This window comes from Bradyrhizobium sp. WSM2254 (assembly GCF_000472645.1).
GTDB lineage: Bacteria > Pseudomonadota > Alphaproteobacteria > Rhizobiales > Xanthobacteraceae > Bradyrhizobium > Bradyrhizobium niftali.
On the sequence record NZ_KI421447.1, the window covers coordinates 1 to 50,592 of the forward strand.

46 protein-coding genes and 3 pseudogenes are annotated in these 50,592 nt (G+C 64.8%); 15 read left to right on the top strand and 34 right to left on the bottom strand.

Features of this window, described 5'->3' with window-relative positions; all coding sequences use genetic code 11:
• From A3M7_RS45760 to A3M7_RS0142430, 11 genes and pseudogenes are all read right to left on the bottom strand, one after another.
• Window positions 1-191 (bottom strand): annotated as a pseudogene (locus tag A3M7_RS45760) (IS5/IS1182 family transposase); the annotation flags it as partial.
• 142 nt (window positions 192-333) lie between these two features.
• On the bottom strand, window positions 334-525 hold the full coding sequence (locus A3M7_RS0142385; RefSeq protein WP_027549335.1) for a hypothetical protein: 192 nt from the start codon (window positions 523-525) through the stop codon (window positions 334-336).
• 191 nt (window positions 526-716) lie between these two features.
• A complete protein-coding gene (locus A3M7_RS0142390) occupies window positions 717-1,127 on the bottom strand; it encodes an acyl-CoA thioesterase (protein ID WP_027549336.1) in 411 nt (136 codons plus the stop codon).
• Between the two features lie 21 nt (window positions 1,128-1,148).
• Window positions 1,149-3,245 (bottom strand): 3-hydroxyacyl-CoA dehydrogenase NAD-binding domain-containing protein, encoded by a 2,097-nt coding sequence (locus A3M7_RS0142395; RefSeq protein ID WP_027549337.1) that lies wholly within the window; start codon window positions 3,243-3,245, stop codon window positions 1,149-1,151.
• A gap of 2 nt (window positions 3,246-3,247) precedes the next feature.
• Window positions 3,248-4,531 carry an acetyl-CoA C-acetyltransferase gene (locus tag A3M7_RS0142400; RefSeq protein WP_027549338.1) on the bottom strand — a complete coding sequence of 428 codons (1,284 nt, stop codon included), beginning with the start codon at window positions 4,529-4,531 and terminating at the stop codon, window positions 3,248-3,250.
• Complete coding sequence (locus A3M7_RS0142405; protein ID WP_027549339.1) at window positions 4,531-6,798, bottom strand: acyl-CoA dehydrogenase; 2,268 nt, start codon at window positions 6,796-6,798, stop codon at window positions 4,531-4,533. Before A3M7_RS0142405 ends, A3M7_RS0142400 begins: the two co-directional genes overlap by 1 nt.
• Window positions 6,799-7,092: 294 nt before the next feature.
• On the bottom strand, window positions 7,093-7,716 hold the full coding sequence (locus tag A3M7_RS0142410; protein ID WP_027549340.1) for a flavin reductase family protein: 624 nt from the start codon (window positions 7,714-7,716) through the stop codon (window positions 7,093-7,095).
• Window positions 7,717-7,897: 181 nt separating this feature from the next.
• The gene (locus A3M7_RS0142415) at window positions 7,898-8,497 is read right to left on the bottom strand and encodes a TetR/AcrR family transcriptional regulator (RefSeq protein WP_027549341.1); all 600 of its coding nucleotides are present in this window, start codon (window positions 8,495-8,497) and stop codon (window positions 7,898-7,900) included.
• A gap of 34 nt (window positions 8,498-8,531) precedes the next feature.
• Complete coding sequence (locus A3M7_RS0142420) at window positions 8,532-11,669, bottom strand: efflux RND transporter permease subunit (RefSeq protein ID WP_027549342.1); 3,138 nt, start codon at window positions 11,667-11,669, stop codon at window positions 8,532-8,534.
• 286 nt (window positions 11,670-11,955) lie between these two features.
• A complete protein-coding gene (locus A3M7_RS0142425) occupies window positions 11,956-13,062 on the bottom strand; it encodes an efflux RND transporter periplasmic adaptor subunit (RefSeq protein WP_027549343.1) in 1,107 nt (368 codons plus the stop codon).
• A 279-nt stretch (window positions 13,063-13,341) separates the two neighbouring features.
• Window positions 13,342-14,673 (bottom strand): MFS transporter, encoded by a 1,332-nt coding sequence (locus A3M7_RS0142430; protein ID WP_027549344.1) that lies wholly within the window; start codon window positions 14,671-14,673, stop codon window positions 13,342-13,344.
• An 80-nt stretch (window positions 14,674-14,753) separates the two neighbouring features.
• On the opposite strand from A3M7_RS0142430, the gene A3M7_RS0142435 reads away from it, so the two are divergent.
• Window positions 14,754-15,182, top strand: coding sequence for a DUF2809 domain-containing protein (locus A3M7_RS0142435; protein ID WP_049824037.1), 429 nt, complete (start codon window positions 14,754-14,756; stop codon window positions 15,180-15,182).
• A 101-nt stretch (window positions 15,183-15,283) separates the two neighbouring features.
• On the opposite strand, the gene A3M7_RS0142440 is transcribed toward A3M7_RS0142435, so the two are convergent.
• From A3M7_RS0142440 to A3M7_RS0142450, 3 genes are all read right to left on the bottom strand, one after another.
• Window positions 15,284-16,447 (bottom strand): winged helix-turn-helix domain-containing protein, encoded by a 1,164-nt coding sequence (locus A3M7_RS0142440; protein WP_027549346.1) that lies wholly within the window; start codon window positions 16,445-16,447, stop codon window positions 15,284-15,286.
• 115 nt (window positions 16,448-16,562) lie between these two features.
• Entirely contained in the window at window positions 16,563-16,817 is a 255-nt protein-coding gene (locus A3M7_RS0142445) for a hypothetical protein (RefSeq protein ID WP_027549347.1), read from the bottom strand.
• Window positions 16,818-16,940: 123 nt separating this feature from the next.
• The gene (locus A3M7_RS0142450) at window positions 16,941-17,186 is read right to left on the bottom strand and encodes a hypothetical protein (protein WP_027549348.1); all 246 of its coding nucleotides are present in this window, start codon (window positions 17,184-17,186) and stop codon (window positions 16,941-16,943) included.
• Between the two features lie 555 nt (window positions 17,187-17,741).
• Here A3M7_RS0142450 and A3M7_RS0142455 point away from each other — a divergent pair.
• Complete coding sequence (locus A3M7_RS0142455; protein ID WP_027549349.1) at window positions 17,742-18,383, top strand: OmpA family protein; 642 nt, start codon at window positions 17,742-17,744, stop codon at window positions 18,381-18,383.
• Window positions 18,384-18,441: 58 nt separating this feature from the next.
• On the opposite strand, the gene A3M7_RS0142460 is transcribed toward A3M7_RS0142455, so the two are convergent.
• Window positions 18,442-19,704, bottom strand: a complete 1,263-nt coding sequence (locus tag A3M7_RS0142460; RefSeq protein ID WP_027549350.1) for a phospholipid carrier-dependent glycosyltransferase — start codon at window positions 19,702-19,704, stop codon at window positions 18,442-18,444.
• 218 nt (window positions 19,705-19,922) lie between these two features.
• On the opposite strand from A3M7_RS0142460, the gene A3M7_RS0142465 reads away from it, so the two are divergent.
• Both A3M7_RS0142465 and A3M7_RS0142470 read left to right on the top strand, forming a co-directional pair.
• On the top strand, window positions 19,923-20,624 hold the full coding sequence (locus tag A3M7_RS0142465; RefSeq protein ID WP_027549351.1) for a FecR domain-containing protein: 702 nt from the start codon (window positions 19,923-19,925) through the stop codon (window positions 20,622-20,624).
• A 2-nt stretch (window positions 20,625-20,626) separates the two neighbouring features.
• Window positions 20,627-21,751, top strand: coding sequence for a hypothetical protein (locus tag A3M7_RS0142470; RefSeq protein ID WP_027549352.1), 1,125 nt, complete (start codon window positions 20,627-20,629; stop codon window positions 21,749-21,751).
• 161 nt (window positions 21,752-21,912) lie between these two features.
• Here the strand turns inward: A3M7_RS0142470 and A3M7_RS0142475 are convergent, their stop codons facing one another.
• The 3 genes from A3M7_RS0142475 to A3M7_RS0142485 form a co-directional block, all read right to left on the bottom strand.
• A complete protein-coding gene (locus A3M7_RS0142475; RefSeq protein WP_027549353.1) occupies window positions 21,913-22,401 on the bottom strand; it encodes a VOC family protein in 489 nt (162 codons plus the stop codon).
• Between the two features lie 44 nt (window positions 22,402-22,445).
• Entirely contained in the window at window positions 22,446-22,874 is a 429-nt protein-coding gene (locus tag A3M7_RS0142480) for a VOC family protein (protein WP_027549354.1), read from the bottom strand.
• Between the two features lie 131 nt (window positions 22,875-23,005).
• Window positions 23,006-23,518, bottom strand: a complete 513-nt coding sequence (locus A3M7_RS0142485; protein WP_011085194.1) for a cupin domain-containing protein — start codon at window positions 23,516-23,518, stop codon at window positions 23,006-23,008.
• Window positions 23,519-23,644: 126 nt separating this feature from the next.
• Between A3M7_RS0142485 and A3M7_RS0142490 the strand changes: the two genes are divergently transcribed.
• Window positions 23,645-23,863, top strand: a complete 219-nt coding sequence (locus A3M7_RS0142490) for a CsbD family protein (protein WP_011085193.1) — start codon at window positions 23,645-23,647, stop codon at window positions 23,861-23,863.
• A 162-nt stretch (window positions 23,864-24,025) separates the two neighbouring features.
• On the opposite strand, the gene A3M7_RS0142495 is transcribed toward A3M7_RS0142490, so the two are convergent.
• Window positions 24,026-24,490 carry an FKBP-type peptidyl-prolyl cis-trans isomerase gene (locus A3M7_RS0142495; RefSeq protein ID WP_027549355.1) on the bottom strand — a complete coding sequence of 155 codons (465 nt, stop codon included), beginning with the start codon at window positions 24,488-24,490 and terminating at the stop codon, window positions 24,026-24,028.
• Window positions 24,491-24,575: 85 nt separating this feature from the next.
• Window positions 24,576-26,162: a gamma-glutamyltransferase gene (gene ggt, locus A3M7_RS0142500; protein ID WP_027549356.1), complete on the bottom strand. Its 1,587-nt coding sequence runs from the start codon at window positions 26,160-26,162 to the stop codon at window positions 24,576-24,578.
• A 209-nt stretch (window positions 26,163-26,371) separates the two neighbouring features.
• On the opposite strand from ggt, the gene A3M7_RS45765 reads away from it, so the two are divergent.
• Window positions 26,372-27,139 (top strand): rhodanese-related sulfurtransferase, encoded by a 768-nt coding sequence (locus A3M7_RS45765; protein ID WP_084303028.1) that lies wholly within the window; start codon window positions 26,372-26,374, stop codon window positions 27,137-27,139.
• Complete coding sequence (locus A3M7_RS0142510) at window positions 27,129-27,347, top strand: SlyX family protein (RefSeq protein WP_027549357.1); 219 nt, start codon at window positions 27,129-27,131, stop codon at window positions 27,345-27,347. The genes A3M7_RS45765 and A3M7_RS0142510 overlap by 11 nt, the downstream gene beginning before the upstream one ends.
• 23 nt (window positions 27,348-27,370) lie before the next feature.
• On the opposite strand, the gene A3M7_RS0142515 is transcribed toward A3M7_RS0142510, so the two are convergent.
• Window positions 27,371-29,275, bottom strand: a complete 1,905-nt coding sequence (locus tag A3M7_RS0142515; RefSeq protein ID WP_027549358.1) for a diguanylate cyclase — start codon at window positions 29,273-29,275, stop codon at window positions 27,371-27,373.
• A 173-nt stretch (window positions 29,276-29,448) separates the two neighbouring features.
• Window positions 29,449-29,664, bottom strand: coding sequence for a hypothetical protein (locus tag A3M7_RS0142520; RefSeq protein ID WP_027549359.1), 216 nt, complete (start codon window positions 29,662-29,664; stop codon window positions 29,449-29,451).
• Between the two features lie 106 nt (window positions 29,665-29,770).
• Between A3M7_RS0142520 and hemE the strand changes: the two genes are divergently transcribed.
• Complete coding sequence (gene hemE, locus A3M7_RS0142525; protein WP_027549360.1) at window positions 29,771-30,805, top strand: uroporphyrinogen decarboxylase; 1,035 nt, start codon at window positions 29,771-29,773, stop codon at window positions 30,803-30,805.
• 284 nt (window positions 30,806-31,089) lie between these two features.
• On the opposite strand, the gene hemC is transcribed toward hemE, so the two are convergent.
• From hemC to A3M7_RS0142540, 3 genes are all read right to left on the bottom strand, one after another.
• The gene (hemC, locus tag A3M7_RS0142530) at window positions 31,090-32,070 is read right to left on the bottom strand and encodes a hydroxymethylbilane synthase (protein WP_027549361.1); all 981 of its coding nucleotides are present in this window, start codon (window positions 32,068-32,070) and stop codon (window positions 31,090-31,092) included.
• An 81-nt stretch (window positions 32,071-32,151) separates the two neighbouring features.
• Window positions 32,152-33,777, bottom strand: a complete 1,626-nt coding sequence (locus A3M7_RS0142535; RefSeq protein ID WP_027549362.1) for a GMC family oxidoreductase — start codon at window positions 33,775-33,777, stop codon at window positions 32,152-32,154.
• 53 nt (window positions 33,778-33,830) lie between these two features.
• A complete protein-coding gene (locus A3M7_RS0142540; RefSeq protein WP_027549363.1) occupies window positions 33,831-34,421 on the bottom strand; it encodes a TetR/AcrR family transcriptional regulator in 591 nt (196 codons plus the stop codon).
• A gap of 100 nt (window positions 34,422-34,521) precedes the next feature.
• On the opposite strand from A3M7_RS0142540, the gene A3M7_RS0142545 reads away from it, so the two are divergent.
• The 3 genes from A3M7_RS0142545 (at window position 34,522) to A3M7_RS50190 (ending at window position 37,529) form a co-directional block, all read left to right on the top strand.
• Window positions 34,522-34,887: a nuclear transport factor 2 family protein gene (locus tag A3M7_RS0142545; protein ID WP_027549364.1), complete on the top strand. Its 366-nt coding sequence runs from the start codon at window positions 34,522-34,524 to the stop codon at window positions 34,885-34,887.
• Window positions 34,888-35,236: 349 nt separating this feature from the next.
• Window positions 35,237-37,198, top strand: coding sequence for a bifunctional diguanylate cyclase/phosphodiesterase (locus tag A3M7_RS0142555; protein ID WP_027549365.1), 1,962 nt, complete (start codon window positions 35,237-35,239; stop codon window positions 37,196-37,198).
• Between the two features lie 181 nt (window positions 37,199-37,379).
• The gene (locus A3M7_RS50190; protein ID WP_198033920.1) at window positions 37,380-37,529 is read left to right on the top strand and encodes a hypothetical protein; all 150 of its coding nucleotides are present in this window, start codon (window positions 37,380-37,382) and stop codon (window positions 37,527-37,529) included.
• 6 nt (window positions 37,530-37,535) lie between these two features.
• Here the strand turns inward: A3M7_RS50190 and A3M7_RS0142565 are convergent, their stop codons facing one another.
• From A3M7_RS0142565 to pgm, 5 genes are all read right to left on the bottom strand, one after another.
• A complete protein-coding gene (locus A3M7_RS0142565; RefSeq protein ID WP_027549366.1) occupies window positions 37,536-37,979 on the bottom strand; it encodes a DoxX family protein in 444 nt (147 codons plus the stop codon).
• A 269-nt stretch (window positions 37,980-38,248) separates the two neighbouring features.
• Window positions 38,249-39,229, bottom strand: coding sequence for a PDR/VanB family oxidoreductase (locus A3M7_RS0142570; protein ID WP_027549367.1), 981 nt, complete (start codon window positions 39,227-39,229; stop codon window positions 38,249-38,251).
• Between the two features lie 10 nt (window positions 39,230-39,239).
• Entirely contained in the window at window positions 39,240-39,992 is a 753-nt protein-coding gene (locus A3M7_RS0142575; protein WP_027549368.1) for a GntR family transcriptional regulator, read from the bottom strand.
• Window positions 39,993-39,996: 4 nt separating this feature from the next.
• Complete coding sequence (locus A3M7_RS0142580) at window positions 39,997-41,046, bottom strand: aromatic ring-hydroxylating dioxygenase subunit alpha (protein WP_027549369.1); 1,050 nt, start codon at window positions 41,044-41,046, stop codon at window positions 39,997-39,999.
• A 315-nt stretch (window positions 41,047-41,361) separates the two neighbouring features.
• Complete coding sequence (gene pgm, locus A3M7_RS0142585; RefSeq protein ID WP_027549370.1) at window positions 41,362-43,008, bottom strand: phosphoglucomutase (alpha-D-glucose-1,6-bisphosphate-dependent); 1,647 nt, start codon at window positions 43,006-43,008, stop codon at window positions 41,362-41,364.
• A gap of 192 nt (window positions 43,009-43,200) precedes the next feature.
• Here pgm and A3M7_RS0142590 point away from each other — a divergent pair, with 192 nt between their 5' ends.
• Window positions 43,201-43,710 carry a cytochrome c family protein gene (locus A3M7_RS0142590; RefSeq protein WP_245284462.1) on the top strand — a complete coding sequence of 170 codons (510 nt, stop codon included), beginning with the start codon at window positions 43,201-43,203 and terminating at the stop codon, window positions 43,708-43,710.
• Window positions 43,711-43,806: 96 nt separating this feature from the next.
• Window positions 43,807-44,949 carry a S9 family peptidase gene (locus tag A3M7_RS0142595; protein WP_027549372.1) on the top strand — a complete coding sequence of 381 codons (1,143 nt, stop codon included), beginning with the start codon at window positions 43,807-43,809 and terminating at the stop codon, window positions 44,947-44,949.
• 34 nt (window positions 44,950-44,983) lie between these two features.
• Here A3M7_RS0142595 and A3M7_RS0142600 read toward each other — a convergent pair whose 3' ends face one another.
• Window positions 44,984-45,799 carry a response regulator transcription factor gene (locus A3M7_RS0142600; RefSeq protein ID WP_027549373.1) on the bottom strand — a complete coding sequence of 272 codons (816 nt, stop codon included), beginning with the start codon at window positions 45,797-45,799 and terminating at the stop codon, window positions 44,984-44,986.
• Window positions 45,800-46,062: 263 nt separating this feature from the next.
• Between A3M7_RS0142600 and A3M7_RS0142605 the strand changes: the two genes are divergently transcribed.
• Window positions 46,063-46,911: an MBL fold metallo-hydrolase gene (locus tag A3M7_RS0142605; protein ID WP_027549374.1), complete on the top strand. Its 849-nt coding sequence runs from the start codon at window positions 46,063-46,065 to the stop codon at window positions 46,909-46,911.
• 50 nt (window positions 46,912-46,961) lie between these two features.
• On the opposite strand, the pseudogene A3M7_RS50980 reads toward A3M7_RS0142605, so the two are convergent.
• Window positions 46,962-47,089: pseudogene (locus A3M7_RS50980) on the bottom strand (aldose 1-epimerase family protein); the annotation flags it as partial.
• Window positions 47,090-47,982: 893 nt separating this feature from the next.
• Here A3M7_RS50980 and A3M7_RS0142615 point away from each other — a divergent pair.
• A complete protein-coding gene (locus tag A3M7_RS0142615; RefSeq protein WP_027549376.1) occupies window positions 47,983-48,174 on the top strand; it encodes a hypothetical protein in 192 nt (63 codons plus the stop codon).
• 28 nt (window positions 48,175-48,202) lie between these two features.
• On the opposite strand, the gene A3M7_RS0142620 is transcribed toward A3M7_RS0142615, so the two are convergent.
• Entirely contained in the window at window positions 48,203-49,090 is an 888-nt protein-coding gene (locus A3M7_RS0142620; RefSeq protein ID WP_027549377.1) for an aldose 1-epimerase family protein, read from the bottom strand.
• Between the two features lie 68 nt (window positions 49,091-49,158).
• A pseudogene (locus A3M7_RS0142625) lies at window positions 49,159-50,592 on the bottom strand (hypothetical protein); the annotation flags it as partial.

Consider the following 50,592-nt stretch of genomic DNA (forward strand, 5'->3'; position numbering starts at 1 on the left):
GCACGAAACAGCACCAGCACCGGATAGCCTGGCCGACCGGGACTCCCCTCATCCCGCAAATGGCCGATCAGCTTCTCGAACCGGTACCACTTGACCAGGCCAGCCAGCCGATCCAGCGCCGCATTGGCGCCGGCCCCCTTCGGCATCAGCGCTTCCACAAAGCTCGGCTGTCCCGTCTGCTTAACCGCCATCGCCACCCTCCAAGGCTTTGCCCTAGGGAATCACAATTGACGAATTACGCAACAGGCCCACAAGGGGAGAAGGGAGGGCAGCGGTGAACTCGGCAAAAGATTCCAGGCTCGCGCTAAGCGCGCCCCGGAATGACAGGCGAAACTACGCCGCTTCCTCCACATCGCCGTTGACCAGCTTGCGCGCGGCGCGCTCGGCTTCGCGGGCGTTGCGGAAGAACTGGCCTTCGAGGCGGTAGAAGCGGTCGGACGAGGCGAAAAAGCAGTAGCCTCCTTGAGAACGAACGACGATACCTGCGGTCTGCGAATTGACTTCGATGATGTAGCTGTCCGGCATGGCCCGTGGATTCCTCAAGTGCGGGCAAATAACGACACTTCTGCCCAAAGGTTCCTGGGCATTTGAGGCCGTTTCCACCCCGAATCGACGTACAATTGAGTACGCTGGGACCTCATCCATTTTATGACTTGTTCTTGGCGAAGACGCGACGACCGCGGAGGCAACGCCGCGCGGTCATACGCCGCGCGCGATTACGTCGCGATCGCCGTGTCGGACGGGCGAACCGCCTGCGGGCGCCCGTGTTCGTCGATCGAGACGTAGGTGAAGTTGCCATCGGTGACGAGGAACGGATGCTCCTCTCCGCGGCGCAGCGCCCACGCCTCCAGATGCACCGTCAACGAGGTGCGCCCGACACGCACGAGATTGGCATAGACCGAGACGAGATCGCCGACATAGACGGCTTTGCGAAAGTTCATCGCCTCGATCGCAACCGTCACGGTGCGCGACTTCGCGACCTTCGAGGCGAACACGCCGCCGCCGACGTCCATCTGGCTGAGCAGCCAGCCGCCGAAAATGTCGCCGTTCGCGTTGGTGTCGGCCGGCATCGCCAGCGTGCGGATGCAGAGATCGCCGCTCGGCCCGGTATTCGCCTGTTCGTTCATGCCTCTCTCACTTGAGATTGCTCACTTGAAATTGTCCCAGCCCGCGTCGGGCGCGAAACGTCCGCCGAATCGTTCGGCGAGCTCACGCAAGGTGGACACGACATTATCCACGCCGCGGGAGCGCGCATAGTTCAGCGGACCGCCGCGGAACGGTGCATACCCCGTACCGAAGATCATGGCGCCATCGACCGCGTCGGGATCGTCGACGATGCCTTCGCGAAGCGCCGCGACGCAGACGTTGGACATCGGCAGCACCAGGCGGTCGATCATCTGGTCGGTCACACGCGGGCCGGTCTCGGGGAGCGGCGCCTTCTCCGCCTTGCCATCCTTCCAGGTGTAGAAGCCCCTGCCGGTCTTGCGGCCGAGCTCGCCCTTGGCGACCTTCTCGCGCAGCCAGGCCGGTGTCGGGGGCAACAGATCGCCGAACTTGGTGCGCAGCATGTCGCCGACATCGAGGCAGATGTCGAGCCCGACCTGGTCGGCAAGCTCGATCGGTCCCATCGGCATGCCGAACTGCTCGGCCGCGGCGTCGATCAGGCGCTGGTCGGTCTTCTCGTCCAGCATCACCATCGCCTCCAGCATGTAGGGCGTCAGCGCGCGGTTGACGAGGAAGCCGGGCGAGCTCTTCACGGCGAGCGGCAGGCGGTCGATCGCGCCGACGAAGGCGAGCGCCTCTTTCAACACTTGCGGATCGTTGCCGTCATGGCTGACGACCTCGACCAGTTGCAGCCGCGACACCGGATTGAAGAAGTGCAGTCCGACCAGCCGCTCGGGCCGCGTCAGCGTGGTGCGCAGGTCCTGAAGCGGAATGCTCGAGGTGTTGGTCGCGAGAATCGCACCCGGCTTCATCCGCGGCTCGAGGCCGGCATAGACCTTCTGCTTCAGCTCGAGCTTTTCCGGCACCGCTTCGATAACGAGATCGGCGTTGCGGACGCCTTCCCCATCCATGTCCGGAATCAGGCGATCGAGAGCGTCGCGCACCTCGGTGGGTTTGCGGATGATCTTGCCGTAAAGCTCGGCCCCGCGCTTCACCGCGCCCGCGATCGGCTCCGCCTTCATGTCCGCGAGCGAAACCCGCAGCCCCTGCCCCGCACACCACGCCGCGATGTCGCCGCCCATGGCGCCGGCGCCGATGACATGGACATGCTTCACCGTGTTGCCGGAGCCCGCCGCCTTCTTCATCTGCTCGCGCAGGAAGAAGACGCGGATCAGATTTTGCGCCGTCGGCGTCACCATCAGCTTGGCGAATGACGCCTGCTCGGCCCCCAGCATCGCGGCCTTGCTGCCGCCATGCGTCTCCCAGAGATCGATCAGCGCGTAAGGCGCCGGATAGTGCTCACGCGGTGCCGCCTTCGCAGCCTCCGAGCGCATGCGCTTGGCGAGCAGTCCACGCACCGGTCCGAGGTTGGCCGCGCGCGTGAGCAGACTGGGCCCGGCCCGCTTCAGCCGGCCGAACAGCACGTCCTTCACCGCGCCACGGACGTGGCGTTCCTGCGTCACGGTATCGACGAGGCCGAGCGCTTTGGCGCGGCGTGCATCGATGGTGCGGCCGGTCAGCATCAAGGCCATCGACTGGGTCGGATTGACCAGTGCGGTAAAGCGCGCGGTGCCGCCGAGACCGGGATGCAGGCCCAGCATCACCTCGGGGAAGCCGAAGCGCGCGCCGTCGATGGCGATGCGCGACTGGCAGGCGAGCGCGACCTCGAGCCCGCCGCCGAGGCAGAAGCCATGGATGACCGCGACCGTCGGCAGCTTGAGTGCCTCCAGATGATCGACGACGGCATGCGCGGCGCGGATGCGCGTTTCCACCATCTCGGGATCGCTGGCACCGCGGAATTCGTTGACGTCGGCACCGGCGATGAAGCCGGACGGTTTGGCCGAGCGGATCACGAGGCCTGCGGGGCGCTCGGTCTCGATCGCGGCGAGCACCGCGTCGAACTCCTCCATCACGTCGGAGGACAGCGTGTTGGCGCTTGTCCCGGCGCGGTCGAACAGCAGCCAGGCGAGGCCGTCGGCATCGCGCGTCAGCTTGAAATGCTTGTAGGGGCCGTCGGCCGCCGGCTGGGGCCCGAGCGTCAGCACGCGGTCGCCAAGCGCGGTCATGATCCTGGAATCCATGGTCACACCGCCTCGATCAGCATGGCGCCGCCGAGCCCGCCGCCGATGCATTCGGTGGCGACGCCGCGCCGGGTGCCGAGGCGCTTCATCGCATTGACCAGATGCAGCACGATGCGGTTGCCGGAGGTGCCGACGGGATGGCCGAGCGAGATCGCACCGCCGTCGACATTGAGCTTGTCACGATCGATCTCGCCGGCGGCGCCGTCGAGCCCAAGTATCTCGCGGCAGAATGTGTCGTCGTTCCAGGCGGCGAGGCAACCGAGCACCTGCGTCGCGAACGCCTCGTTCAGCTCCCAGGTCTCGACGTCCTTGACGGTGAGGTCGTTGCGCTGGAGCAGCGGCGTCGCCGACATCACGGGGCCGAGCCCCATGATAGCAGGATCGAGCGCGGCCCAGTTGCTGTCGACGATGACGGCCTTCGGCGTCAGCTTGTGTTTTGCGACTGCCGCGTCGGAGGCGAGGATCACCCAGGAGGCGCCGTCGGTGATCTGCGAGGAATTGCCGGCTGTCACCTGGCCCCAGGGGCGCTCGAACACCGGCCTCAGCTTTGCGAGCGTCTCGGCCGTGGAGTCCGGCCGCACGCCGTCATCGTGGTCGAAGAACTTGCCGTCGCGGGAGAACGCGGTCTCGACCTCGCCCTTGAGAAAACCTTCGGCCTGCGCATGGGCGAGCCGGCGATGGCTCTCGGCGGCGTAGGCGTCGGACTGCGCGCGGGTGATGCCGAAGAGATGGCCGACGACCTCGGCGGTCTGCCCCATGTTCAAGTCCGTGATGGGGTCGGTGAGCCCGCGCTCCAGGCCGATGATCGGCTTGAGATAGCGCGGCCGCAATTTGAAGGCCGCGGCCAATTTCGCGGCGACGCCCTTGGCGGTGGCAAGTCCGGCGAACCAGCGCACGCCGGAATTCGGCCAGACCAGCGGCGCGTGGCTCAGCGCTTCAGTGCCGCCGGCCAGGATCATGTCGGCATGGCCCTCGCGGATATAGCGGTAGGCGGTGTCGATCGACTGCATGCCGGAGCCGCAATTGATCTGCACGGTGAAGGCGACCATGTCCTCGCCCATGCCGAGCCGGAGCGCGGCGACGCGAGCCGGATTCATCTCGTCGGCGATGACGTTGACGCAGCCGAGGATGACCTGGTCGAAAGTTGTCGGCGAAAACGGCTGGCGCGCCAAAAGCGGCCGTCCGCATTGCACGGCGAGATCGACGGGCGTGAACGGACCGGGCCCCGAGCGCGCCTTCAAGAACGGCGTCCGGCTGCCGTCGACGATGAATACTGGTCGTGCCATCAGCTCGCCGCCCTCTGTTCACCGAGTTCCTGGAAGAACTGATGCACATCTCCGGTTTTCTTGTAAATCGGCGACAGCGCCTCCGGCGCAAAATCGTCGACCTCGATCACCTTTGTGACGGCTTCATGAGCGGCAGCAAGCTGCTCGCCCTCGGCCTGCGTGATCACGCCCTTGGCCACCGCCTCCTTCCATTCGCTGATATGCGCGGCGCGGATACGCTTGGCGATCGCGTCGGTGCCTGCGACCAGCTTGAAGGCGCGCTCCAGCCGGGCAAAGCCGCCGTCGTCGTCGACATAAGCAAGGTCGGACGTGAGGCGGTCACGTGCCGCCGACGGCTCCAGCACGAGGCTTGCGCATCGGTGCACGACCCGGTCGGACGGGCCGAGCACACGGGCGCCGAAAGGCTGGACCACGAGCTTGAGGAAACCGGCGACGAAGCGGTTCGGCAGATTGGCGAGAATTTCCGCGAGCCGATTTTCAATGGTCTTGAAGCCGGTCGCCATGCACCATTCCAGCGCGGCAAAGTCCTCCGTCTGCCGGCCCTCGTCCTGCCAGCGCTTCAGCGCGGCCGAGAGCAGGTAGAGCTCGGACAGAATGTCGCCGAAGCGCGCCGAGAGCATCTCCTTGCGCTTGAGCGCGCCGCCGAGCGTGAGCAGCGCCATGTCGGCGCAGAGCGCAAACGCCGCCGAATAGCGCGAGAGCTGGCGATAGAATGGCGTGGCGTCACCCGCATCCGGCGCCGGCGCGAACGCGCCGAAGCTCCAGCTCCGGCCGAACGCACGCAACAGCGTCTGGAAGCTGTGGCCGGCATGTTTCCAGAACGCCTTGTCGAACGCGGTGAGCCCGCGCTCGCGGTCGGTGTCCGCAAGCGCGTTCATCTCGTCGAGCAGATAGGGATGCGCGCGGATGGCGCCCTGCCCGAACACGATGAGGTTGCGGGTCAGGATATTGGCGCCCTCGACCGTGATGCCGACCGGCACGGCGCGGTGCAGATTGCCGAGATAGTTTTGCGGACCGTCGATCACGGCCTTGCCGCCGTGAATGTCCATGGCGTCGTCGATGGCGGTGCGCATCCGTTCGGTCGCGTGCAGCTTCATGATGCCGGAGATGACAGCGGGATGGATGCCGGCATTCAGCGCCGCGCAGGTCAGCCGGCGCGCCGCGTCGAGCTGGTAGGCGGTGGCGACAATGCGCGCGAGCGGCTCCTCGACGCCCTCGAATTTCGAGATCGAGATGCCGAACTGCTCGCGGATGCGGGCATAGGCGCCGGTGGTGCGCGCGGCGTAGGCGGCGCCGGCCGCCGACAGCGACGGCAGCGAGATGCCGCGGCCGGCGGCTAACGCCGTCATCAGCATCTTCCAGCCCTGCCCGAGCCTCTCCTTGCCGCCGATGACGTAGTCGAGCGGGATGAAGACGTCGCGGCCCCAATTCGGGCCATTCTGGAACACCTGCATCGACGGCAGATGACGATGGCCGATCTTGACGCCCGGCAGATTGGTCGGGATTAGCGCCACGGTGATGCCGAGCTCTTCCTGCTGGCCCACGAGGTGGTCGGGGTCATAGGCCTTGAAGGCGAGGCCCAGCAGCGTCGCGACAGGGCCGAGCGTGATGTAGCGCTTGTGCCAGTTGAGCCTGAGGCCTACGACCTCGCGGCCTTCGAAGGTGCCCTTGCAGATGATGCCGGTGTCCACCATCGAGGCCGCGTCGGAGCCCGCTTCGGGGCTGGTAAGGCCGAAGCAGGGAATGTCGCGGCCGTCGGCGAGCCGCGGCAGCCAGCGCGCCTGCTGCTCCTTGGTGCCGAAGCGCATGAGGAGCTCGCCGGGACCGAGGGAGTTCGGCACCATCACCGTGACGGCGGCGGCGATCGAGCGGGTCGAGATCTTGCGCACGACTTCCGAATGGGCGTAGGGCGAGAAGCCGAGGCCGCCAAACTCCTTCGGGATGATCATGCCGAAGAATTTCTCGCGCTTGACGAAGTGCCAGACATCCGGCGGCAAATCGCGCCATTCCCAAAAAATCTTCCACTCGTCGAGCATGGCGCAGAGCTCGTCGACCGGGCCGTTGAGAAAGGCCTGCTCCTCGTCGGTCAGGGCTGCCGGCGGGACCTTCAGCAGCTTCGCCCAATCAGGGTTGCCGGTGAACAGATCGGCGTCCCACCAGACGTCCCCGGCCTCCAGCGCCTCGCGCTCGGTGTCGGACATCGCCGGCAGCACGCCGCGCGCCCAGGAGAAGATCGGTTTTGTGATGGTGTCGCGGCGGAAGCTCATGGCAAAACCTCATGGATCAGCGCGGGTGACCGACATTTTAGCGGAAAGTGGCCGGCGGAGGTGGACACTTCGCCTGCGAAATTGACGCGGCCGGGCGACCGCCCAAGGGCCATAACGGCCAGGGTGTGGGGGCAGTTCCGGGAGGGGAAGCGAGCGGAATACCCCACGTCATTCCGGGGCACGCGAAGCGTGAACCCGGAATCCATCGTGCGGCAGCGTTGGTCGATGAATGGATTCCGGGTTCGCGCCTGTCGGCCCGCCCCGGAATGACGTGTGGAGGGAGCGGTGGCCGGCCTAATCCGGCCGCACCATCTCGAACATGTTTTCCGGCTTGATCTCGAAATAGTCGCCGCGGCGGCCGGCGCGAACGATGGGGCGGGCGGCGGCGGTCTGGTAGACGCCGTCCTTGATCATGGCCTTGTCGATATGGACGGCGACGACCTCGCCCAGCGTCAGCCAGGCATCGGCCTCCTTGCCGTCGGCGCCCTTGAGGCGAACGATGTCGGACACCTTGCACTCGAAGGCGACCGGGCTCTCAGCCACGCGCGGCACGTTGACGAGCTTGCCGGGCACGGCGGTGAGGCCGGCGACCTCGAACTCGTCGACCTCAGGCGCGACATGCGCCGCGGTCGCGTTCATCTGCCTGGCAAGATCCATCGTGGCGAGATTCCAGACGAACTCGCCGGTCTGCTCCATGTTCGAGACCGTGTCCTTCCAGTTGGTGGAGGAGAAGCCGATGATCGGCGGCACGTAGCAAAAGGCGTTGAAGAAGCTGTAGGGCGCGAGATTGACGTGGCCCCTGGTGTCGCGGGAGGAGATCCACCCGATCGGCCGCGGCGCGATGATGGCGTTGAAGGGATCGTGCTTGAGGCCGTGGCCCTTGGAGGGCTCGTAGAAGTACAGGTCTTTGTCGGTCACGCTGGCTTTCCCCTGATCGTCATTGCGAGCGCAGCGAAGCAATCCAGAATCCCGCCGCGGAGACAGTCTGGATTGCTTCGCTGCGCTCGCAATGACGGAGTTTGTTGGTCCGTCATTGCCCGCCACCGGCCCGTCATTCCGGGGCGGACGGCTTGCTTATAGGAGGAAACGGCCCAGCCCGTCAGTGACGCGGCGACAGACCCGCGATGACGAAATCGATCATCTGGTCGATGGTCGGGCCCGGCTTGGTGGCGCACTGGGCGATCATCTGGGGGTGGAAGAAGCGCATCATCGCCGTGCAGGAGCACAGCGCGGCCAGTTGCAGGTCCGGGGCCTCGAACTCGCCGGAGGCCGCGCCCTGCGCGATCATCTGGCCGATCACCCCAGCAATGCACTCCATATGGGCGACGCAGACGTCCCAGTCCTCCTGCATCGCGATCTCGACCATCTCATGCAGCTTGTTATCGCCGACATAGCGCTCGGTGTTCATGCGGTGGATGGTGGTGAGCAGCTCGCGGAAGCGCGGGAGCACCGGACCAGGCCTCGCCACGATCCGCTGCGCTTCGATCTCGACCTCGCCCATCAGCGAACGAGCCACCGCCTGGTGAATCGCCTTCTTCGATTCGAAGAAGCGATACACGTTGGCGGGGCTCATCCTGAGCTCCTTGGCGATGTCGCCGACCGTGGTCTTCTGGTAGCCGATCTGGCGGAACAGCCGCTCGGCCACCTCGAGAATACGATCCCGGGTGTCGCCTTCGATATGTTCCGCAACCAGTGTCATCTGTCAGGACTCGTCAGTCAGCACTTCTTCTCACTTATTCAGCCGCTTCAGCAAGCGGAATTGCGTGCGGGTCATCGTTCCCATGCTGCGGCGCGGCAGGCTGCTCGGGGGTGCCGGCCTCGTCCAGGCTCTTCCTGAACCACAGGGCGTAGAGGCCCGGCAGGTACAGGAGCGTCAGGAAGGTCGCCACGAACAGGCCGCCCATGATCGTGATCGCCATCGGGCCCCAGAACGCCGAGCGCGTCAGCGGGATCATGGCCAGGATGGCGGCCAGCGCCGTCAGCACCACCGGACGGGCCCGGCGGACGGTCGCCTCCACGATCGCCTCTCGGCGAGTCAACCCATGAGAAACGTCGGTCTCGATCTGGTCGACCAGGATGACCGCGTTGCGCATGATCATGCCGGCGAGCGCGATCAAGCCGAGCAGCGCCACGAAGCCGAACGGGGCGTTGGCGACGTTGAGGCCCAGGGACGCACCGACGATGCCGAGCGGCGCGGTCAGGAACACCAGGATCAGGCGCGAGAAGCTCTGAAGCTGGATCATCAGCAGCGTCAGCATCACCATGACCATCACCGGGAAGAGGATGAAGATCGAGGCGTTGCCCTTGGCGGATTCCTCGAACGCACCGCCCGGCTCGATGCGGTAGGCCGGCTCGAGATGATCCTTGATCGCCTTCAGCTTCGGCGTGATCTGGCTGGTGACGTCGGGCGCCTGCACGCCGTCGACGACATCGGAGCGCACGGTGATCGCCATGTCGCGGTTGCGCCGCCACATGATCGGCTCCTCGTGGGAGTACTCGATCTTGGCGATCTGCTGGAGCGGCACGGCAACGCCATTGCGCGAGGTGATCGTGAGGTCGCCGACGCCGCCGAGGTCGAGGCGCTCGGACGGGATCGCACGGGCGACCACGCCGACCTTCTCGATGCCGTCGCGCACGGTCGTGACCTGCGAGCCCGAGATCAGCATTGCGAGCGCCTGCGACACGTCCTGCGGGGTCAGGCCCATGGCACGGGCGCGGTCCTGGTCGACGACGAGCTTGAGATAGGGCGACTGCTCGTTCCAGTCGAGCTGGACATCCTTGACGCTCTTGTTCTGCCGCATGACGTCGCGGACCTCGTAGGCGATCTCGCGCACCTTGTTGGCGTCGGGGCCGATCACGCGGAACTGCACGGGGAAGCCCACCGGCGGGCCGAAGTTGAAGCGATCGACTCGGACACGCGCCTCGGACAGAAAGCCCTCGGCGGCCGCATTTTCGATCTTGGCCTTGATGCGCTCGCGCGCCTCGACGCCCTTGGCGACGATGACGACCTCGGCAAAGGCCTCGTTCGGAAGCTGCGGGTTGAGGCCGAGCCAGAAGCGCGGCGAACCCTGGCCGACATAGGCGGTATAGGTCTCGATGTCCTTGTCGTCCTTGAGCAGCGTCTCGGCCTTCTTCACCGCCTTCTCGGTGACGTTGAAGGCGGTGCCCTCGGGCAGGCGCAGCTGGAGGAACAGTTCGGGCCGCTCCGACAGCGGGAAGAACTGCTGCTGGACATGACCGAAGCCGACGACCGAGGCGACGAAGACGCCGACGGTCGCGACCACCACCGTGATGCGGTGATTGACGCACCACTGCACGACGGCGCGCAGGCCGCGATACATGCGGGTCTCGTAGACCGCGTGCGGATCGTGGTTGTGGTGCACCTTGATGTTGGGGAGCAGCTTGACGCCGATATAGGGCGTGAAGATCACCGCCACGAACCAGGAGGCGACCAGCGCGATCGCCACGATCCAGAAGATGCTGCCGGCATATTCGCCGACCGCGGAATTGGCAAAGCCGATGGGGAGGAAGCCAGCGGCCGTGACCAGCGTTCCCGTGAGCATCGGAAACGCAGTGGATTCCCAGGCGAAGGACGCCGCGCGCATGCGGTCCCAGCCCTGCTCCATCTTCACCACCATCATCTCGACCGCGATGATGGCGTCATCCACCAGAAGGCCGAGCGCGATGATCAGCGCGCCGAGCGTGATGCGGTGCAGGTCGAGCGACATCGTGTTCATGACGATGAAGACGATGCCGAGCACCAGCGGCACGGACAGCGCGACCACGATGCCGGTGCGCCAGCCGAGCGCCAGGAACGACACGAACAGCACGATGACGAGCGCTTCCATGAAGGAGTGCACGAACTCGCCGACGGCATGCTCGACCACCTTGGGCTGGTCGGCGATGAGCTTGACATCGACGCCCTGCGGCACCGCCTTCATGAACTCGGCGGTGGCCTTCTCGACCTCCTTGCCGAGATCGAGGATGTTGGCGCCCTTGGCGGTGACGACGCCGATACCGATCGCGGCCTTGCCTTCCTGGCGCACGACGAAGCTCGGCGGATCGACATAGCCGTGGGTGACGGTGGCGATATCGCCGAGACGGAACACGCGGCCGTTGCTCTCGACCGGGGTCTCGGCGACGGCCTTGGCGCCGTCGAGCGCGCCGGTGACGCGCAGCGGCACGCGCTGCGAGGAGGTCTCGACCGTGCCGGCCGGGGTTACGTTGTTCTGCTTGGCGAGCGAGTCGAACAGCGCCTGCGGCGTGATGCCGAGGGTGGCGAGCTTGGCGTGGCTGAACTCGACGAAGATACGCTCGTCCTGATTGCCGTATACGTCAACCTTGGTCACGCCCGGCACCTTCAGGAGGCGCTGGCGGAAGCCTTCGGACACCTTCTTGAGCTGGGCATAGTCGGCGCCGTCGCCGGTCATCATGTAGAGGATCGAATCGACGTCGGAGAACTCGTCGTTGACGACGGGTCCGAGGATGCCGGAGGGCAGCTGGCCCTGCACGTCGACCAGCTTCTTGCGCAGCAGATAGAAGAGGTAAGGCACGTCCTTCGGCGGCGTCGAGTCGCGGAAGGTGACCTGGAGCGCGGTGAAGGCAGGCTTGGAATAGGTCTGCACCTTCTCGAAGTAAGGCAGCTCCTGGATCTTCTTCTCGATGGGATCGGCGACCTGGGTCTGCATCTCCTGGGCGGTTGCGCCCGGCCAGATCACGGAGACGTTGACCACCTTCACCGTGAAGAACGGATCCTCGGCGCGGCCGAGCTTCTGATAGGAAAAGAAGCCGGCGACGCCGAGCACGAGCATCAGGAACAGGACCAGCGTCGGATGGCTGACGGCCCAGGCCGAAAGATTGAAGCGCTTCATCGCTCTCTCCGAAAAGACGATCCAATTGCAAAAACGTCAGCCACTCTGTTCAACCCGTCGTCGCGAGGCAGCGAAGCAATCCAGGGGGCTGGGCAGATTCTGGATCGCTTCGCCGCTTCAGCCCCAGCATTTGCGCTTGGGCCGAAACTCACCTCACACGACGAAACTCGACTTTCTCTTGTCATTCCGGGATGGTCCGAAGGACCAGACCCGGAATCTCGAGATTCTCAGGTGCGCAATTGCGCACCATAGTTCGGTGCTCCGCACCGCCCCGGAATGACCGAAACTAAAAGGACAGTGACGAGACGACCCGCACCCTCTGGCCCGGATCGAGCTTCTGCACGCCGAGGGCGACGATCTTGGCGCCCTCTTCGACACCGCTGGTGATGACGACGTCGTTGCTCTCGTAGGACTTCACCACCACCGGCTTCAGCGTCACCGCGCCGTTGTCGTCGACGACGTAGAAGGAGGGCTTGCCGCCTTCGTTGAACAGCGCCGACAGCGGCAGCCGCGCGACGCGCTCGGTAGCGGCGTCCGACAGCGTCAGCGTCGCGGTCATGCCGAGCGAAACCTTGTCGTCGGCCTCGGGCAGCGAGAACTTTGCGAGATAGGTGCGCGTCGCGGTATCCGCGGTGGGCGCGATCTCGCGCAGCTTGGCCGTATATTTCTTGCCCGGCTCCGACCAAAGAGTGACGCTGGCGGCGCCCGATTTGGCACGTCCGACCAGCGTCTCAGGGATCGCGACGACCGCTTCCTTCTCGGCAAAGCGGGCGACACGGATCGAAGCCTGGCCTGCGGCAACCACCTGGCCGGGCTCGATCAGCGTCGCGGTGACGACGCCACGGGCGTCGGCGTTGAGCGTCGCGTAGGAAAGGGAATTCTTGGTCAGCTCGACCGAGCGCTCGGCCCGGTTCAACCGTGCGCGGGCCTCATCGGCGGCGGCGCGGCTCGAATCCATCTGCGCGTCCGTGGTCCAGCCCTTGGCCTTCAGATCCTTGGCGCGCTGCTCGGCGGCGGCGGCCTGGGCCAGCACGCCGGTCGCCGCGGTCTGCTCGGCCACGGACTGCTCGGCCTGGAGCTTCAGATCGACCTCATCGAGGGTGGCGAGCGGCTGGCCGATCTCGACGGTCTGGCCGACCTCCACGAGGCGCTTGGCGACCTTGCCGGCGACGCGGAAGCCGAGATCACTCTCGATCCGCGGCCTGACGGTGCCGACGAAGCTACGCTCCGGGGTCTCGGCATCATAATGCGCGGTGGCGATCAGAACCGGCCGCGGCGGCTCGGCCTTCTCGGCGACGGTGTCATTGCACCCGGCAAGCGCCGCGGCCATCAGGGCCAGCGACACACCCGCCAAGAGCTTGGAATAGCTGGATAAAACCGACCGGACGAACATCGGAGGACACTCCTGCGACTGCAATGAGAGGAATGTCGACTAATCACTGATAAAAGTCAATAATCGTCAGTCATCAGGAAAGCGTGATCGTTAAGGGGTGGTAAGGATTGCGCCGGGCGCGACCAAGAGGTGCCATCGTAGGGTGGGCAAAGCGACTTGTCCGCCGAAGCCAGAAGGGCGAAGGCGGAAGCGTGCCCACCAGACCGGTCATTATTGGCGGGACAGATGGTGGGCACGGCGCGCAAAGGGCGCGCCGTTGCCCACCCTACAAAGCTCTCGCTACCGCCCCTGCCCGGCGAACTCGTGCTTGCTGTCGTGGCCGCCGACAAAAACCAAAATGCCGGCGAGCAGGGGCAGCACCGCGAGCACCAGCAGGCCGGTCGAGGTCTGGCCGGTCGCTTCCTTGACCCAGCCGATCAAATACGGCCCGCCGAAGCCGGCGAGGTTGCCGATCGAGTTGATCAGGGCGATGCCGCCGGCCGCGGCCGTGCCTGAGAGCCAGGCGGTCGGCAGGGTCCAGAACACACCAAAACAGCAGAACACGCCGATCGCGGCCACCGTCAGCACCACCATCGTCATGGTGGGATCGGTGAGATAGGAGGAGACGCCGAGCGCGACCGCGGTGAGCAGCAGTGGCGCGCCGACATGCATTACGCGCTCGCGCGTGGCATCGGAATGCCGCGCCCACAGGATCATCGCGATGGTGCCGAACAGATACGGGATCGCGGTGACGAAGCCGGTCTGGGCATTGGTGAGACCGAACGCCTTCACGATCTGCGGCAGCCAGAATTGCATGCCGTAGAGCGCGCCGACGAAGCCGAAATAGATCAGGCTGAGCGCGATCACCTTCGGCGAGGACAGCGCTTCGCCGAGCGACAGATGCTTCACCGCCTGCTTGGCCGCGATTTCGGAATCGAGCTTCGCCTTGAGCCAGGCCTTCTGCTCGGCCGAGAGCCAATCCGCCTTCTCCGGCCTGTCGGTGAGATAGAACCAGGTGACGATGCCGAGCAGCACGGAAGGAATGCCCTCGATGATGAAGAGCCACTGCCAGCCCTTCAGGCCCATCATGCCATCGAGCCCGAGCAGCAGGCCCGAGACCGGCGCCCCGATCACGGTCGAGACCGGGACGGCAATGGCGAAGGCCGCGAGGAAGCGGGCGCGATATTCGGCCGGATACCAATAGGTGAGATAGAGGATGATGCCGGGGAAGAAGCCGGCTTCGGCGACGCCGAGCAGGAAGCGCAGGACGTAGAAGCTCGTCACGCCGCTGACCATCGCCATCAGCGCCGAGATGATGCCCCACGTCACCATGATGCGGGCGATCCAGCGGCTGGCGCCGAACTTTTCCAGCGCCAGATTGCTCGGCACCTCGAAGATGAAATAGCCGATGAAGAAGATGCCGGCGCCCCAGGAGAAGATCAGCGGCGTGAACTTCAGCTCCGCATTCATGGTCAACGCGGCGAAGCCGAGATTGACGCGGTCGAGATAGGAGAAGAAGTAGGCCAGCACCAGGAACGGAATCAGGCGCCAGGAGATGGCGCGGATGGTCGAGGTCTCGACTTCCGTCTTGGCTGTGCCGGCGGAACCGGCAAAGGTCGTGGTCTGGCTCATGACTTCCCCCCAGGGTTGTTGCTTTTATGGGCTGATCCGGGGTTTTGAGCATCGCCGCGAAAGAGTCAATGGAGCAAGCAATGCACGGGGCGCAGCCGGATAACCCCACTGCGCTGCTTCGGACATCCCTGGTCCGGGCCGGGCTGGTGCTGGTCGTGATCGCCTGCGGCCTCTCCCTGCGCTGGTACGGCTTTCCGCTTGGCCTTCCCGCCTTCGTCGTGAAGTACGGGGGCTCGCTGTTGTGGGCGACGATGGTGTTCCTGCTGGTCGGGGTTTTGCTGCCGAGGCTGTCGCGGATGCAGATCGCGGTCATTGCCGCGGCGATCGCGATCGTCGTCGAGTTCTCCCGGCTGGTACACACGCCATGGCTCGATGCGTTCCGGCTGACCACCGCCGGCGCGCTGCTGCTGGGGCGGATCTTCTCGCTGCGGAATCTGGTGGCTTACTTCATCGGGATTGCGTTTGGCGCGTGGATCGATCGGCTCGTCCAACTGCGTAGGGTGGGTTAGCCGAAGGCGTAACCCACCACTGTTTGCGTCCGCGGCACGAGAAGTGGTGGATTACGCTTCGCTAATCCACGCTACGAGACCGGCGCCACGGCGAGCGCCCCTCACTCCGCGAGCTGAAACCGCTCGAAGCGATCGAGCTCTTCCTCGATCACACGCTTGAGCTCCTTGCGCCCCGCGGTCTTCCTCCCCTCCCCGACCCACGTCCATTTCTGCATCAAGAGCTTCCTGGCCTGCCGGTCGGTCTTGAGATCGAGCGCGGCGACGATCTCGTCGCCGACCAGCACCGGCAGCGCGAAATAGCCGAGCTTGCGCTTGGCCTTCGGCACATAGGCCTCGAACAGATGATTGTAGCCGAAGATGAGGTTGGTGCGCTTGCGCTGGATGATCAGGGGATCGAACGGCGAAAGGATGTGGACGAGATCGGGCGATGGCCCCTCGCCGCCGGCCTCCAGCACCGCGGGCGCCGCCCAATGCTCCTGCTTGGCGCCATCGATCGCGACAGGGACGAGCTCGCCGCGACGCACGCGCGCGGCGATCAGGCGCGCGACCGCCTTCTTGCTCGGCGCGTCGAGATGGCAGACCGAATCGAGACTCACCACGCCCTGCGACCGCAGCGCGCGATCGAGCAGATAGGCCGTGATGTCCTTTGCCGACGCCGGTTTCGGCAGCTTGTCCCAGCCGAAATGACGCGTCATCAGCTCGTAGGTCTTGAGCATGCCCTGGCGCTCGCTGATGGTCACGGAGCCGGTGTAGAAGGCAAGCTGCAACGCGCGCTTCGAGGGTTTGCGGCTCTGCCACAGATGCTCCTTCTCGGTGAGCACGTCATCCTCGATGTCGCGGATCGTCAGCGGCCCGGCACGCACCAGCCGCATCACCTTGCGCGTATCGGCCGGCTTCACCGAGGCGAACCATCGGTGCCCTTCGCGCCGGTGCTCGCGCATCGCCGGCAGGAAGAAGCGGAAATCGTTCGAGGGGATGTAGGACAGCGCATGGGTCCAGTATTCGAACACGCTTCTGTCGACGCTCTGGGCTTGGCGCAGATCGGCGCGGCGGTAGGACGGAATGCGGCTGAACAGGATGTGGTGGTGACAGCGCTCGATGACGTTGATGGTGTCGATCTGCACGTAGCCGAGATGAGCGGTCGCGTCCGCAACGGCCTGCGCACCTTCGCCGAACGGGGTGCGCTCATCCAGCCGCTGGGCGTGCAGCCAGATCTGCCGAGCCTGTGTGGTGGTGAGTGGGAGCGGTTTGGGCGCGCGTGACATTGCAGGACGCAATGTAGCGGGATTCGCGCCGGGAGAAAGAAGCGGACCAGGAACAACAAAAGAAAATGCCGCGCTGCCATCTGCTGACAGCGCGGCTGTTTGACATGGCCGGCGCCTACTTCGCCGTCATGGCCTTCTGCGACTTCATGTAGTGCATGCAGGCGCTCTTCATCTTGCCATTGCTCATGTCCGTGTTGGCCATGGCCATTTCCTTGTTCGACGCCATCTTGGCCGGTGTGTCGGCCGTGCCGCCCATCATGGCGGCGGACTTCATCATGTTGTCCTTGGTGCACGCCATCATCGCGGCCGATGCGGGGGACAGGGAAAGAGTGAACGCGACAAAGGCTGCGGTGGTGAGCAAGATCTTCATTGGAAAAAATCTCCTCCGTAAAACGAAACCGGCGTCATGCCGGCCTTCGCAATTACGCATTCTCTCGCTCAGACGTTTCGCGGAGAAGACAATTTTCTTGCTGCGCTGCGAAGACGAAGGGCCTCAACGGCCGTCTTTCGGCGCTCTGGGCCGATCGCTGAGGCTGCCGGTGGCGATATCGGGCTCACACGAGGCTTTGCCGCGCCCCTCCGCCTGGCAGCGATAGACGCTGCCGGTGAGGCGGTCGACCAGCCACATGTTCTCGTCATTCGGCCCGTCGAGGCCGACATAGCGGGAGGTCATCCCCGTGATCAGGGTCGACAGCAGGATCGCCACTGCGATCATCGCCGCGCCGATATAGATGGGCATGGAGCTCAGGGACACAGTCCGATCCGGCGGGCCACTGCGGTGGGATTGATAATCACTCGGCCTCGGCACTGGATGGAACTCGGCTCCCCTTCGTCGGCGGTTGGTGGCGAAACTCTGCTAGGCGTGCATCTGGCCGAAAACTTGTTCGCGAGCGGGCCCTGCGGAGACGGCTTTGCGACCATCGGTGTGCACAGGCTTCCGCAAGCGAACGGGGAGCCCCCGCTTCGGCACGAGGCTGGACTTTCGCCCGCCAAGTTCGGACCAAGCCCGGACCAAGCCCGGCCGCAGCTCACCAATGTGATCTGGATCACGCCAGGATTCCGGCGCTTCGAACCCGCACGGAAGCCGGCGCGACAATTGCAGTTCACCTCGTCGCGCCTGTCCTCGGCGCGGAGCACTGGCTGCCCGATCTCACACCGGAATCGCCGTAAAACACGCCAGGATAACCACGGAAGCGGCTGCTTCCAATGTGACGAGGATCACATCAGGGCTTTTGAACCTGCCCTACGCTCGCAGCATCAAATCGCCATCAGGCGTAACAGCGAGGATACGACAATGACCCGTCTTGATAAGTTTTTTGGACTGAAGGCGATTACGCTCACGGCCGCGCTGTCGATGACGGCGGGCCTGGCTTTCGCCGGCGACAACAACGTCTCTGCCAACCAGATCCTGGATGCGTTGAAGCCGAAGCCGGTGACGCGCGGCCTCTCCGCCGGTCCGCAGGCCGATCCCACGGTGCAGGCCAAGGAAACGACGTTCCTGAACACCGTGCGCAATCGCTCGACCCGGTCGCTCTCGACCGGCGAGCGCGAGCAGATCGCCGAGCTTGCGGCGACCAAGCCGAAGATCGATCTGGAGATCCAATTCGACTACAACTCGGCCGACATCGCCAAGACGTCGGTGCCGTCGGTGCAGGCGCTCGGCAAGGCGCTCTCCGACCCGGCGCTGAAGGGCTCGACCTTCGTGGTCGCCGGACACACCGACGCGATCGGCGGCGAAGAGTACAATCAAGGGCTCTCCGAACGCCGGGCCGACACCATCAAGAAGTACCTGGTGCAGAACTACGGCCTCAACGGCACCGATCTCGTCACCGTCGGCTACGGCAAGACCAAGCTGAAGGATACCGCCAACGGCGCCGACCCGATCAACCGCCGCGTCCAGGTCGTCAATATGGACACCAAGACCGCGTCGAAATGATTTTCAGTTAATCGCCACACGAAACACGCCGCCTGCCATGATGGTGCAGGCGGCGATTTCATATCCAGCCCTGGAACAGCATCAGCCGGTTGAAGCCCTGCATCGACGTTCCGATGAAGGCCGCGGAGATCGGCAGCATGATCGCAAAGCCGATCGCGGCGAGGCCGACATAGGCCCACAGCAGCCAGCGCGGCAGGCCGTTCCTGCGCAGCACATAGACAAGCGCAAGCGACGCCACGGTCGCGGCCGGCAGATAGTAGTAGATGAAACCCAGCGTGCGCGGCAGCAGCGCCCAGGCGAGCCAGGGGCCGAAATAGAACGCCGCGATCAGGAACGCATCCCAGCGCCGCGCGACGACGACGTCGCGCAGCACGATCGCGAGCGCAGCCAGCGCCGGCCACAGCACCAGCGGGTTGCCGAGGAAGACGATCGCCGACACGCTGTCCTCCGCCGTCTTATCGAACAGGAACCACACCGGGCGGGCGAGCAGCGGCCAGGATGGCCACGAGCTCATGTAAGTGTGGCCGGCAATCGCGGTGGTGGTGTTGTCGGCGAAGATCCGGCGCTGCGCCTCGATCAGATCGGGCAGCGACAATCCATAGAGCGGAACGAAAGTGGCAAGATATGTCATCGCCGGCAGCACGGCGAAGCAGAGCGCGACATGCGGCGTCCTGAAGTCGGGCCAGAGGTCGGGCCGATACCAATCGTCCGGCCTCGCGTCGGCGAACAGCGTGCGCCAGCCCTGCATCAGGCGGATCACCGCGACGATGACGATGCAGATGCCGAGCGGAAACAGGCCGCTCCATTTGCAGGCTGCAGCGCAGCCGAACAGGCAGCCTGCCACCGCGAACAGCGCATGCGGCCGCTCCCTGCGAAAGCCATGCATGAAGGCGGCGGTCGCGAGCAGTCCGAAGCCGAGCGCAAAGATGTCGAGCATCGCGATGCGCGCCTGCACGTAGAGCATCTGGTTGAAGGCCGCGATCAGCGCCGCGGCGATTGCGGGCCCTTGCGCAGCGAACAGCGCGAGGCCGCACAGATAGATCGCGACGATCGCGAGCGCGCCGAACAGGGTCGCCGGATAGCGCCAGCCGAGCGCGTTGTCGCCGAACGTCGCGATCGAGGCGGCGATCAGCTCCTTGGCCAGCGGCGGATGCATCGGATTGAGCATCGGTTGCGACATCACGGGTGCCAGCATCTGTCGCGCGGCCGGCACATAGTGCACCTCATCGAAAACGAATTTCTCCGGCGTGGTGAGACCGATCAGCAGCGCCAGATGCGCCACCAGGAAAATTGCGACAGCAATCACTGCGCTCCGCGACATTTTCGGAACCGCGGATGTTTCGAGCGGCTGTTGTGGGGATGTTTTGCGTGGCAAATCTGCTTCACCGCGGAGAAAACTATGGATGGCGCTTTTCATTGAACGCATTCTGCCGCAACTGTCACTAAGCATAGCGCACGACCGCGCCGCTTGTGATAATTTCGCCACATCGCAAGCGCGCGCGATCCGGTACGATCAGGGACCCATCGATCGGTTGCGAAATGAATTTGCGTTTCTGGCTTTTCCCAACACTGCTCTCGGCCGCATTGTGCGTGGCGTCTGGCGCACAGGCGCAGACGCGCGTCGGCGAAGCCGTCGTGATTCAGAACGAGGTCGTGCGCGTGGCCGCGACCGCGACGCCGATCAATGTCGGCGACAGCATGCTGCGCGACGAGACCGTGCGCACCGGTGCCGACAGCGCGGCGCGCTTCGTCATGGCCGACAGCACCAATCTGTCGCTCGGACCGAGTGCAACGCTGAAGCTCGACCGCACCGTCTTCAACGACGAGCACAGCTATCGCGACGTCGCGATCCGCATGACCACCGGCGCATTCCGCTTCGTCACCGGACATTCCGAGAAGGCCGCCTACAAGATCACGACGCCGCTCGCGACCATCGGCGTGCGCGGCACCACGCTCGACATTCTCTCCCAGCGCGGCCGCTCCGTCGTCGTGCTCCAGGACGGCGCGGCCAGCGTCTGCACGCTGAGCTTCCAGTGCGTGCAGCTGACCCAGCCCGGCGACACCGCGATCATCACCTCGACCGGCGGCAAGGTCAGCATCAGCAAGACCAACACGCCGCCCTGGACGTTTGCCGCGACCTGCGCCGCGAATGCCGGGCTGTGCTCGGTCAGCCAATATGCAGACGCCTCACCGACCGTCACGCCCGCCGTCAATGACGACGGCATGCTGTGTGGGCGCTGACGATGGCAACGCTCCGCGTCCGCGACCTGCTTCCTGCCGCCGCGCTGATGGCCATGGGCATAGTGGCACTGACATGGGGTGTGCAGCCGGCCTCGGCCGCGACCGTAACCCTGACCAATTGCGAGACAGATTGCTCGCCGACGTCGAGCCCGTCGCCGTCGCCGTCGCCGTCCCCATCACCCTCGCCATATCCGTCACCATCGCCGTTTCCGTCACCGAGCACCGGCCCGACCGGCGCCGATTCCAGCGGCAATTCGGTCGGAGGCCTCGCCGACCAGCGCTTCAACCAGATGATCACCAACCGGGTGCTCGGCACGGTGCTGCTCGGCGTCAACGAGCAGGTCAATTGCAGCGACTGCATCAGCGCGTTCGGCTCGGCCGGCTCGTTCTCGGCCGGCATTCACGGCCGCAAGGAACTGACCAACAATCTGTCGCTGCTCGCCGGCATCGCCTACACGCAGTACAACGAGGGCGGCTACAACATCACCAGCGCGCCGATCGGCGCCTTCGCGCTGCGCTACGATTTCACCGATTGGGGCTCGTCGCGCCCGTTCTTCGACGTCGGCACGATCCTGACGCCGTGGGAGAAGGCGCGCTACACGCGCAGCTACAACACCAACCTCGGCCCGGTGAGCGTCACGGGCTCGACCAACGCATCGAACTACGCCGTCTACGGGCGCGCCGGCTGGATGAGCCGCGTCTCGCCGCGCGACGAGGTCGCCGCCTCGATCGAGGTCTGGCAGCTCTGGCAGCGCGTGTCCGGCTATTCGGACAGCGCGGTGGCGTTCAATCCGTTCGACGCCACCATTGCGACCGGCACCGATCGCACCAGCCTGGTCAAGATCGGCGGCCAGTGGACCCATCTCTACGGCAGCAACATCGAGGCCAATATCAACGGCGGCTGGGTACAGTCGTTCGCCAGCCATAGCGGCATCGTCGCCACCGTGACTGGCGACGGCTTGGTGGTGCCGACGATGGGCAACCAGGGCTGGTTCGAATATGGCGGCCGCCTCGGCTTCCGCGTGTCCAAGGGCTGGATCGTGGACGTCTTCGCCAACGGCACGCTCGGCCCGCAGCCGGTCGGCAACACCATCCATGGCGGCGTGGGGCTAAGGATCAATTATTAGCGGACGCGTGCGTCAGCAGTTCCACACTCGGTGTCATGCCCCGCGAATGCGGGGCATCCAGTACGCCGCGGCTTCTCGATTCTAGCCGCGCCGTCTCGGAGTACTGGATCGCCCGGTCAAGCCGGGCGATGACAGTGAGTAGCTGGCGCGGGCATGCGCCTTCACGCCGCCGACTTGCCCTCGAACGCACGTCGCAGGACATCCACATCCGGCTTCACCATCTTCAACATGGCCTGCATCGCGCGCGCGGCCGCAGCTCGGTCCGGGCTCGACAGGAATTCGAACATCACTTTCGGCACCACTTGCCAGGCCACGCCCCAGCGATCCCTGAGCCAGCCGCACTGCTCTTCCTTGCCGCCATGGGCCAGGAACGCATTCCAGACGCTGTCGACCTGGGCCTGATCGTCGCAATGGATCATCAGCGAGATCGCGTGGGTGTACTCCGTCTTCATGCCACCGTTGAGCGCGACCAGGGGCTGCCCGGCCACCGTGAACTCGACGACGAGCACGGAGCCTTCCTTGCCGGAGGGATTGTCCGAAACGTTGCGCTGGACATGCGTGATCTCCGAATTCGGCACGAGCGAGACGTAGAACTTCGCGGCTTCCTCGGCATCGCCGTTGAACCACATGCAGGGCACGAGCTTGGACATGGAGAACGCTCCTCTTCAGGTTTTCAATGCTCTCGGATTTTCGATCAGGCGTTCGCCATGTCGGACTGCGCGGCGAAGGCTGCCATGTCCATCCAGTTCACACCCCACATATGGCCGTCCGGATCCTCGAAGCTGCGGCCGTACATGAAGCTGTACTCATCCTTCGGGCTGGGATCGGCCACCCCGCCCGCGACCTCGGCCTTGCCGACAATGGCGTCGACTTCGTCGCGGCTGTCCGCGGACAGGCAGAGCAGCACCTGGTTCGAGGTCCTCGCATCCGCGATCGGCTTGGGTGTGAACTGGCGGAACTTGTCGTGGGTCAGGAGCATGGCGAAAATGCTCTCGGAGAAGACCATGCAGCTCGCCGTATCGTCGCAGAACTGCGGGTTCCTGACCGCGCCGACCGCCTCATAAAAGGCCGTGGCGCGCTTGAGATCGGTCACCGGCAGGTTGACGAAGATCATCTTGGGCATCGGAAGCTCCTTGGGCGGGGTTCTGCCCAAGGACGGACGGGCAGACGGCCATCCGACACGGCTTCCGGATATTTTTTTCTGGCCCGCCTGCCGTGGTTCTGTCGCGCAGAACCGGCAGGCCCGCGCCGGGCCTACTTCTTCTCGTTCGGGTCCCGGTGCACCGGATCGATCCACAGCACCGTCTCGGGCTTTTCGACCGGCTCGATGTCGAGATTGATCGCCACCGCCTCGCCGTCGCTGCGCACCAGCACGCATTCCAGCACCTCGTCGGGGCTGGCGTTGATCTCCTGGTGCGGCACGTAAGGCGGAACGAAGATGAAATCGCCCGGGCCGGCCTCCGCGGTGAATTGCAGGCTCTCGCCCCAGCGCATCCGCGCCTTGCCCTTCACCACGTAGATGACGCTTTCGAGATGGCCGTGGTGATGCGCGCCGGTCTTGGCGTCCGGCTTGATGCTGACCGTGCCCGCCCACAATTTCTGCGCGCCGACGCGGGCGAAGTTGATGGCGGCCGCGCGATCCATGCCAGCGGTCGACGGCACGTTCGTATCGAGCTGGTTGCCGGGAATGACGCGCACGCCGTCATGTTTCCAGCGATCGTCATGATCGTGTGCATGGTGGGAATGCGTGTGGTCATGGCCCGTCATGATCTTGCTTTCTGTTGGTTCCGTGCGCGGCAAACTAACCAAAGCCGCGGCATCAAGCCATACCAAAAAAGGAACGCTCGCAGTCGCCCCGTGTTGTCCCCGCGATAGAACTGGAAGGAGAGTTTCATGGGTAGCACGACCGACAAGATCAAAGGCAACGCCAACGAGGCGATCGGCAAGGCCAAGCAGGGCATCGGCGAAGCCACCGGCTCCGACCGCCTGAAGGGCGAAGGCGTGGTCCAGGAAGTGAAGGGCAAGGGCCAGCAGGCCATGGGCGATGCCAAGGACGCCGCGAAGGAAGCGATCGATCGCGCCGCGGCTGCGGCAAGGCGCGCGGCAGAGTGACGCGCGTCAGACTGAAAGCGAAAAGACCGGCCGCAGGGCCGGTCTTTTTGTTTGCACCGTCATTCCGGGGCGCGAAGCGAACCCGGAACCTCGAGAAACCCCGGTGCGCAATGCGCACCTGCGGTCTGGTCCTCCGGACCATCCCGGAATGACGGGTGTAGATTATTTCACCGCGAGCAATTCCACATCGAACATCAGCGTCGCGTTCGGCGGAATCACGCCGCCGGCGCCGCGTGCGCCGTAGCCGAGCTGCGGCGGAATGATCAGCGTGCGCTTGCCGCCGACTTTCATCGAGGCGACGCCCTCGTCCCAGCCGGCAATCACGCGGCCCTTGCCGATCGGAAACTCGAACGGCTCCTTGCGATCGACCGAGGAGTCGAATTTCTTGCCCTTCTGGCCGTTTTCATAGAGCCAGCCGGTATAGTGCATCACGCAGATCTGGCCGGGCTGCGGCGAGGCGCCGGTGCCGACGGCGGTGTCGATGATTTGCAAGCCTGAAGCTGTGGTCATGGTCTTTCCTGCGGTCTGGGCCGAGGCCGTGGTGGAAACGAAATCGGACACGCTGGCGATCACGGTGATCGCGAGTGCCGACATGATGACGAGGAGCACGCGCTGGACACGCTGCATGAGACGCCTTCCGTTTGAGGCGGGAGGTGTCTAGCGCAACGCGGGTGCGGTTTCCAGCCGTAACGTTTGCAGCTCTGGGCCTCGCTCAGTAGCCGAGCGCGCAGCCGTCCTTGCGCGGGTCGGAACCGCCGGTGAGCGTGCCCTTGTCCCAGTCGATCCAGATCGCCTGGGCGCCGCCGAGCGGCCCGACCACGCTCGTGGTCTTGTGCCCGAGCTTCTTCAGGCCTTCGACGATGTCAGCCGGCACGCTGTCCTCGAGCTGGTACTGGCCCTCGTAGTGCAGGCCGCGCGGCATGTCGATCGCCTCCTGCACGTCGCAGCCATAGTCGAGGATGTTGGTCAGGAGATGGGTCTGGCCGGTCGGCTGGTACTGGCCGCCCATCACCGCAAACGACATCGTGGAACGGCCGCCCTTGGTGAGCAGGCCCGGCATGATCGTGTGCAGCGGGCGCTTGCCGCCCTCGATGCAGTTCGGATGGCCCGGCTGGATGCGGAAGCCACCGGCACGGTTCTGGAACAAGACGCCGGTCTTGTTCGAGACGATCGCCGAGCCGAAGGAATGCGCGACCGAATTGATGAACGAGCAGACGTTGCGGTCCTTGTCCACGACAGTGATGTAGATGGTCGAGGGGTTCATCGGCGGCGCGACGTTCGGCAAGTCGAGCATGCCGTCCATGCGGATCTTGCTGATGTACTCGTCGGCAAAGCCCTTTTCGAGCATCTCTGCGACGTTGATCTTCATGTGCTCGGGAGAGGCGACATGCATCTCGCGGTTCATGTAGGCGATGCGGGCGGATTCGGCTTCGAGATGGAAGCGCTCGACGCTGAGCGGCGCATACTTGGTCAGGTCGAAGCGCGACAGGATGTTGAGCATCAGCAGTGCGGTGACGCCCGGGCCGTTCGGCGGGCACTGCCAGACGTCGTGGCCCTTGTAATTGGTGCCGATCGGCGTCGTCGTCTCGGTGGTGTGCGCGGCGAAATCGTCGAGCGTGTGCAGGCCGCCGATGCCGCGCAGGGTCTCGACCATGTCTTCCGCGACCGTTCCCTTGTAGAAGGCGTCGCGGCCGTCCTTGGCGATCGCGCGCAGCGTCTTGCCGAGCTCGGCCTGGCGTATGACGTCGCCGGCCACCGGCGGCTTGCCGCCCGGCAGCAGGTAACGCACGGTGTTGGTGCCACCCTTCAGCTTCTCGAACTGGTTCTTCCAGTCGAACGCGATGCGGGGCGCGACTACGTAGCCCTCTTCGGCCGCCTTGATCGCGGGCTGGAGCAGGCGGTCGAAGCCGAACTTGCCGTGATCGCGCAGCACGGTCGCGAAGGCGTCGATCACGCCGGGAATCGAGACCGCGTGCGCCGAGGTCAGCGGCACGGAATTGATCTTGCGCTCGAGATACCAGTCGGCGTTCGCCGCCTTCGGCGCCCGGCCGGAGCCGTTATAGGCGATGATCTTGCCCTCGCCGCGCGGCTGGATCAGCGCGAAGCAGTCGCCGCCGATGCCGGTCGATTGCGGCTCGATCACGCTGAGCAGGGCCGAGCCGGCCACCGCCGCGTCCACCGCCGTGCCGCCCTCGCGCAGCACCTCGATCGCGGCCAGCGAGGCCTGCGGATGCGAGGTCGCGACCATCGCGTTGGTGGCGTGGACCGTGGACCTGCCGGGGAAATGGAAGTTTCTCATCGAAGTTTTGCTCTCTCAGGGCTCTCTTGGGCCGTCGGCGCGGAGGGCGCGCCGTCTTGGAAAAACCGGGCCTACATGACACATTCCGGCCCGCCGGGGCAATGCTGGCATACCAGCGAAATGGCTGCCATCCGCTGGGCGTAGAGACCTTTTGCCGTCCGGGGCCATGCGGGTTTTCTGGGCGGCGGCCGCCTGCTAAACGAGCCGCCATGATCCACAAGGTCGCCGCCTTCTACCAATTCGCCGCCCTGCCCGATTACCGCGAGCTGCGCGAGCCGCTGCGCGCGTTCTGCGCTGGTCTGGCGCTGAAGGGTAGCGTGCTGCTGGCGCAGGAGGGCATCAACGGCACGGTTGCGGGAGCGCCGGAGGCGATCGACGCCCTTGCCCATGAGCTCGCGCACGGCACCCTGTTCGGCGGCCGGCTGGACAATCTCGAACTGAAATTCTCGAACGCGGAGGCGATGCCGTTCGGCCGGCTCAAGGTGCGGCTGAAGAGGGAGATCGTCACGCTCGGGGACGCAGCTGCCGATCCGACGCGCCAGGTCGGCACCTATGTCGATGCCGCCGCCTGGAACGCGCTGATCGCAGCGCCGGACACGCTGGTGCTGGACACCCGCAACGCCTTCGAGGTGGCGATGGGCACGTTCGAGGGCGCGGTCGATCCCGGTATCAAGAGCTTTGGGCAGTTCAAGGATTTTGCCGCCGAACAGCTCGATCCGGCAAAACACCGCAGGATCGCGATGTTCTGCACCGGAGGCATCCGCTGCGAGAAGGCGAGCGCGCACCTGCTCGCGCGCGGCTTTGCCGAGGTCTATCACCTCAAGGGCGGCATCCTGAAATATCTGGAGGAAGTGCCGGAGGCGCAGAGCCGCTGGCGCGGCGAATGCTTCGTGTTCGACGAGCGCGTCGCGCTCGGCCATGGTTTGCAGGAACTTGGCCTGCGGGAACGGGACAAGGACGCGACACGTGACGAATGAGATCAAGACGCTGAGCGAACGCATCGACACGCTGGAGACGCGCCTCGCCTATCAGGACGATACGATCGAGACGCTGAACCAGACCATCACCGCGCAGTGGAAGCAGATCGACGCGCTGACCCGGCAGATCGCACAGCTCAACGAGCGGCTGCAGGAGGCCGAGACGAATGCGCCGGGACCCGCCAGCGAGCGCCCGCCGCATTATTGAGCGATATTACTGCTGGACGGCCATTACTGACCGGACGCTTTGGGCAGCAGGTTCACGACCTCGCCCGACATCATCAGACGGTCACGGCCCGTATCCTTGGCGGCGTAGAGCGCGCGATCGGCGGCCTCCACCAGCGAGGCGAACCCTGCGGTGCGCTCGAACGCCGGCCGGCAGGTCGCGCCGCCAAGCGAGACGGTCACAGATGCCGAGATCGGGCTCGAGGCGTGGACGAGGCCCGCCTGGTGAATGGCCTCGCGGATCCGCTCGCCGATCCGGGCGCAGCCGGCCGCATCGGTATTGGGGAGCAGCATGGCGAATTCCTCGCCGCCGTAGCGCGCCGCCAGATCGCCGGCGCGGTGCATCTCGGCCGCGAGGATCCTTGCGACCACGCGCAGGCAGGCATCGCCCGCGGGATGGCCGTATTCGTCGTTGTAGGCCTTGAAATGGTCGACGTCGATCATGAGCAAGGCGAGGCTGGAGCGGTCGCGATAGGCGCGCGCCCATTCATCGTTCAGCCGGTCGTCGAAGCAGCGGCGGTTGGCAAGCCCGGTGAGACTGTCCTCGGTCGCGAGCGTCTCGAGCCTGGTTTCCAGCGTCTTCTGCTCGGTGATGTCGCGCGAGATCGCGACCACGCCGTCGACGTTGCCGTTGTCCTTGCGTGTCACCCGCATGGTCGATTCGAGCCAGACTTCGCCCTTCTGACGGTGCGAGTTGCGATAGGTGACGCGCACTTCATCCTTCTCGCCGCGCTTCATGGCATCGACGAGGGCCTGGACCTGCGGCAGGTCGTCCGCATGAACGCCCGCGAGTGCGGGCGTTCCGATCAGCTGGTTGGCCCGCCAGCCGACGACGCGGACCGACGAGGGAGAGACGTAGCGCAGCCGCTCGTCGAGCCCGATACGGGTCACCATGTCGCTGGAGCCTTCGGCGAGCAGGCGGAAATGGGCTTCCTTCTCGATCAGGGCCGCGGCCATGCGCTGGCCTCGCTGCAACTGCCGCACCAGCACCGCGCCGATGATCGCAATCAGCATGACCAGCGCGAGGACATAGAGCATGCGGGAAATCGCGGCGGCGCGCCAGGGCGCCAGCAGTTCGTCCTTGTCGACGGTGGCGAGCAGGAAGAACGGATAGCGGCCAGAGCGCTTGAAGAAGCTGACGCGTTCGGCGCCGTCCAGCGGCGACTTGAAGTGATAGGCACCGCTCGGCCCTTGCAGGCTCGGGTTGCGAAACAGCGGCTTGTCGGCGACGCTGCGTCCGACGAACTTCTCGTTGCTCGGGTAGCGCGCGACGATCAGGCCATCGCCATGTGTCAGCGCGACGGAGCTGTTGCGGCCTATCTCGAACTGCTCGTAGAAGTGGGACAGATATCCGGAGCTGATGGTCGCGAGCACCACGCCGCCAAAGCTGCCGTCCGCCTTGTTGAAGCGGCGCGACAGGGTGAGGACCCATTCGCCATCGAGCAGGCTCTTCACGGGACGGCCGAGATGGGCCTCTCGTTTCGGGGAGAGCTGGTGATGGCGGAAGAACGCGTCGTCGCTGAGCGTCGAGCCGATCGTGCCGGGCGAGGTCAGCCAGTTACCCTGGTCGTCGATGATGGCGAAGCTGTGCACGCGCTCCGTCGCCTTCTTGCGCACCTCCATGAGGTTTCTGAGCTTGGCGATCGTGGCGGGTTCGGTGCCGTCCATCTCCAGCCGGCTGACGACGCCGACGACGCCGGAATCGAGCAGATCGAGGCTGTCCTCGGCATGCTGCGTCAGCGATCGCGCAACGTTCGCCATCTCGGTCTCGGCGCCCTTGAGCACCGCGTCGCGCGCGGCCCATTCCCGCCAGGCGCTGACGCCGAGGATGGTCGCGCAGGTCAGCACGACAAACGCCGCCGCGCGTAGCGGCAGGCGGCTCCATCCGGCTCTTTGGGTAGCAGCGCTCATGCGGCAGAATTCTCCGATCGTTTCGGAAACTCTGCCGCTTCTATTATTGAACTCTGAAATGACTGCCGAAATACACCGCGATACCTGCGCTTTCCCGTAGTCCTACGGACGCAAGGATCAGCGCATCGCTAACAGGGTATTAGCGAACCTATCGGATTCCGGCTCCGCTCCCGCTAGCTGAAGATGGCCTTAACCTTGTCCCAGAGCGAGGGATTGTCGGCGTCCGCATCGGCCTTCGAGGGTGTCGGCTGGGCGGCACTCACGGGATCGGACGCCGGGAAGCTGTCCTTGAGCCCGGTATCGAGCTTGGCATGACGATCGGCGGCCAGCGCCTCATGCAGATCGTCGGCGTGCTTGTCGTGCGGCGCGGGATTGAATGACTCAGCCATGATCTCCTCCATTGGTTGGTCAACGCAGCCCAATTGGGCTTGTTCCCCTGTTCCGCTGAAGGCCGCCGCGGTGTATCAGGAGCCGTAACCTTGCTCAGGACCATTCGTGCCCCAGTCTGCGACAAAGCCTTTCATCGACGTGCTCTCCGGCCAGCGCCAAGCCATCCCGCCGATGTGGATGATGCGCCAGGCCGGCCGCTACCTGCCGGAATATCGCGAGGTGCGGACCAAGGCCGGCGGCTTCCTCGATCTCTGCTTCAACCCGGAACTTGCGGCCGAGGTCACGCTGCAACCGATCCGGAGATTCGGCTTCGACGCGGCGATCATCTTCTCGGACATCCTGGTGATCCCCTACGCGCTCGGCCGCTCCGTGCGCTTCGAGGTCGGCGAAGGTCCGCGGCTCGAGCCGCTGGATGATCCCGCGAAGGTCGGAACGCTCGCCCCGCGCGCCGACTTCGGCAAGCTCGCGCCGGTGTTCGAGGCCTTGAAGATCGTGCGCGGCGCGCTCGATCCCAAGATCGCGCTGATCGGCTTCTGCGGCGCCCCGTGGACGGTGGCGACCTACATGGTCGCGGGCCACGGCACGCCCGACCAGGCCCCGGCGCGGATGATGGCCTACCGGCATCCGGACGCGTTTGCGAAGATCATCGACGTGCTGGTCGACAACTCGATCGAGTATCTGCTGGCGCAACTCGAAGCCGGCGCCGATGCCTTGCAGATCTTCGACACCTGGGCCGGCGTGCTGCCGCCCGCCGAGTTCGCGCGCTGGTCGGTCGATCCGACGCGGCGCATCATCGAGGGCGTACGCGCGAAGCTGCCGGACGCGAAGATCATCGGCTTCCCCCGCGGCGCCGGCGCGCAATTGCCGGGTTACGTCGAGGCGACCGGCGTCAACGGTGTCAGCATCGACTGGACCGCGGAGCCGGCCTTCATCCGCGAGCGCGTGCAATCACGCGTCGCGGTGCAGGGCAATCTCGATCCGCTGGTGCTCATTACCGGTGGCGCCGCGCTCGACCGCGCGATCGACAACGTGCTGGCGAACTTTGCGCAAGGGCGCTTCATCTTCAATCTCGGCCACGGCATCCAGCCGGAAACGCCGATCGCCCATGTCGAGCAGATGCTGAAGCGGGTGCGGGGGTAAGGGGCGGTCTCGTTGCGGCCATCCTTCGAGACGCGCGCAAGAGCGCGCTCCTCAGGATGAGGTCTCGTTCTGCGGCGACACCCCAGACCTCATGGTGAGGAGCGCCGTCTTACGGCGCGCCTCGAACCATGAAATTATAAATCCGCGAAAACAACCCCATGCACAGTAGACAAGTCATTGAAAAATCTGAGCCGAGCATTGTTCGACTCACAAGGGGCGTTTGACACGTCGGGCAAGACAGGCGCACGATGCCATGATCGCACCGACGATCGTTTTGCAGCAGGCTAGCGCGGCCGGCTGCGCTCGATGATCTCGGCAGCGCCCCTCGTCAGCAGATCGAGACCCACCGCACGGCCGAGCTCACGGGGCCGGTTGGCGGGGCCTGTGCGCGAGGCTTCGATGATGGTGTTGCCGGAGAGGTCGAGCACGGAGGCGGTGAGCGACATCTGACCGCCTGCGATGGTCGAGAAGCCCGCGACAGGCGAATTGCAGTGGCCGTTCAGCACCCAAAGCACCTCGCGCTCGGCATCGGCAGAGGCATGCGCGGCGGGATCGTCGATCGATGACAGGATTTTTCGCGTTTGCCAGTCCTGCGCGGCGCATTCGACCGCGACGATGCCTTGCCCTGCCGCCGGCAGCATCTCCGCCGGCGTAAACTCGTAGGCGATGCGGCCCGCCAGGCCGACGCGATCGAGGCCGGAGCGCGCCATGATCAGCGCATCGGCCGGCCCCACCGCGCCGCCATCCGGCAGGCGCTGCTTCTCGCCGTTGTCGAGCTTTCGCACGCGCGTGTCGGCGGCGCCGCGGAAGTGGATGACCTCCACATCAGGAAACAGCCGCCGCGCATAGGCCGCGCGACGCACCGCGTTGGTGCCGATCTTGAACCCCTTGCCGTGCGACTGGCGCAGTGCTTCCAGCGTCACGCCGTCGCGCAGCACCAGCGCGTCATTGGGCGGATCGCGCGACAGCGTGGCGCCGATGACGAGGCCGGGCGTGTCCTCGTTGCCCGGCATGTCCTTCAGCGAATGCATCGCCGCCTGGAGTTCACCCGACAGCACGGCGGCGCGGATCTGCGCCACGAAGGCGCCGCCCTTGCCGCCATGCGGCAAAAGCTTGCTGGTCTGGTCGAGATCGCCCGTGGTGTCGAACTTGACGATCTCGACCTCGAGATCGGGCACGGCGGCGGTCAGGCGGCGCGCGATCTCTTCCGTCTGTGCCAGCGCCATCGCGCTCTTGCGTGTGCCGATCTTGAGTCGAGTAGCCAAGTCCTGGTCCTTTCACTGCGCGTTGTCTTATTTGAGCATGATCTTGTCGGAAAACCGGTGCCCACTTTTCCGGATCATGCTCTACCGCGCATCCTCCAATATCATGTCGGAGGCCTTTTCGGCGATCATGATGATCGGCGCGTTGGTGTTCCCCGACACGAGGTCCGGCATGATCGAGCCGTCGACGACGCGAAGGCCTTCGAGCCCCCTCACCTTCAGCCGCTGGTCCACCACCGCGAGCGCGTCGTTGCCCATACGACAGGTGGAGGTCGGATGGTAGATGGTGCTGCCGCGCTCGCGGCAATAATCGAGCAGCTCGGCATCCGTGGATACCTTCGCCCCGGGATCGACCTCACCCACGACGAACGGCTTCAGCGCCGGCGCATTCAATATCTTGCGCAGGATCTTCAGGCCCTCGACGTTGGTGGTACGATCGGTCTCGGTCGACATGTAGTTGATGCGGATTTCCGGCGGCACGGTCGGATCGGCGCTCCGGATGCGCAAGGACCCGCGGCTTTCGGGCCGCAGCTGGCACACCGAGGCGGTGAAGCCGGAAAAGTCATGCAGCTTCTCGCCCATCTTGTCGGTCGAGAACGGCAGGAAGTGGACCTGGATGTCGGGCGAAGCGAGCCGCGGGCTGGTCTTGAAGAACGCGCCGGCCGTGCCCGCCGCGATCGTCAGCCAACCTTTGCGGAACAGCGCGTAGCGCGCGCCGGCCAAAGTGCGACGGATCGGGTTGTTGACGGTGTCGTTGAGCGTGATCTTCTGCGAGCAGCGCATCACGATGCGGACCTGCATGTGGTCCTGGAGATCGTGGCCGACGCCTTGCGCATCCAGCACGACATCGATGCCGTGCTTGCGCAGCAGATCGGCGGGACCGACGCCGGAGAGCTGGAGCAGCTGCGGCGAATTGTAGGCGCCGCTCGACAGCACGATCTCCTTGCGTGCGCGGGCACGGCGCAGCTGCGCGCCTTGCCGGTATTCGACGCCGACGGCACGGCGCCCCTCGAACAGCACGCGCTGGCCGAGCGCCTCGGTCTCGATCTTGAGATTGCCGCGCGTCTTCGCCGGGCCGAGATAGGCGACCGACGTCGAGGCGCGGCGGCCGTTGCGCGTCGTGGTCTGGAACAGTCCGACGCCTTCCTGCGTGGCGCCGTTGAAATCAGGGTTGTAGGGCAGACCGGCCTCGACCGCGGCGTCGATGAAGGCCTTCGACAGCGGATCGGTCACGATCATGTTGGAGACCGGCAGCGGCCCGCCGCTGCCGTGATACTGGTCGGCGCCGCGCGACTGGTTCTCGGCCTTCTTGAAATAGGGCAGCACGTCGTCATAGCCCCAGCCGGTGTTACCGAGCTGACGCCAGCGGTCATAGTCCTCGTGCTGACCGCGAACATAGAGCAGGCCGTTGATCGAGCTCGAGCCACCCAGCGTCTTGCCGCGCGGCTGGAACACCTGGCGCCCCTTCAGCTCGGGCTCCGGTTCGGTCTGGTACATCCAGTTGACGGTCTTCTCCTTGAACAGTTTGCCGTAGCCGAGCGGCACGTGGATCCAGATGTTGGAATCCTTCGGGCCGGCCTCGAGCAGCAGCACGCTGTGCTTTCCATTCGCCGACAGGCGGTTGGCGAGCACGCAGCCGGCGGAACCGGCGCCGACGATGATGTAGTCGAATTCGGGATCGATTGGTGCGAGAGAGGAGTTTGCGGTCATGTCTTGCCAGTGTTCTTGTTGGTGTGGGCGTTTCCGTTCGTGGCTTACCACGATCATGCGCGCAGACGCAGCGCCTCGACCAGCGACTTGAACGCACGGGCATATTCCGCGCCCGCCCTTGCGATATCGGCGCGTCCGGCGCAGGCGACCGCAGCCTCCGTGACCGCGCCGAGCAACAGCCGCGCCAGCGGCTCGACCGGCTGCCGCGCGATCAGCCCGGCCTCCATGGCGGCCGCGATCGCGCGCGGCAGCTTGCCGCCGAAATGCTCGGCATCGATCTCGCGCCAGCGCTCCCAGCCGAGCACGGCCGGGCCGTCGCGCAGGATGATCTGGCCGGTCGGGCCCTTGGCGGTCGCTGCGAAGTAATGCTGGGTGCCCGCGACCATCGCGGCGAGCACGTCCTTCTCGGCCCGCGCGGTGCTGTCGATCTCCGCAACGAGGTCGCGCGAGACCTGCTCGAACACGGCTTCGAACACCGCCTCCTTGGTCTTGAAGTGATGATAGACCGCACCCTTGGCGACGGAGGCCCCCTCCGCGATCTCGTCCATGGTGGTGGCGGCAAAGCCTTGCGTCCCGAACAGGCGGCGCGCCGCCGTCAGGATCGCCTCCGATGTCGCCGCCCTCCGCTCCGCCTGTTTCGCCATGAGTGTCGTCTAATCCAATTCGGCTGATACGGCCAGTTGACTTTTCGACTACCGGTCGGTATTTACCGACCATCAGTCGGTTTTAATCGTGAGGTATGTCATGCCGAGTCGTGAGATCGTCGAAGCCTTTGCGAAGCGGCTGGAGGATGGGGACTTCGTCGGCGCGATCGAACATTTCTATGCGCCCGACGCCGCGACTTATGAAAACAACGCCGCGCCAACCGTCGGCCGGGAAAAATTGGCAGCGAAGGAGCGCGGCGTGCTGGCCGCGACCAAGGAGGTCAAGGCCGTGCGCATCGGGCCGAGCCTGATCGAGGGCGACACTGTCGCGACACGCTGGCGGTTCAGTTTCACCAGCGCGGAAGGCGTCATCCGAACGTTGGATGAGATCGCGTGGCAGACCTGGCAAGGCGACCAGCTGATCGAAGAACGGTTCTATTACGATCCGAAGCAGTTGGGGCGGTGATCGCGTCTCCCGGACACCGGTGTCATCGCCCGGCTTGACCGGGCGATCCAGTATTCCGAGACGATTGTGATTGATCCGATAGTCCGCGGCGTACTGGATGCCCCGCCCCCGTGCGCAATTGCGCACTAGGCGGGGCATGACAGCGGAGTTGGTCACGAACGTGCTCCTCGGTTACAACGGTAACGCGGGGTGCCGCATTTGTATCGATTTGTTATCGATACTGTCGATGGAACACGCAGAAGTGGTCGCGGCGACCGTGACAGGCGGGGATAATTCATAGTTCGTCAAAGGTTTGCAGCGAATTCTCCTGATTGAGCCGGACGAACGGCCCATCCTGCTAGGCTCTAGAATGCGGACTCAACTGACCACCTATTTCGCGCGGCTGTTCGCCGGCGATCTGTCAGCGTTCGGCGGTCCCGCAACCGACGAAGCCATGGCAGGCCATATCCGCGCGGAACAGATGTCGCTGGTGCTCGGCTATTCGGTCGGCATCATGCTCGCCAATGCCTGCAACGCCGCCGTGCTTGCCATCGCGCTGTGGCATTCGCCGGACCGGACGTTCGCCCTGATCTGGGCCGTCGTCGTCGCCGCTGCCGCGATCGCGTTCGGGGTGCAGTCCCACGCCTCGCGCCGGATCACAAAACCGCAATTCGTCTCGCGCCGCGCCATGCATCGGCTGGTGCGCAATGCCTTCATCCTCGGGGCCGCCTGGGGCATCGTGCCGGTCGCCTTCTTCGCAAACGCCGCAACCGGCGGCCAGCTTGTCATCACCTGCCTTTGCTCCGGCATGCTGGCCGGTGGCGCGCTGGCTTTCGCCACCATCCCGATTGCGGCCATCGCCTTCACGACCCCCATCTTCGTCGGCATCGCCATCTGCCTCGGCCGTGACGGCGATCCAGCCTATGTGCTGATGGCCATCCTGGTGGTGGTCTACGGGTCAGTGCTGCTGCGCGCGGTGTTCGTGAATTCAATCGGGTTCGCGCGGCGCGTGATACGGCAGGTCGAGGCCGAGCGCACGGTGCGGCAGGATCCGCTGACTCTCCTGCCCAACCGCTTCGCCTTCAACGAGACGCTCGATGCCGCCTTGAAGCGGCTGGCCCTGTCGGGCGAAGAGTTCGCGGTGCTGCTGCTCGATCTCGATCGCTTCAAGGAGGTCAACGACAAGTTCGGCCACCCCGCCGGCGACGAATTCCTGGTCCAGGTCGCAAGCCGCCTGCAACGCTGCACCCGCGCGGCCGAGCACGTCGCGCGCATCGGCGGCGACGAGTTCGCGCTGGTGATGGCCAACCTGGCGCGGCCCGAGGATGCGCTCGAAATCGCCGAGCGCTTCGTCGCAGCCTTCACCGAGCCGTTCCCGATCGAGGGCCGCCAGCTCGCGGGCGCGACCAGCGTCGGCATCGTGCTGGCACCGCGCGACGGCAACACGGCCCTCGACATCATGAAGAACGCCGACGCGGCGCTCTACCGCGCCAAGAAGGCCGGACCCGGCACGGTCTGCTTCTTCGAGGTCAGCGACGACAGGCTGTCCCGCGATCGCAAGGCGCTGCAATCGGACCTCGAGGGCGCCATCGCGCGCAACGAGCTGTTTCTCGTCTTCCAGCCGTTCCTCGACCTCGGCGAGAACCGGATCACCGGCTTCGAGGCGCTGCTGCGCTGGCAGCATCCGTCGCGCGGACTGGTGCCGCCGAGCGAATTCATCCCCATCGCCGAGGAGACCGGGCTGATCCACGCGATCGGCGAATGGGTGATCAGGCGTGCCTGCGCGACGCTGGCGGACTGGCCCGAGGAAATCAGGGTCGCCGTGAATTTCTCCGCGGCGCAGTTTCACAACACCGGCATCCTCCAGACCATCGTGCAGGCGCTGGCCGACGCGAAGGTCTCTCCCAGCCGGCTCGAGATCGAGATCACGGAATCGATGCTGCTGTCGAAATACGGATCGGCCGTGTCGACCCTGAACGCGCTGCTGCAACTCGGCGTCACCGTGGCGTTAGATGATTTCGGCACCGGCTTCTCGTCGCTGACTTACCTGCGCAAGCTGCCGTTCAGCCGCATCAAGATCGACCAGTCCTTCATCCGCGACATGCTGGTCCAGCCGGACTGTGCCGCGATCGTGAAGTCGGTGATTTCGCTCGCGCGCGACCTGCGCATCGGCGTGGTCGCCGAAGGCGTCGAGACGGCCGATCAACTCGAGTATCTGAGGCAGATCAGTTGCGACGAAATCCAGGGCTATCTGATCAGCCGGCCGGTGTCGGCTGAGCAGGTTCTGGCGCTGCTCGACACGAAGAAGCTGCGGGCGACCTACGCGGCATAGGGCATAGACTCGCAAAGTCTCCGCAGCCATGGGATCGGTCTGCTTCGCTGACCTAAGGTAGCCCGCTGTTCTGAGAGTGCTTAGTGTTTCGGCGCGCTACCTCTAACGAGGACTTGCCGTGTCGGCTCCATTAGGCAACACTTGCCTCATTTCAGAGTAGTTATTTTTGAGGGGCATCATCATGCCTGAGATATTGGACGTCCTGCTGTGGTGTGCCGCGCTTGCGACATGGCTGATGCTTTTCTTCGCCTTCGTGAGCAAGGCCCTGAAACCGCTCTCCAAGAGCGTCCGCCGTGTGATCGAGGAAGCTTTCAAGCCCAACTTGAAGTGATGTCGGCTACGATGCCCGATCGAAACTGAACCGGCCTGCGCCGGTGACGAAGATCAACATCGCGCCTCCCATGATCGAGACGTTCTTCAAGAAATGGTTGTATTGACCAACCTGCTGCGCACCCGCGGGATACTCCCAGTAGCGATGCGCAACAGCCGTTGCCGCCACGACGAACACAAACGTCAGGATTGCGCAGTAGCGCGTCCCGACGCCCAATATCAAACCAACGGATATCAATATTTCCAGTGCGATGTTCACCATGGTGAACAGCTCAGGTGCTGGAAGGTTCAGGGACCTGAAATAACCCACGGAGCCGCTGAAGTTGGATATTGCTCCGTACGCGCTTCCGACGAATACCCACGCGAGCAGAATGCGGCCGATCAAGATCAGCGAGTCAGCTCTCCTTGTGGCGAACTCATCGACTGCCAGCGAGACCGAATTGGATTTCATGGCAGAACCTCCACCCTTGTTGTCCAAGACCGGCTGAACACTTTGACTGCCGAGAGCAAACCTTATCATGACTGACGGACCGCACGAAGCGCTCTAACCGCCTCGTTGGCGCGGCAAAACGAAGCCCGCTTCGCACAGGATTGGTCCGGCTGCAAATGGCCCTTGGCTGCCTCGCCAGGACGAACCGCACCCGCCTGCTCCCGAGCGTAGAGCGGATGCGCATGCCTTCAGGCTGATCGCGTTTTCCGAGTACGCCTTCCAGCCCCGCCTCAGATCGCATCCGCCCGCAGCAGCGTGTCCACGGTGATGGTGCCGCGGGCACGGGAGACGCAGGCGCAGATCTTTTGGTTGCTCTGTTTCTGATGGTCGCTGAAGAAGACGTCGCGATGGTCGATCTCGCCGTCGACTGCGACGACGTCGATGGCGCAGAGGCCGCATTCGCCGCGCTTGCAATCGTACATCACGTCGTGGCCGCTGGCATTGAGCACGTCCAGCATCGAGCGCTCGCGCGGGATTTCGAGTTCGACACCGGAGTCTTTCAAGCGCACGCGAAAGGTCTCGGTCGGCAGCGTGCCGCTGGAGCCAAACGTCTCATAGCGAAGATCGGCGAGCGGATGGCCGGCTCCGATCCAGGCGTGGCGCGCGGCATCCAGCATCCGCATCGGGCCGCAGAACAGCGCCAGCGCGTTTTGCGGCAATGACGCGAACAGCGCGTCGAGATCGAGCCGCCTCCCTTCATCGCTCGCATGGACCACCAGGCGGTCGCCGAGCATCCCGGCGAGATCGTCGAGATAGGCGGCCTCGCTACGCGAGCGCACGGCATAATGCAGAGTGACGTTTGCCCCTCGCCGCGCCAGCGCCTGCGCCGCGCCGAGGATCGGGGTGATGCCGATGCCGCCGGCGATCAGGCAATAATTGTCGCGCGCCCAGTCGACCGCGAGCAGGGAGGCGGGCTGCGTGATGTCGAGCCGCGCGCCCGGTGCTAATTGCCACATATAGCGCGAACCGCCGCGGGAATCCTCGGCGCGGCGCACCGCGATCTTGAGGCCACGCGATGTGGCCTCGCCGACCAGCGAATAGGATCGCGTCTCGGGCAGGCCGTCGATGGTCACACTGACATTGATGTGGCTGCCGACCGGATAGGCGGCGCCGTCGAACCGGTCCGGCAGGATCAGGAATTCGCGGATGCCGGGGGCAAGGTCGCGCGTCGAGACGAGCGTCGCCGGGGTCCAGGTTTCGATGAAGCGCATGGTGACTGCCCTAATCGGTTGCGGTCTTGATCAGCGCGAGCGCCGGCAAGAGGTCGAGATGGGTCCGGTTGCGCAGCGCGAGCCGCAGGTTGCGCACCGCGAGCCGCGCATGCTCGCGCATGATAGCTTCGGCGCGCGTACCTTCGCGGTTTTCGATGGCGTCGATGACGACGCGGTGGTGCTCCTGCCCGATGATCAGGATCTGCTGCGCTTCGGGCAGCGCCGACTGTGCCATCACGAAGCCGCTCGGCGAGGCGAACGGCAGCGCGGAGGCGCGGTCGATCTGCCGGATCAGCGGCGGGCTGCGCGACAATTCCGTGAGCAGCGCGTGGAAGCGCGCGTTCAGCGTGACATAGGACGAGAACGCATCGACCGAGATCGGCACCTGGCGCAGCAATTCGTCGATCGCGGCGAGACATTCCTTCAGCGGCTCGAGCTCGCGCGCGGAGACGCCGCGCTCGGCGGCAAAGCGCGCAGCGAGCCCTTCCAGCGTGCCGCGCAGCTCGATGGAGTCGGAGATGTCGCGCTCGGAGAACGCCTTCACCATGAAGCCGCCGGAGGGGATCGCCTCCAACAGGCCCTCCTCCTCCAGCCGCACCAGCGCCATGCGCACCGGCGTGCGCGAGGCGCCCGTCGTCTCCACCGCCTGAAGCTCGGAGATGCGCTCGCCGGGACGCAAGGAGCCCGACAGGATCTGGTCACGCAGCGCGAGCTGCGCCTTCACGGTCTGCGAGACGGAGCGGTCAACCTCGCGCTCGGCCATATGGCTACTCCGCGGCCTGAAGGTGCTGCGGCGCGTTTTCCTTCGCCACCATCTTGTCGATCAGCTTGCGCGTCCACATCGCGCCGGCGTCGATGTTGAGGTTGTAGAAGACGCGATCGGGGTTCTCGTCCATCGCGCGCTGCTGCGCTTCGAGGATCAGCTCGTCCTCGCGGAAGATGCCGGAGACGCCTTCGCGGATCTCGGTGGTGATGCGCTGCTCGCCGATCTGATAGTTGCGGACGAAGGCCCAGAAGTAGTGACAGGTCTTCTCCGTCTCCGGCGTGATGGTGTTGAGCACGAAGCCGTTGACGCCCTGCGAGCGATCGCCTTCCGGCGCGCCGGTGCCTGTCGGCGCCACGCCGACGTCGATGGCGATGGTGCATGGCGCCTCGAAGCGGATGATCTGCCAGCGATCGACGAGGCCGGGCTTGCCGAGCTGCTTGGCCCAGAACGGCGGCGCCTCGATGCCGCGCATCCAGCGCGTCACGGTAACGGTCTTCTCGCCATGGGTGACGTCGAACGGCGCTTCGGCGACCGCGTCATTGCCGATCGAGGAGCCGTGCACGAAGGTCTCGTGCGTGAGGTCCATGAGATTGTCGAGCACGAGGCGGTAGTCGCAATTGACGCGGATGGTCTTGCCGTCGCCGGCCCAGGCCGGATCGTGATTCCAGTGCATGTCGGGCACGAGCGCGGGATCGGCCAGCGCGGGATCGCCCATCCAGAGCCAGATGTAGCGATGGCGCTCGACCACGGGATAGGCGCGCACGCAAGCCGACGGGTTGATGGTCTCCTGCGAGGGCATGAAGGTGCAGCGCCCCTGCGCGTTGTACTTCAGGCCGTGATAGCCGCAGACGACGGTGTCGCCTTCGAGCCGCCCCTTCGACAGCGGCACCAGGCGATGCCAGCAGGCATCCTCGAGCGCAGCCACCGAGCCGTCGGCCTTGCGGTACATCACGACGTGCTTGCCGCAGATCGTCCGCGGCAGCAGCGCCGGCTTCACCTCGGCGTCCCAGGCGGCGGCGTACCAGGCGTTCATCGGGAAGGGCTTTGTCACCGGTCTCACTCCCAAGGTTTATGAATACGTTATGTATACATTACCAAGGGAGAAAGCGCCATTCAAGGCCGAAATTAGCGTATCCTGCTACCTATTTGCATGATTATGTATACAGGCTTGACCATGCCGTCATTCCCCGCGGAGGCGGGGAATCCAGTACTCCGCGGCGGTCATTGGTTCACACAAGTTCCGCCGCGGCGTACTGGATCACCCGCTTTCGCGGGTGATGACAGCGCGCGATACGGAACACCCTCCCCTGGAGGGGGCATGGAGGGGGCCTGGAGGGGGAGGGTAAGAAGGCGGCTGCGTCGGCAGTTACGCGCCGAACACCTTCGCCAGCCCGGCCCGGGCTTCTTCCTGAATCCGCTTCAGGTGCTCGGTGCTGCGAAAGCTTTCCGCGTAGATCTTGTAGACGTCCTCCGTCCCCGACGGCCTCGCCGCGAACCAGCCGAAATCGGTCTCAACCTTGATGCCGCCGAACGGCTGGCCGTTGCCGGGCGCCTTGCTGAGCGTGGCGCGAACGGGATCGCCGGCAAGATCCTTCAGGCCGAGTTGCTCGGGCGTGACGGACTTCAGGATGTTCTTCTGCGGCGTGGTCGCCGCGACGTCGATGCGCGCGTAATGGGGCATGCCGAACTCGGCGGTGAGGTCGCCAAAGAGCTGGCTGGGATCGCGGCCGGTCTTCGCCATGATCTCCGCGGCGAGCAGGCCGAGGATGATGCCGTCCTTGTCGGTGGTCCACACCGTGCCGTCGCGGCGCAGGAACGAGGCCCCTGCACTCTCCTCGCCGCCGAAGCCGAAGCCGCCGCTGAGGAGGCCGTCGACGAACCATTTGAAGCCGACCGGCGTCTCGACCAGCTTGCGACCGAGCTTTTTCGCGACGCGGTCGATGATCGAGCTCGACACCACGGTCTTGCCGATCGCGGCATCCTTGCCCCAGTTCGGGCGGTGCGCGAACAGATACGAGATCGCGGTCGCGAGATAATGGTTCGGATTCATCAGGCCGCCGGTGCGCGTCACGATGCCGTGGCGGTCGGCATCGGTGTCGTTGGCGAAGGCAACGTCGAAGCGGTCGCGCATGCCGATCAGGCTCGCCATCGCGTAAGGCGAGGAGCAGTCCATGCGGATCTTGCCGTCCCAGTCGACGGTCATGAAGCGGAAGGTCGGATCGACGGCCTCGTTCACGACCGTGGCCTTCAGGCCGTAGCGCTCGATGATCGGATGCCAGTAATGCACGGCGGCGCCGCCGAGCGGATCGATGCCGATATTGATGCCGGCGGATTTGACGAGATCGAGATCGACGACGTTGCCGAGATCGGCGACGTAGGGCGAGATGAAGTCGTAAGCATGCACGTTCGCACCCTTGCACGCCTTGGCATAGTCCATGCGCGCGACGCCCTTGAGCCCGTCGGCGAGATAGGCATTGGCGCGCTTCTCGACGACGCCGGTCACATCGGTGTCGGCCGGGCCGCCATGCGGCGGATTGTATTTGTAGCCGCCGTCTTCCGGCGGATTGTGCGAGGGCGTGACGACGACGCCATCCGCCAGACCCGACGTGCGGCCCTTGTTGTAGGTGAGGATCGCGTGCGAGATCACAGGCGTCGGCGTGTAGCCGCCGTCCTTGTCGATCATGACGTCGACGCCGTTGGCCGCGAACACCTCGACGGCGCTGACGAGAGCAGGTTCGGCCAGCGCGTGGGTGTCGATGCCGATGAAGAGCGGGCCGGTCAGCCCCTTTTCCTTTCTGTAGTCACAAATGGCCTGCGTGGTCGCGAGGATATGGCCCTCGTTGAAGGTGGTCTTGAACGAGGTCCCGCGATGACCGGAGGTGCCGAACGCCACCCGCTGCGCGGAATCAGCCACGTCGGGCTTATTGGCGAAATAGGCCGTCACCAGCCTTGGAACGTTGGCAAGCGCGCTCGGCGCAACCGGCTTACCCGCCGCGGGATCAACTTCTGCCACTGCAACTCCTCTGTACCGTTCAAACGACGGCCTGGAACACCATACCATCGGCCAGCCCGTCGCCAAGCCGATTGCGGGACCGACCCGATGCCACGCTCCGGGCGATGACCAACCGACAACGCCCTTCCCGCACAGGATGATCCATGGCGATTGCGCACCGCGCCCTCGTACTTTGGTCCCGGATTTCGCTTGATGCAGGACAAAGACGCTGCCGCGCCGCGTGGGGCACTCTGCTTTCCGTTTGATGAACGAACCGGGATTTGCAGGATTGGCCGGCTGATCCCTTGGCTGATTCCTTGGGGGAGTAGACTCAAGATGACCGGACGTCTGATCTTCGTGCTCATGCTGGCCTTGACCACATCGTCTTTGGCCACGCCGTCTGCTTCCGCCGCGGAAGGCGATCCGGCCGCGGGCAAGGCCGTCTTCCAGCGAACCTGTGAGAACTGCCACGCGGCAGTGATCGGGGTGAACAAGGTCGGCCCAAGTCTCTGGAATGTCGTCGGCCGCAAGCCCGCCGCCGTCCCGGACTTTGCCTATTCTGATGCGATGAAGGCCAACAAAGAGGCCTGGACGCCAACAGCGCTGGACGCCTATCTCGCCGACCCCCGCGGCGATGTCCATGGCGTCAAGATGTTCTTCAAGGGGCTGCCGAACCCCGCAGATCGGACCAACGTCATCGCCTATCTTCAAATGTTGAAATGAACGACTGGGGCGGACTCTAGACCGATCCGAACAACGCCCGTTCGCCGGTCATGCGGTTCTGCTATGATCCGCGCGGCCACGGAGAATCATCCACGCATGGACCTCGCGCGCTGGCATCTGCCCGTGCTTATCTTGCTCGCCGTTGCGGGGGCTGCGGCTCGCGCGACCGCCGCCGAGTTCTACACCGAGGATCTGCGCATCCCGATGGCGGAGGCCGGGCCGCAGGGGCTGGAGGCGTTCCTGGTGCGCCCGGCGGGGACGAAGCGCTATCCGCTCGCGCTGCTCAGCCACGGCTCGCCGCGCAGTTTCGACGACCGCGCCACCATGTCCGCGCACAAATATTACGGCATCGCGCTGGAATACGCCCGGCGCGGCTTTGCCGCGTTGATCGTGATGCGGCGCGGCTACGGCACCTCGCCGGGCGGACGCGTCGATAGCGTCGGCGGCTGCGCCAATGCCGCGTACATGCCGGCGGCGGCGGTTGCGGTCGCGGACCTGCGCGCGGCGATCGATGCGATGGCGCGTCGGGCTGACGTCACCACATCGGGCATGATCGCGGCCGGCCATTCCTCCGGCGGGCTCGCCACGGTCGCGCTGACGGCGCAGGCGCCGCCCGGTCTCGTCGCCGCGATCAGCTTTGCCGGCGGCCGCGGCTCGCGCGACGACGACGACGTCTGCAACGAGGGTGGGCTGGTGCAGGCCTTCGCCACCTTCGGCAAGACGTCCCGCGTGCCGATGCTGTGGGTTTACGCGACCAACGATCTTTTCTTCGGGCCCGATCTCGCCCGCCGGCTCTATGACGGGTTTCGCGGAGGCGGCGGCAACGTGAAATTCGTCGCGGCGGCGCCTTACGGCGACGATGGCCATTATCTCTATTCCGTGGTCGGCCGTCCGCAATGGACGCCGTATGTGGACGCCTTCCTGCGCGAGCGCGGGCTCGGTCACGACGTCCTCGGCCCGCCCGATCCGCTGCCGCCGCCGAGCCAGCTCAACGAGGCCGCACGCGCCGAGTTCGCGCGCTATCTCGCCAGCACCGTCCCTCACAAGGCTTTTGCAGTGTCGCCCAACGGCGGTTACGGCTGGCGTTCGGGCCGCGCGACGGCCGACGATGCCCAGCGCGATTCGCTGAGCGCCTGCATGAAATGGTCGCCCACCTGCACGCTCTATGCGGTCGATGACCGGCTGCTGGTCGGGGCCGCGCAAGGGACAATAACGGACCAGAGCGCCCGCGCGCGGTAGGCGCGAGGGCGATCAGGTCTTTCGACGGATGAGGCTAGAGCCGCTCGCTGAGCGCGAGCTTGTAACCGACGCCGGTCACGGTCGCGATCACGGGCGTGCCGCTGCCGACGAGCTTGCGGCGCAACCGCGCCACCAGCGCATCGACCGTGCGGATATCGACCTCGGCCTGGCGGTTGCTGACGACCTCGATCAGATAGTCGCGGCTGAGCGGCCTGCCGTCGGCGCCGACGAGCGCCGCCAGCAGGTCGAACTCGGCGCGCGTCAGCGACACCGGCTTGCCGTCGCTGCCGAGCAGCTCGCGCCGCGTCAGGTCGATGATCCAGTCGCCGAAGGCGATCGAGTTGTGGTTGCGCGCCGCCTTGCGGTCGATCGAGCGCCGGCGCAGCACGCTGCGGGCGCGCGCGAGCAGGTCGCGCAGATTGATCGGCTTGGTGACGTAGTGGTCGCCGGCGACCTCGAGGCCGAGGATGCGGTCGACGTCGGTGTCGCGGCGGGTCACGAAGATGATGCCCGCGTTGCTGGTCGCCTGGATTTCCTTGGCGAGCTCGAAGCCGTCTCCGTCGGGCAACTGCACGTCGAGGAAGACGAGGTCGGCGCGCCCGCGCAGCGCCTGGCGGCACTCCGCGCAGGAGCCGGCGCCGACCACGTCGAAATTGTTGTCGCTGAAGTAGCCGACCAGCATGGTCCGCGTCACCGGATCGTCTTCGACGACGATCAGCCGCTCGCGGCCTGCGGGACGCGCTTCCTGACGTGCGGAATCAGCCACGATGGTGGATATCCTGTGTGCTTGCGGCCCGGCCTGAAAATTCAAGTCGTTGCGCAATGCGCTGTCATGTGAACGTACATTCACAACTGGTTCGAGCCCCCGAATTGCCTGCTGGAATACTAGGCGTGTTGTGCTGCCTGAACAATATTGGTCACAGTCTCGACGCATTAAGTATGAATTGGCCCACAATTCTCATCCCGCGCATCATCACGCAGGCATGGTTCGCGCGAGCGCCGGGAGCCGGCCCAGGACCGCCGATCGCGCATCGGAACCCGATGCGGCTTGCCCCGCCGCGGACTTCAAACCTATTGTAAGTCCTCAAGTTCTGGACGCTGGAGTGGGGCGCCATGGAAGTCATACTGCTCGGCACCGGCGGCCCGCGCCCGGACCCGCGCCACATGGCGACGACCACGCTGATCAGGCTCGGCGAAGAGAACATCCTGTTCGACGCAGGCCGCGGCGTCATGGTGCAGCTCAGCAAGGCCGGCGTGCCGCTCGGCGCCATCAACACGGTCTTTCTCACCCATCACCACTTCGACCACATCGGCGACCTCTACGATGTGATGCTGAACTCATGGATGCACGGGCGCAGGGACGAGCTGCGCATCTACGGGCCGCCGGACACCGAACGGCTGGTCAACACGCTGGTCACGCAGGTCTACGACAAGGACATCACTTGGCGCGACCGGGGCGAGCCGACCTTCGGCGGCTGGAAACCGGTCGTCGCAACGGACATCGTGCCGGGTCCCGTTCTCGACACCGGGCGCTGGAAGATCAGCGCCGAGCTCGTCTCGCATGGCGATGGCCTCGACATGCCGCCGGCCTTCCTCGCGCGCTGGATGTGTCTCGGCTACCGCTTCGAGGCGGAGGGCAAGGTCATTGCGATTTCCGGCGACACGGTCCCCTGCCCCGGTCTGGAGCGACTGGCGGAGGGAGCCGACCTGCTGGTGCAGTGCTGCTTTCTCGCGACGCCGGAGATCAACAACGAGCACCTCCGCCGGCTTGCGACATTCACGATCGCCTGCGGCGACACGGTCGGCAAGGTCGCGGCCAAGGCCGGCGTGAAGAAGCTCGCGCTGACCCATCACCGGCCGCGCACCGACGATTCCATGCTGAACGCGCTGCTCGCGGATGTCAGGCAGGACTATTCGGGGCCCGTCGTGCTCGGCGAGGATCTCACGCGGATCGAGGTCTGAGGACCATCGGTTCACTCTCCGCGGGATATGAGCGCGGAGGCGATCCCGCCTCAGGACGATCCGACCTCGATCCGGTACGACAGCTCTTCTTCCGCGCCGGCGCAATGTGCATCAGGCCCGGCTTGTCGCTGAACTCACCGTTGAAGTCCTTGGGGCTGGCATAGCCGCGCCAGGATTGATCGAGCCAATTCCCTGGTGACAGCGAGTTTGCAGCGAAGACCACACAGCTGGACGCGATCACGCAGCAAAAACTCCAAGCAAGTGAGCCCGTTGTAGCAAACAGGCGAGAACGCAACAGGGAATGCAAACCTGAACAAGCGGGAAACCGTCTCCGAAAACAGGGAATGTGGTCCGCGGCGGAACTCTATGCGCCACGTTGACAGGTTGGTCTGAAGCGCCGACGCGTTTGCGCGTACGGCTGACGTCTGCTTGGCATCGCGGACCAACCGAACTGCCAGGGCTGAGCTAGATGCCTTGGAGCGTTGCCGAGCGATAAGACACCGGCCGCACGCGCAAATCAGACCTCTTTAGTTGAATCATTGGCTTGTTCTTGCGCGGGAGCCTCTGTTCCAGCAGCTTTGGTCACGGTAGCAGCCGACAATCGGTTGGTGAGATTGACCTCACCGCTCAACCTTAAAGGCTGACTCCCTTGGGGCTCCCTACGGCTTGTGAACGCCAAGCCTTCTCGCGCAGCGCAAGCCCGTGCTCGACGGCGGTCAGAGGGTCTCGTTCCTCCGGTTCGGTCGCGAGCGCGAAGTACCCCGAAAGATCATCGAACTCACCGAACGGGCTATTGTGGAGCTGCAGAAATCGTGGAGCATTGCCTGTCATGAGGTAACGGTCCAACCATCTCCTGATTGTAAAAGAGAGTAATCGGGAGCCATCCTCTCTACGGAAGCCATCTATATTCGCGGTTGCTGGCCGATCGCTGCGTTCAATCCAATCTTAACCCACTACCGCACGATCGGCCCCATTCCGAGTGATCTGATCAACGCGCCTTTTACTGTTCGTGGTCTAAGCTGGTGGCAAAAAACGATCGAAGGGAAGGGTTAACATGGGGAGGAGGTTCGAATGACGGCAAAACTCACGCGCGACAGCGCGAGGGCGCTCGTCGAAGCCGGTTACATGCCTTTGGCGCACTATATAGAAATGTTCGGTGAGGACAGTCCGACGGCGACGAGTTCGCCCTGCAGCGTCCCGAACAACGCGCCGGCCAAAAAGCTCTCAGTCGGGGCAGTTCAGGGGAAGCACGACCGTCCTTGACAGCAGCTGCGCAATGTCGAGGCCGGGTTCAGGATCCTGGCCCGATCACAACCCGGAACGAGAGCGTTTCCTTTGCGCCTGGAGCGATGTGCATCAAGCCGGGCTTGTCGCTAAATTCACCGTCAAAGTCCGCAGGACTCGCGTAACCGCGCCAGGGCTCGATGCAGAGGAACGGCGCGCCCGACGGTTTTGACCAGACGCCGAGCTCACGAAAACCGCGCCAAGACATCTTGAGCCAAGGCCCGGCGTCCTGCTTGGCTGCATAGCGGACCGCATGGCTGTTGATGCGATCGAAGATGACGGCGTCGATGGTGAACAGGGATTCCGACAGCGGAAGCACGGCGCCCCGGACGGGGCTCGGATCCGTTGCCGCAAGCAGCAGTCCGCCCTCGACACGGCGAACCGGAGATGACTCCTCGTTGGCAAAGGTCAGCGCGTAGCTCTCTTTCGACACTCCAGCCTGAAGCGGCCAGTTGAAGGCGGGATGGCCGCCGACCGACGCCGGCAGCGTTTCCCCGCCGGTGTTGACGATCTTCAGCGCCACGTCGAGTCCGGCGTCGTCGAGCGTGTAGGTCACAACCAGGCGGAACGCGAACGGATAGAGCGCGCGCGTCGCCTCGCTGTCCTCAAGCACCAGCGCGCAGCTGTTCTCGCCGCGCTCCACCCAGGCAAAGCGGCTGTCGCGCGCAAAGCCGTGCTGGGTCATCCGGTACGTCTTGCCCCGGTGCCGCATTTCGTCATTGGCGAGACGCCCGACGATCGGAAACAATAGCGGCGCATGGCGCGGCCAGGCCGGCCCTGCCTGCCAGATGAATTCGACGCCGGCAGCATCCTTCAGCGAGCACAGCTCGGCGCCTTGCGCCTTGATGGTCGCGGTAAGCCCGCCGCTACGGATCGTGTGCGTGTCGTCGGTCATGACCATCTCCGGTGAAGTGCGGGCGGTAGCCGTCGAGCAAGGCGTGGCCGTGCACACCGAAGCCGCCATCACGTAAACATGAAGTAGTCGCTGTGAAGGTTAGCCACCGTGGTTCCCTTGATCAAGATTGTATCATGACTATCCAATGTGATCAGAGCATCCGATCCCTGCTGAGTGATGTGAAGATCGCTGAAACTTGTGGCAAGCGAAGAGCTGACTGCGATCTTGTCCGTGCCGGCAGAGGTGTCGGTGTTGAAGCTGTAGACCGTGTCATTGCCGCCCTGATAGGTGACCGTGCCGCCATTGGTGGAGCGGAAGTAGAACGTGTCGTTGCCCGCACCGCCGGCAAGCTTCAGATTGTCGGCATAGGCATAGACCTCATGGGCTCCGCTCGTGTGCGTATATTCGCGCATCGTCAAATTGCCGCTAGCATTAATCGTGTCGGTGCGGATATCGCCGGTCCCGTCCTGGCTGTAATAGTCGACAGCGCGGGAGCCGTCGTTTCCGATGTGCGTGTGGTTGAGGATCGCTCCGGCGCTGGAGTAGTTGGAGATGTCCGTGCTGCCGTCCGTATTGTGTTTTTCCAGATAATCGTAGCTGCCGTCGGAGTGGAACCGCTCGACGAGGGTCGCGTTGCCGCTGGCGTCGTACGCCTGGTGGGTCGACGAATAGGACTGGCCGGTGATTTGATAGAGATAGGCATCCGACGAGCCGTCGCTGTGAACGATGTTGTCCTTTGTCAGCACACCGCCCGTGTAAATCTTGTTCTCCGCGCTGCCGTCGACGCTGGCCGTATATTCGGTCAGCTTGTAGCCGGCCGAGGTGTCGTAGGTCGTGGTTGTGGTGCCGGTCGAGATGACCGAGACCTCCGTGCTCAATTTGCCGGCGCTGTTGTAATAGTCATAGAGTTTCGAGCCGTCCGCATTGTACGCCGCCTTGTAGTCGTAACTGCCGTCGGCGTGGAAGCGTTCGATAAGCGTTGCGTTGCCGCTGGCGTCGCTGGCCTGATGCGTCGAGGTATAGGACTGGCCAGTGATTTGGTAGACATACGCATCTGACGAGCCGTCCTTGTGAAGGACGTTGTCCTTCGTCAGCACACCGCCCGTGTAAGTCTTGTTCTCCGCACTGCCGTCCGCATACGCAATGTAGTCCGTGACCTTGTAGCCGGTCGCCGTGTCGTAGGTCGTTGTCGTGGTGCTGGTCGACGTGACGGTAACTTCGGAGCTGTGAAGCCCCGTGCTCGTATAGTAGTCGGAGACCTTCGAGCCGTCCGAGTTATAGGCCACCTTGTATTGATAGCTGCCGTCGGCGTGGAAGCGCTCGATCAGCGTCACCTTGCCGCTCGCGTCGCCCACCTGATGGGTCGTGGTGTAGGACTGGCCGGTGATGTTGTAGATGTAGACCTCCGACGAGCCGTCCTTGTGAAGGACGTTGTCCTTCATCAGCACGTTGTTCGTGTAGACCTTGTTGTCGGCGCTGCCGTCCACATTGGCCGTATAGAC

Coding starts and splice junctions, on each gene's coding strand:
- A3M7_RS0142385 (WP_027549335.1), bottom strand. CDS start 525: ATGCCGGACAGCTACATCATCGAAGTCAATTCGCAGACCGCAGGTATC.
- A3M7_RS0142390 (WP_027549336.1), bottom strand. CDS start 1,127: ATGAACGAACAGGCGAATACCGGGCCGAGCGGCGATCTCTGCATCCGC.
- A3M7_RS0142395 (WP_027549337.1), bottom strand. CDS start 3,245: ATGGATTCCAGGATCATGACCGCGCTTGGCGACCGCGTGCTGACGCTC.
- A3M7_RS0142400 (WP_027549338.1), bottom strand. CDS start 4,531: ATGGCACGACCAGTATTCATCGTCGACGGCAGCCGGACGCCGTTCTTG.
- A3M7_RS0142405 (WP_027549339.1), bottom strand. CDS start 6,798: ATGAGCTTCCGCCGCGACACCATCACAAAACCGATCTTCTCCTGGGCG.
- A3M7_RS0142415 (WP_027549341.1), bottom strand. CDS start 8,497: ATGACACTGGTTGCGGAACATATCGAAGGCGACACCCGGGATCGTATT.
- A3M7_RS0142420 (WP_027549342.1), bottom strand. CDS start 11,669: ATGAAGCGCTTCAATCTTTCGGCCTGGGCCGTCAGCCATCCGACGCTG.
- A3M7_RS0142425 (WP_027549343.1), bottom strand. CDS start 13,062: ATGTTCGTCCGGTCGGTTTTATCCAGCTATTCCAAGCTCTTGGCGGGT.
- A3M7_RS0142430 (WP_027549344.1), bottom strand. CDS start 14,673: ATGAGCCAGACCACGACCTTTGCCGGTTCCGCCGGCACAGCCAAGACG.
- A3M7_RS0142435 (WP_049824037.1), top strand. CDS start 14,754: ATGCACGGGGCGCAGCCGGATAACCCCACTGCGCTGCTTCGGACATCC.
- A3M7_RS0142440 (WP_027549346.1), bottom strand. CDS start 16,447: ATGTCACGCGCGCCCAAACCGCTCCCACTCACCACCACACAGGCTCGG.
- A3M7_RS0142445 (WP_027549347.1), bottom strand. CDS start 16,817: ATGAAGATCTTGCTCACCACCGCAGCCTTTGTCGCGTTCACTCTTTCC.
- A3M7_RS0142450 (WP_027549348.1), bottom strand. CDS start 17,186: ATGCCCATCTATATCGGCGCGGCGATGATCGCAGTGGCGATCCTGCTG.
- A3M7_RS0142455 (WP_027549349.1), top strand. CDS start 17,742: ATGACCCGTCTTGATAAGTTTTTTGGACTGAAGGCGATTACGCTCACG.
- A3M7_RS0142460 (WP_027549350.1), bottom strand. CDS start 19,704: ATGTCGCGGAGCGCAGTGATTGCTGTCGCAATTTTCCTGGTGGCGCAT.
- A3M7_RS0142465 (WP_027549351.1), top strand. CDS start 19,923: ATGAATTTGCGTTTCTGGCTTTTCCCAACACTGCTCTCGGCCGCATTG.
- A3M7_RS0142470 (WP_027549352.1), top strand. CDS start 20,627: ATGGCAACGCTCCGCGTCCGCGACCTGCTTCCTGCCGCCGCGCTGATG.
- A3M7_RS0142475 (WP_027549353.1), bottom strand. CDS start 22,401: ATGTCCAAGCTCGTGCCCTGCATGTGGTTCAACGGCGATGCCGAGGAA.
- A3M7_RS0142480 (WP_027549354.1), bottom strand. CDS start 22,874: ATGCCCAAGATGATCTTCGTCAACCTGCCGGTGACCGATCTCAAGCGC.
- A3M7_RS0142485 (WP_011085194.1), bottom strand. CDS start 23,518: ATGACGGGCCATGACCACACGCATTCCCACCATGCACACGATCATGAC.
- A3M7_RS0142490 (WP_011085193.1), top strand. CDS start 23,645: ATGGGTAGCACGACCGACAAGATCAAAGGCAACGCCAACGAGGCGATC.
- A3M7_RS0142495 (WP_027549355.1), bottom strand. CDS start 24,490: ATGCAGCGTGTCCAGCGCGTGCTCCTCGTCATCATGTCGGCACTCGCG.
- ggt (WP_027549356.1), bottom strand. CDS start 26,162: ATGAGAAACTTCCATTTCCCCGGCAGGTCCACGGTCCACGCCACCAAC.
- A3M7_RS45765 (WP_084303028.1), top strand. CDS start 26,372: ATGATCCACAAGGTCGCCGCCTTCTACCAATTCGCCGCCCTGCCCGAT.
- A3M7_RS0142515 (WP_027549358.1), bottom strand. CDS start 29,275: ATGAGCGCTGCTACCCAAAGAGCCGGATGGAGCCGCCTGCCGCTACGC.
- A3M7_RS0142520 (WP_027549359.1), bottom strand. CDS start 29,664: ATGGCTGAGTCATTCAATCCCGCGCCGCACGACAAGCACGCCGACGAT.
- A3M7_RS0142535 (WP_027549362.1), bottom strand. CDS start 33,777: ATGACCGCAAACTCCTCTCTCGCACCAATCGATCCCGAATTCGACTAC.
- A3M7_RS0142540 (WP_027549363.1), bottom strand. CDS start 34,421: ATGGCGAAACAGGCGGAGCGGAGGGCGGCGACATCGGAGGCGATCCTG.
- A3M7_RS0142545 (WP_027549364.1), top strand. CDS start 34,522: ATGCCGAGTCGTGAGATCGTCGAAGCCTTTGCGAAGCGGCTGGAGGAT.
- A3M7_RS0142555 (WP_027549365.1), top strand. CDS start 35,237: ATGCGGACTCAACTGACCACCTATTTCGCGCGGCTGTTCGCCGGCGAT.
- A3M7_RS50190 (WP_198033920.1), top strand. CDS start 37,380: ATGCCTGAGATATTGGACGTCCTGCTGTGGTGTGCCGCGCTTGCGACA.
- A3M7_RS0142565 (WP_027549366.1), bottom strand. CDS start 37,979: ATGAAATCCAATTCGGTCTCGCTGGCAGTCGATGAGTTCGCCACAAGG.
- A3M7_RS0142570 (WP_027549367.1), bottom strand. CDS start 39,229: ATGCGCTTCATCGAAACCTGGACCCCGGCGACGCTCGTCTCGACGCGC.
- A3M7_RS0142575 (WP_027549368.1), bottom strand. CDS start 39,992: ATGGCCGAGCGCGAGGTTGACCGCTCCGTCTCGCAGACCGTGAAGGCG.
- A3M7_RS0142590 (WP_245284462.1), top strand. CDS start 43,201: ATGCAGGACAAAGACGCTGCCGCGCCGCGTGGGGCACTCTGCTTTCCG.
- A3M7_RS0142595 (WP_027549372.1), top strand. CDS start 43,807: ATGGACCTCGCGCGCTGGCATCTGCCCGTGCTTATCTTGCTCGCCGTT.
- A3M7_RS0142605 (WP_027549374.1), top strand. CDS start 46,063: ATGGAAGTCATACTGCTCGGCACCGGCGGCCCGCGCCCGGACCCGCGC.
- A3M7_RS0142615 (WP_027549376.1), top strand. CDS start 47,983: ATGACGGCAAAACTCACGCGCGACAGCGCGAGGGCGCTCGTCGAAGCC.
- A3M7_RS0142620 (WP_027549377.1), bottom strand. CDS start 49,090: ATGACCGACGACACGCACACGATCCGTAGCGGCGGGCTTACCGCGACC.